The sequence below is a fragment of the Sphingomonas brevis genome, from assembly GCF_023516505.1.
Lineage (GTDB): Bacteria > Pseudomonadota > Alphaproteobacteria > Sphingomonadales > Sphingomonadaceae > Sphingomicrobium > Sphingomicrobium breve.
This window is the reverse complement of record NZ_JAMGBB010000001.1, coordinates 1058166-1113386: the sequence shown is the minus strand read 5'-3', so window position 1 is coordinate 1113386 and position 55221 is coordinate 1058166. Positions and strand designations below refer to the sequence as shown.

General features: G+C 62.6%; 57 protein-coding genes and 1 pseudogene (2 of these 58 running past the window's edge). 32 read left to right on the top strand and 26 right to left on the bottom strand.

Features of this window, described 5'->3' with window-relative positions; genetic code table 11:
• Both LZ518_RS05770 and LZ518_RS05765 read left to right on the top strand, forming a co-directional pair.
• A protein-coding gene (locus tag LZ518_RS05770) for a CaiB/BaiF CoA transferase family protein (protein ID WP_249915062.1) crosses the window boundary here: on the top strand, positions 1 to 800 show its 3' portion. The gene continues 409 nt to the left of window position 1, outside the view; 800 of the gene's 1209 nt are visible here — the last part of the coding sequence; its start codon lies off the left edge, out of view; it ends in the stop codon at positions 798 to 800.
• A 63-nt stretch (positions 801 to 863) separates the two neighbouring features.
• Positions 864 to 2612 (top strand): TIR domain-containing protein, encoded by a 1749-nt coding sequence (locus tag LZ518_RS05765; protein ID WP_249915061.1) that lies wholly within the window; start codon positions 864 to 866, stop codon positions 2610 to 2612.
• On the opposite strand, the gene LZ518_RS05760 is transcribed toward LZ518_RS05765, so the two are convergent.
• Together LZ518_RS05760 and LZ518_RS05755 are read right to left on the bottom strand one after the other, a co-directional pair.
• On the bottom strand, positions 2609 to 3334 hold the full coding sequence (locus tag LZ518_RS05760; RefSeq protein WP_249915060.1) for a hypothetical protein: 726 nt from the start codon (positions 3332 to 3334) through the stop codon (positions 2609 to 2611). The two genes, LZ518_RS05765 and LZ518_RS05760, sit on opposite strands and share 4 nt — an antisense overlap.
• Positions 3331 to 4536, bottom strand: a complete 1206-nt coding sequence (locus LZ518_RS05755) for a toxic anion resistance protein (protein WP_249915059.1) — start codon at positions 4534 to 4536, stop codon at positions 3331 to 3333. Before LZ518_RS05755 ends, LZ518_RS05760 begins: the two co-directional genes overlap by 4 nt.
• Positions 4537 to 4752: 216 nt before the next feature.
• Here LZ518_RS05755 and LZ518_RS05750 point away from each other — a divergent pair, with 216 nt between their 5' ends.
• The 3 genes from LZ518_RS05750 to LZ518_RS05740 are packed head-to-tail and all read left to right on the top strand — an operon-like array spanning position 4753 to position 6961.
• Entirely contained in the window at positions 4753 to 6078 is a 1326-nt protein-coding gene (locus LZ518_RS05750) for a pilus assembly protein TadG-related protein (RefSeq protein ID WP_249915058.1), read from the top strand.
• Positions 6075 to 6563 carry a TadE/TadG family type IV pilus assembly protein gene (locus tag LZ518_RS05745; RefSeq protein WP_249915057.1) on the top strand — a complete coding sequence of 163 codons (489 nt, stop codon included), beginning with the start codon at positions 6075 to 6077 and terminating at the stop codon, positions 6561 to 6563. The genes LZ518_RS05750 and LZ518_RS05745 overlap by 4 nt, the downstream gene beginning before the upstream one ends.
• The gene (locus LZ518_RS05740; protein WP_249915056.1) at positions 6560 to 6961 is read left to right on the top strand and encodes a TadE/TadG family type IV pilus assembly protein; all 402 of its coding nucleotides are present in this window, start codon (positions 6560 to 6562) and stop codon (positions 6959 to 6961) included. Before LZ518_RS05745 ends, LZ518_RS05740 begins: the two co-directional genes overlap by 4 nt.
• Here LZ518_RS05740 and LZ518_RS05735 read toward each other — a convergent pair whose 3' ends face one another.
• Positions 6962 to 7744 carry an enoyl-CoA hydratase-related protein gene (locus tag LZ518_RS05735; RefSeq protein WP_249915055.1) on the bottom strand — a complete coding sequence of 261 codons (783 nt, stop codon included), beginning with the start codon at positions 7742 to 7744 and terminating at the stop codon, positions 6962 to 6964.
• A gap of 90 nt (positions 7745 to 7834) precedes the next feature.
• On the opposite strand from LZ518_RS05735, the gene fsa reads away from it, so the two are divergent.
• The 3 genes from fsa to LZ518_RS05720 all read left to right on the top strand — a co-directional run bounded on the left by fsa (position 7835) and on the right by LZ518_RS05720 (position 10059).
• The gene (fsa, locus tag LZ518_RS05730) at positions 7835 to 8485 is read left to right on the top strand and encodes a fructose-6-phosphate aldolase (RefSeq protein WP_249915054.1); all 651 of its coding nucleotides are present in this window, start codon (positions 7835 to 7837) and stop codon (positions 8483 to 8485) included.
• 96 nt (positions 8486 to 8581) lie between these two features.
• The gene (locus LZ518_RS05725; protein ID WP_249915053.1) at positions 8582 to 9145 is read left to right on the top strand and encodes a DUF484 family protein; all 564 of its coding nucleotides are present in this window, start codon (positions 8582 to 8584) and stop codon (positions 9143 to 9145) included.
• Positions 9127 to 10059, top strand: coding sequence for a tyrosine recombinase XerC (locus tag LZ518_RS05720; protein WP_249915052.1), 933 nt, complete (start codon positions 9127 to 9129; stop codon positions 10057 to 10059). Before LZ518_RS05725 ends, LZ518_RS05720 begins: the two co-directional genes overlap by 19 nt.
• Before the next feature lie 12 nt (positions 10060 to 10071).
• Here LZ518_RS05720 and LZ518_RS05715 read toward each other — a convergent pair whose 3' ends face one another.
• The 4 genes from LZ518_RS05715 to rsmI are packed head-to-tail and all read right to left on the bottom strand — an operon-like array spanning position 10072 to position 12893.
• On the bottom strand, positions 10072 to 10710 hold the full coding sequence (locus LZ518_RS05715) for a DedA family protein (RefSeq protein WP_249915051.1): 639 nt from the start codon (positions 10708 to 10710) through the stop codon (positions 10072 to 10074).
• On the bottom strand, positions 10707 to 11657 hold the full coding sequence (gene gshB / locus LZ518_RS05710; protein WP_249915050.1) for a glutathione synthase: 951 nt from the start codon (positions 11655 to 11657) through the stop codon (positions 10707 to 10709). Before gshB ends, LZ518_RS05715 begins: the two co-directional genes overlap by 4 nt.
• Before the next feature lie 31 nt (positions 11658 to 11688).
• Positions 11689 to 12039 (bottom strand): YraN family protein, encoded by a 351-nt coding sequence (locus LZ518_RS05705; protein ID WP_249915049.1) that lies wholly within the window; start codon positions 12037 to 12039, stop codon positions 11689 to 11691.
• The gene (gene rsmI, locus LZ518_RS05700) at positions 12036 to 12893 is read right to left on the bottom strand and encodes a 16S rRNA (cytidine(1402)-2'-O)-methyltransferase (RefSeq protein WP_283938162.1); all 858 of its coding nucleotides are present in this window, start codon (positions 12891 to 12893) and stop codon (positions 12036 to 12038) included. The genes LZ518_RS05705 and rsmI overlap by 4 nt, the downstream gene beginning before the upstream one ends.
• On the opposite strand from rsmI, the gene LZ518_RS05695 reads away from it, so the two are divergent.
• On the top strand, positions 12887 to 14032 hold the full coding sequence (locus LZ518_RS05695) for a penicillin-binding protein activator (RefSeq protein ID WP_283938161.1): 1146 nt from the start codon (positions 12887 to 12889) through the stop codon (positions 14030 to 14032). The two genes, rsmI and LZ518_RS05695, sit on opposite strands and share 7 nt — an antisense overlap.
• On the opposite strand, the gene hemW is transcribed toward LZ518_RS05695, so the two are convergent.
• The gene (gene hemW / locus LZ518_RS05690; RefSeq protein WP_249915046.1) at positions 14029 to 15210 is read right to left on the bottom strand and encodes a radical SAM family heme chaperone HemW; all 1182 of its coding nucleotides are present in this window, start codon (positions 15208 to 15210) and stop codon (positions 14029 to 14031) included. The two genes, LZ518_RS05695 and hemW, sit on opposite strands and share 4 nt — an antisense overlap.
• An 84-nt stretch (positions 15211 to 15294) precedes the next feature.
• On the opposite strand from hemW, the gene LZ518_RS05685 reads away from it, so the two are divergent.
• Positions 15295 to 15900 carry a CAP domain-containing protein gene (locus LZ518_RS05685; RefSeq protein ID WP_249915045.1) on the top strand — a complete coding sequence of 202 codons (606 nt, stop codon included), beginning with the start codon at positions 15295 to 15297 and terminating at the stop codon, positions 15898 to 15900.
• Here LZ518_RS05685 and rdgB read toward each other — a convergent pair.
• Entirely contained in the window at positions 15880 to 16488 is a 609-nt protein-coding gene (gene rdgB / locus LZ518_RS05680) for an RdgB/HAM1 family non-canonical purine NTP pyrophosphatase (RefSeq protein WP_249915044.1), read from the bottom strand. The two genes, LZ518_RS05685 and rdgB, sit on opposite strands and share 21 nt — an antisense overlap.
• Complete coding sequence (gene rph / locus LZ518_RS05675) at positions 16485 to 17201, bottom strand: ribonuclease PH (RefSeq protein ID WP_249915043.1); 717 nt, start codon at positions 17199 to 17201, stop codon at positions 16485 to 16487. Before rph ends, rdgB begins: the two co-directional genes overlap by 4 nt.
• A gap of 81 nt (positions 17202 to 17282) precedes the next feature.
• Here rph and hrcA point away from each other — a divergent pair, with 81 nt between their 5' ends.
• Together hrcA and grpE are read left to right on the top strand one after the other, a co-directional pair.
• The gene (hrcA, locus tag LZ518_RS05670; RefSeq protein ID WP_249916511.1) at positions 17283 to 18314 is read left to right on the top strand and encodes a heat-inducible transcriptional repressor HrcA; all 1032 of its coding nucleotides are present in this window, start codon (positions 17283 to 17285) and stop codon (positions 18312 to 18314) included.
• Entirely contained in the window at positions 18311 to 18859 is a 549-nt protein-coding gene (grpE, locus tag LZ518_RS05665) for a nucleotide exchange factor GrpE (RefSeq protein ID WP_431358212.1), read from the top strand. Before hrcA ends, grpE begins: the two co-directional genes overlap by 4 nt.
• Positions 18860 to 18879: 20 nt before the next feature.
• On the opposite strand, the gene LZ518_RS05660 is transcribed toward grpE, so the two are convergent.
• A complete protein-coding gene (locus tag LZ518_RS05660) occupies positions 18880 to 19587 on the bottom strand; it encodes a TetR/AcrR family transcriptional regulator (RefSeq protein WP_249915042.1) in 708 nt (235 codons plus the stop codon).
• 220 nt (positions 19588 to 19807) lie between these two features.
• On the opposite strand from LZ518_RS05660, the gene LZ518_RS05655 reads away from it, so the two are divergent.
• The 3 genes from LZ518_RS05655 to LZ518_RS05645 are packed head-to-tail and all read left to right on the top strand — an operon-like array spanning position 19808 to position 22581.
• The gene (locus tag LZ518_RS05655) at positions 19808 to 21601 is read left to right on the top strand and encodes a sulfatase family protein (RefSeq protein WP_249915041.1); all 1794 of its coding nucleotides are present in this window, start codon (positions 19808 to 19810) and stop codon (positions 21599 to 21601) included.
• An 8-nt stretch (positions 21602 to 21609) separates the two neighbouring features.
• Entirely contained in the window at positions 21610 to 22368 is a 759-nt protein-coding gene (locus tag LZ518_RS05650; protein ID WP_249915040.1) for a porin family protein, read from the top strand.
• A 21-nt stretch (positions 22369 to 22389) separates the two neighbouring features.
• Positions 22390 to 22581: a hypothetical protein gene (locus LZ518_RS05645; RefSeq protein WP_249915039.1), complete on the top strand. Its 192-nt coding sequence runs from the start codon at positions 22390 to 22392 to the stop codon at positions 22579 to 22581.
• A gap of 80 nt (positions 22582 to 22661) precedes the next feature.
• Here LZ518_RS05645 and LZ518_RS05640 read toward each other — a convergent pair whose 3' ends face one another.
• Positions 22662 to 23291 carry a hypothetical protein gene (locus LZ518_RS05640; protein WP_249915038.1) on the bottom strand — a complete coding sequence of 210 codons (630 nt, stop codon included), beginning with the start codon at positions 23289 to 23291 and terminating at the stop codon, positions 22662 to 22664.
• 448 nt (positions 23292 to 23739) lie between these two features.
• On the opposite strand from LZ518_RS05640, the gene LZ518_RS05635 reads away from it, so the two are divergent.
• The 3 genes from LZ518_RS05635 (at position 23740) to LZ518_RS05625 (ending at position 25697) form a co-directional block, all read left to right on the top strand.
• The gene (locus LZ518_RS05635) at positions 23740 to 24630 is read left to right on the top strand and encodes a DUF2092 domain-containing protein (RefSeq protein ID WP_249915037.1); all 891 of its coding nucleotides are present in this window, start codon (positions 23740 to 23742) and stop codon (positions 24628 to 24630) included.
• Positions 24627 to 24839 (top strand): hypothetical protein, encoded by a 213-nt coding sequence (locus LZ518_RS05630; RefSeq protein ID WP_249915036.1) that lies wholly within the window; start codon positions 24627 to 24629, stop codon positions 24837 to 24839. Before LZ518_RS05635 ends, LZ518_RS05630 begins: the two co-directional genes overlap by 4 nt.
• Positions 24840 to 25130: 291 nt before the next feature.
• Positions 25131 to 25697 carry a hypothetical protein gene (locus tag LZ518_RS05625; RefSeq protein WP_249915035.1) on the top strand — a complete coding sequence of 189 codons (567 nt, stop codon included), beginning with the start codon at positions 25131 to 25133 and terminating at the stop codon, positions 25695 to 25697.
• Between the two features lie 143 nt (positions 25698 to 25840).
• Here LZ518_RS05625 and uvrA read toward each other — a convergent pair whose 3' ends face one another.
• A complete protein-coding gene (uvrA, locus tag LZ518_RS05620) occupies positions 25841 to 28855 on the bottom strand; it encodes an excinuclease ABC subunit UvrA (RefSeq protein ID WP_249915034.1) in 3015 nt (1004 codons plus the stop codon).
• Positions 28856 to 29093: 238 nt separating this feature from the next.
• Between uvrA and LZ518_RS05615 the strand changes: the two genes are divergently transcribed.
• The 3 genes from LZ518_RS05615 to LZ518_RS05605 all read left to right on the top strand — a co-directional run bounded on the left by LZ518_RS05615 (position 29094) and on the right by LZ518_RS05605 (position 33816).
• The gene (locus LZ518_RS05615) at positions 29094 to 30173 is read left to right on the top strand and encodes a hypothetical protein (RefSeq protein WP_249915033.1); all 1080 of its coding nucleotides are present in this window, start codon (positions 29094 to 29096) and stop codon (positions 30171 to 30173) included.
• 215 nt (positions 30174 to 30388) lie between these two features.
• Positions 30389 to 31603 (top strand): CAP domain-containing protein, encoded by a 1215-nt coding sequence (locus LZ518_RS13535; protein ID WP_249915032.1) that lies wholly within the window; start codon positions 30389 to 30391, stop codon positions 31601 to 31603.
• Positions 31604 to 31758: 155 nt separating this feature from the next.
• Positions 31759 to 33816 (top strand): M13 family metallopeptidase, encoded by a 2058-nt coding sequence (locus tag LZ518_RS05605; protein ID WP_249915031.1) that lies wholly within the window; start codon positions 31759 to 31761, stop codon positions 33814 to 33816.
• On the opposite strand, the gene thpR is transcribed toward LZ518_RS05605, so the two are convergent.
• The gene (thpR, locus tag LZ518_RS05600; protein WP_249915030.1) at positions 33817 to 34359 is read right to left on the bottom strand and encodes an RNA 2',3'-cyclic phosphodiesterase; all 543 of its coding nucleotides are present in this window, start codon (positions 34357 to 34359) and stop codon (positions 33817 to 33819) included.
• Between the two features lie 115 nt (positions 34360 to 34474).
• Here thpR and LZ518_RS05595 point away from each other — a divergent pair, with 115 nt between their 5' ends.
• Entirely contained in the window at positions 34475 to 35224 is a 750-nt protein-coding gene (locus LZ518_RS05595) for a Bax inhibitor-1/YccA family protein (RefSeq protein ID WP_249915029.1), read from the top strand.
• A 61-nt stretch (positions 35225 to 35285) separates the two neighbouring features.
• On the opposite strand, the gene LZ518_RS05590 is transcribed toward LZ518_RS05595, so the two are convergent.
• The 7 genes from LZ518_RS05590 to LZ518_RS05560 form a co-directional block, all read right to left on the bottom strand.
• Positions 35286 to 36128 (bottom strand): DUF3667 domain-containing protein, encoded by an 843-nt coding sequence (locus tag LZ518_RS05590; RefSeq protein WP_249915028.1) that lies wholly within the window; start codon positions 36126 to 36128, stop codon positions 35286 to 35288.
• A gap of 62 nt (positions 36129 to 36190) precedes the next feature.
• Complete coding sequence (locus tag LZ518_RS05585; RefSeq protein ID WP_249915027.1) at positions 36191 to 37051, bottom strand: dienelactone hydrolase family protein; 861 nt, start codon at positions 37049 to 37051, stop codon at positions 36191 to 36193.
• Between the two features lie 15 nt (positions 37052 to 37066).
• Positions 37067 to 37693: a glutathione S-transferase family protein gene (locus tag LZ518_RS05580; RefSeq protein WP_249915026.1), complete on the bottom strand. Its 627-nt coding sequence runs from the start codon at positions 37691 to 37693 to the stop codon at positions 37067 to 37069.
• A gap of 105 nt (positions 37694 to 37798) precedes the next feature.
• The gene (locus LZ518_RS05575; protein WP_249915025.1) at positions 37799 to 39499 is read right to left on the bottom strand and encodes a M28 family metallopeptidase; all 1701 of its coding nucleotides are present in this window, start codon (positions 39497 to 39499) and stop codon (positions 37799 to 37801) included.
• Positions 39500 to 39852: 353 nt separating this feature from the next.
• Positions 39853 to 40458: an Ivy family c-type lysozyme inhibitor gene (locus tag LZ518_RS05570; protein ID WP_249915024.1), complete on the bottom strand. Its 606-nt coding sequence runs from the start codon at positions 40456 to 40458 to the stop codon at positions 39853 to 39855.
• 111 nt (positions 40459 to 40569) lie between these two features.
• A complete protein-coding gene (clpA, locus tag LZ518_RS05565) occupies positions 40570 to 42921 on the bottom strand; it encodes an ATP-dependent Clp protease ATP-binding subunit ClpA (RefSeq protein ID WP_249915023.1) in 2352 nt (783 codons plus the stop codon).
• An 80-nt stretch (positions 42922 to 43001) separates the two neighbouring features.
• On the bottom strand, positions 43002 to 43199 hold the full coding sequence (locus LZ518_RS05560) for a DUF1192 domain-containing protein (protein ID WP_249915022.1): 198 nt from the start codon (positions 43197 to 43199) through the stop codon (positions 43002 to 43004).
• A gap of 97 nt (positions 43200 to 43296) precedes the next feature.
• Between LZ518_RS05560 and LZ518_RS05555 the strand changes: the two genes are divergently transcribed.
• Together LZ518_RS05555 and LZ518_RS05550 are read left to right on the top strand one after the other, a co-directional pair.
• The gene (locus LZ518_RS05555; RefSeq protein WP_249915021.1) at positions 43297 to 44277 is read left to right on the top strand and encodes an NAD(P)H-quinone oxidoreductase; all 981 of its coding nucleotides are present in this window, start codon (positions 43297 to 43299) and stop codon (positions 44275 to 44277) included.
• A complete protein-coding gene (locus LZ518_RS05550) occupies positions 44274 to 44891 on the top strand; it encodes a glutathione S-transferase family protein (protein ID WP_249915020.1) in 618 nt (205 codons plus the stop codon). Before LZ518_RS05555 ends, LZ518_RS05550 begins: the two co-directional genes overlap by 4 nt.
• Before the next feature lie 27 nt (positions 44892 to 44918).
• Here the strand turns inward: LZ518_RS05550 and LZ518_RS05545 are convergent, their stop codons facing one another.
• Complete coding sequence (locus tag LZ518_RS05545; RefSeq protein WP_249915019.1) at positions 44919 to 45365, bottom strand: hypothetical protein; 447 nt, start codon at positions 45363 to 45365, stop codon at positions 44919 to 44921.
• A 205-nt stretch (positions 45366 to 45570) separates the two neighbouring features.
• Between LZ518_RS05545 and LZ518_RS05540 the strand changes: the two genes are divergently transcribed.
• The 6 genes and pseudogenes from LZ518_RS05540 to queA all read left to right on the top strand — a co-directional run bounded on the left by LZ518_RS05540 (position 45571) and on the right by queA (position 49877).
• Complete coding sequence (locus LZ518_RS05540) at positions 45571 to 46266, top strand: DUF1013 domain-containing protein (protein ID WP_249915018.1); 696 nt, start codon at positions 45571 to 45573, stop codon at positions 46264 to 46266.
• A gap of 32 nt (positions 46267 to 46298) precedes the next feature.
• Positions 46299 to 46541, top strand: coding sequence for an exodeoxyribonuclease VII small subunit (locus LZ518_RS05535; protein ID WP_249915017.1), 243 nt, complete (start codon positions 46299 to 46301; stop codon positions 46539 to 46541).
• A complete protein-coding gene (locus tag LZ518_RS05530) occupies positions 46531 to 47442 on the top strand; it encodes a polyprenyl synthetase family protein (protein ID WP_249915016.1) in 912 nt (303 codons plus the stop codon). The genes LZ518_RS05535 and LZ518_RS05530 overlap by 11 nt, the downstream gene beginning before the upstream one ends.
• Positions 47442 to 47930, top strand: a complete 489-nt coding sequence (gene coaD / locus LZ518_RS05525; protein ID WP_249915015.1) for a pantetheine-phosphate adenylyltransferase — start codon at positions 47442 to 47444, stop codon at positions 47928 to 47930. The genes LZ518_RS05530 and coaD overlap by 1 nt, the downstream gene beginning before the upstream one ends.
• A gap of 61 nt (positions 47931 to 47991) precedes the next feature.
• Positions 47992 to 48642, top strand: a pseudogene (locus tag LZ518_RS13530) (peptidylprolyl isomerase); the annotation flags it as partial.
• Positions 48643 to 48842: 200 nt separating this feature from the next.
• Positions 48843 to 49877 (top strand): tRNA preQ1(34) S-adenosylmethionine ribosyltransferase-isomerase QueA, encoded by a 1035-nt coding sequence (queA, locus tag LZ518_RS05515; protein WP_249915014.1) that lies wholly within the window; start codon positions 48843 to 48845, stop codon positions 49875 to 49877.
• On the opposite strand, the gene LZ518_RS05510 is transcribed toward queA, so the two are convergent.
• Together LZ518_RS05510 and LZ518_RS05505 are read right to left on the bottom strand one after the other, a co-directional pair.
• Complete coding sequence (locus LZ518_RS05510; RefSeq protein ID WP_249915013.1) at positions 49874 to 50872, bottom strand: sulfotransferase family protein; 999 nt, start codon at positions 50870 to 50872, stop codon at positions 49874 to 49876. The genes queA and LZ518_RS05510 overlap by 4 nt on opposite strands.
• Before the next feature lie 33 nt (positions 50873 to 50905).
• Positions 50906 to 51661, bottom strand: coding sequence for a TSUP family transporter (locus tag LZ518_RS05505; protein WP_249915012.1), 756 nt, complete (start codon positions 51659 to 51661; stop codon positions 50906 to 50908).
• 48 nt (positions 51662 to 51709) lie between these two features.
• Between LZ518_RS05505 and tgt the strand changes: the two genes are divergently transcribed.
• Positions 51710 to 52846 (top strand): tRNA guanosine(34) transglycosylase Tgt, encoded by a 1137-nt coding sequence (gene tgt / locus LZ518_RS05500; protein WP_249915011.1) that lies wholly within the window; start codon positions 51710 to 51712, stop codon positions 52844 to 52846.
• Positions 52847 to 52884: 38 nt separating this feature from the next.
• Here tgt and LZ518_RS05495 read toward each other — a convergent pair whose 3' ends face one another.
• Positions 52885 to 54234: a DEAD/DEAH box helicase gene (locus tag LZ518_RS05495; RefSeq protein WP_249915010.1), complete on the bottom strand. Its 1350-nt coding sequence runs from the start codon at positions 54232 to 54234 to the stop codon at positions 52885 to 52887.
• A 447-nt stretch (positions 54235 to 54681) separates the two neighbouring features.
• On the opposite strand from LZ518_RS05495, the gene LZ518_RS05490 reads away from it, so the two are divergent.
• Entirely contained in the window at positions 54682 to 55134 is a 453-nt protein-coding gene (locus LZ518_RS05490; protein WP_249915009.1) for a group I truncated hemoglobin, read from the top strand.
• Positions 55135 to 55199: 65 nt separating this feature from the next.
• On the opposite strand, the gene LZ518_RS05485 is transcribed toward LZ518_RS05490, so the two are convergent.
• Positions 55200 to 55221 carry the end of a cold-shock protein gene (locus LZ518_RS05485; RefSeq protein WP_249915008.1) on the bottom strand. The gene runs 188 nt beyond the window's last position, so 22 of the gene's 210 nt are visible here — the last part of the coding sequence; its start codon lies beyond the right edge, outside the window; its stop codon occupies positions 55200 to 55202.

Sequence of the window (55221 nt, the reverse complement as noted above, 5' to 3'; positions counted from 1 at the left end):
ACGCGGCGCGGGCCGGCTACGACTATATCATCCAGGGCATGGGCGGGCTGATGAGCCTGACCGGACTGCCAGATGGCGAGCCAGGGGGCGGGCCGATGCGCGCCGGCGTCGCAGTCGCCGACCTGTTCACCGGCATGTACACCGCCAACGCCATCCTTGCGGCGCTGTACCGGCGCCAGCAGACCGGCGAAGGCGCGACGATCGACATGGCACTGCTGGACACGCAGCTGGCGATGCTCGCCAACCAGGCATCGAATTCCCTCGTCAGCGGCAAGGACCCTGGCCGGCAAGGCGCGGGCCACCCGAACATCGTGCCTTATCAGCCGTTCATGGCGGCGGACCAGCCGATTATCATCGCCGTTGGTAACGACAAGCAGTTCGCCAAGCTGGCGGCGATCGTAGGGCATCCCGAATGGGCGGAGAATCCGGCTTATGCCACCAATCCGGCGCGAGTTAGCGCGCGCGAGACGCTGGTACCGATGATCGCCGATATCATTGCGGGGAAGCCGGCGGCCGATTGGCTGGAACGGCTTGAGGGGGCGGGAATTCCCGCCGGGCCTATAAATACGATCAGCCAGGCGCTGGCCGACCCGCAAGCGGTGCATCGCGGCGTTCGGATCCAGGCCGATGGCGGGGCGCTCGGCCCGGTTCCGATGGTCGGCAACCCCATGCGGATCGATGGCGAACAGGCGAATGCGCCGCTGCCGCCGCCGGCGCTGGGCGAACATGGGAGCCTGCTCCGGCAATGGCTTGATGAAGACGACCTGAAACGGCTGAAAGCCGCTGGAATCGTAGGCTGAGTTAAATTCTTGTTAAATTGAAGCCGTTGTCACATACCCGCGCTCTCCCCCGGGGAGGACCGTGTGGCGAAAGTTTTTCTGAGTTACTCTCGCGATGATGTTGCGGCGGCCAAGCAATTGGCCGCCTGCATTGATGGCGCCGGTCACCAGGTCTGGTGGGACCGCCAGATCGAAGGCGGCTCGCGATTTACGGCCGAGATTGATCGCGAGTTGAAGGGTGCCGACGCGGTTGTGGTCATCTGGACCAAATCTTCGGTCGAATCCCCTTGGGTTCAGGACGAAGCCGCGGAAGGGCGCGACAATGGCCGGCTCGTCCCGATCTTGCTTGGTACCGACAAGCCACCGCTTGGCTTCCGCCAATTTCAGTCGATCGATTTTGGAAGTTGGAATGGGGAATCGGACCCGCCGTCCCTAGAAGCCCTGATCCGCGCCATCGCCCAAAAGGGTGGGGAACCTCGTGCAGCGCAACCCAGCGCGAACCAGCCCGTCAAGGGAAGGCAGCATTGTGCAGCGATTTGCGTGTTGCCGTTCGTCAATATGAGCGGCGATCCCGAGCAGGAATATTTCAGCGACGGCATATCGGAAGACATCATCACGGACTTGTCGAAGGTTTCCGCCCTCTCCGTCGTGGCGCGCAACACGGCCTTCCAGTTCAAGGGCGAGGCTGTCGACATCAAGGAGGTCGCAGCCGCTCTTGGCGTCGACCATGTTCTAGAGGGCAGCGTCCGAAAAGCCGGTAATCGGGTGCGGATCACAGCGCAGCTGATCGACGGCACCGCGGGGGATCATCTCTGGGCCGACCGATACGACCGCGACCTGACCGACATATTTGAAATCCAGGATGAGATTTCGAAAGCGATCGTCAGTGCCCTCAAACTCAAGTTGCTGCCCGAAGAGAAGAAGGCGATCGAAACACGCGGCACGCAGAGTGTCGAGGCCTACAATCTCTATCTAATGGCACGCCAGCAATGGACCGAAGGCAGCCTTGGCGACGTCCGTCGCCAGGAAGCGATCGTCCGGATGTGCAAGCACGCACTTACCTTTGATCCGGATTATGCCGAGGCTTGGGCGCTAATGGCCCTTGCCCAATCACAGCTGCGTTTTTGGCACGGAACGGACGTCGATCCTGCGCCGGCCGCCGAAAAGGCTTTATCGATCAATCCGAACCTAGCGGAAGCGCACTGCGTCAAGGCGCATCTGCTCGAGGAACAAGGACGCACCGACGACGCCGTTGGGGAAATCGACACGGCAGTCCGACTTGATCCGGAATCGTGGGAGGTGAACCGCGAGGCGGCACGGTTGCTTTTCCGTCAGGGTCGGATCCGCGACTCCATTCCTTATTTTGAGAAGGCCGTATCCCTGATGGATTGGGATTGGCACAACGCGTTCATGTTGATTACTTGCTATCGTGAAACCGGCGAGCCCGAAAAGCTTCAGCGGGCTGCACAGATATCTGTCGATCGGTCGGAAAAGGCGATGGCTAAGGACCCGTCCAATTCGACCGTGCTCGCCGGCGGCGCCAGCGCGCTCGCAGCTCTTGGCGAAGACGAAAGAGCCAGAGAGTGGATCAGTCGCGCACTCCTGCTCGACCCTGACAATAATATCATGCGTTACAATCTGGCATGCGCGCTTGCCACCGATCTCCGTGATGCCGATCAGGCCATAGAAGTCCTTGAGCCATATTTCTCCACGACATTGGGCGTAAGCCATATCCGGCATGCTGAGGTCGACCCCGACCTGGACGTTTTGCGGGAAGATTCGCGGTTCAAGAGCATGCTTGCAGCGGCGAAAACGCGGTTGGAAATCGCCTAGCCGTCGATCGGCTTTTCCGAATAACGCGACTGGATAAAGCGGCCTTGGGTTTCGAACGCTGCCATGTCGGCACGTGCCAGCTTTTCCGAGATTTCAGTGAGCGCCTGCCGCCCGGCGGCCAGCGCTTCGACCAGCCTTTCATCGACGCTAACGTTTTCGCCATCTCGCTGGCCGCGATAGGCCGCGGGGACATGGACATAACGGTCGATCAGGTTGGGCAAATGGACCGACATCAAACGCCGCGCATCCTGCGCGTTGGGGTCCAGGTCCGGGATCCGCTCCAGCGTTTGGCGCAGGGCCGGGAGCTGTGCCGACAATTGGTCGAGCTCGGCTTGCGCAGGCGCCGGCAGGGCCCGACGCGCGCGAAACAGATAGCTATCGAAGCGGCCGACCATCTGGCCGTTGGGCAGGTCGGGCGTGACATTGGGCGCCGCAATCTCCTTGCCGCCTGAGAACAGCAGCATCGCGCCGACCCCGATGGCCAGGCCAACTGCCGCGAGGAAGCCGAACATTCCAATCGGCGTAATCAGGCCGACGACAATCGTGGCGATGCTTATCAGCAGCACCGCGATGCCGATGCGGCCCAGCGTCTTGCCGACGCCGGCATTCAGTCGCTGACGTTCTCGCCTGGCGGCATCCCGCGCCGCTCCACCGCGTTCGTCGAGGGACCGCATAACGCGGTCGGCACGGGCAATCGCAATCTCGGTCTTGTCCGACGTCATTTCTGCTCAATAGGCGTGAACGGTGAGGTGGCGCTTTCCAGCTTGCCCTGAGCAACGCCTTCGGCCCGGGCGATATAGCCGCGCGATTTCTCGACTTCGTTGCCAAGCGTGTCGACCGTCTGCTTCATATTGGCCAGCGCGGCCAGCTTGAACTGGTCGATCTGATCCATCGTGTCGTAAATATTCTGGAAGGCGCGCTGCAGCGTTTCCAGCGGGATGGTCGACGATGCGGCCTGCTCGTGGATTGCGCCGCTCTGCGTCTTCAGCATCTCGCCCGTTGAATCGATCATTCCGGCGGTGGTGGTGTTGAGCGCCGTGATCTGCTGCAGAACTAGTTTCTGGTTGGTCATTGCCTGGGCGACAGTAACCGCAGTGCGAAGGGCCGAGACGGTGGTAGTCGATGCCCGGTCGACGCCCTTAACCAGCTCGACATTATTCTTCTTGACGAGGTCGAGCGCTAGGTAGCCCTGCACCGTCACTGCCATTTGGGTCAGCAGGTCAGTCGTGCGTTGGCGTGTGTAAAATAGCGCGCTCTCCCGGATAGCCTTGGCCTTGGCCGGCTCCGTGGCATCGAGCTCGTTGGCTTTGTCCTCGAGCTGTTTGTCGAGGCTCTTGCTGATGTGAACCATCTGCTCGAGCCGATGCATCGTCTTCCACAGGCCGGCGCGCTCGGTGTCGATGGCGGCGTTATCCATCAGCAATTCGTCCTTGCCGTTGGCCAGGCTGCCGAGGATCTTCGAAATGTGAGTCTGGGAACTCCGGTATTTGTCGAAATAGCGATCGACCCGGTTCCCGAATGGAATGATGCCCAAGAGCTTTCGGGTCTTGGTTGCTTCCTTAGGGTCGAGCGATTCTACCGTCCGGCGGAGTTCGGTCAGGTCGGCGCCAATTCCCGTATCCTTGTCGATCGCCTTGACCGGCCGATCGAGGAAACGGTTGGAAGCGCCGGCAGCTTCGGCGATTTCCTTGCGGCCCATTGCCGTCAGCTGGTCGACCTTCTTGCCGAATTCGGGACTGTTGCTGTCCAGCGCGGCCAATTCATCGACGAACTTGGCGACCTTCTGGTCAAGCTCGCTGGTTTCCTCGCTCTTCAGCGGAACGAGGCCGGAAGCTTCATTGACGGCGATCGGCTGGAGCGCATCGGGCGGGTCCAGCTTGATCTTGGTCGCGGTCTCGGTCGTGGTCGACGGGTCGCTGGCCATGGCTAATAGTCCTTCTCTTCCCTGTTGTCGCGGAGGGTGGAACGCCCGCCGTTCCCGCGCAAGGGTCTATCAACTGTATTATAGGTGTAAGACGCGCCGCTTCAAGCGTCCCGCGATTGGACGTGGTTAGTGAACCGTCAACCACGCGTCGGAACGCTTCGCTTACCGTGTCCGCGCTAGAGCACTCCAAACGCGTTCATCCGGCGAGGAAAGAAGATGCTCAAGGCATTCAACAAGCTGTGGAACAACGAGCGGGGCAATATGGTGGTCATCGCGGCCGCGGCACTGCCCATGCTGGTCGGTTCGGCCGGTCTCGCCACCGACACGATCCAGTGGGCGCTATGGAAGCGCCAGCTGCAGCGCGCGGCAGACTCCGCCGCCATCGCCGGCGTTTACGATCGGTTCGGGCATGACGGGGCCACCACCAACACGGCGACGGCGGTCGACCACGACCTGACGCTCAACCAGCATACCAATATGGGTCTGGAGTCGGGTTATCCGGTGGTTACTTTCCCGGCCAACGCGGGCAGCAACCGCAACCAGGTGAGAGTGGTGCTAGCCGTGCAGAAGGAGCTGTCGTTCAGCTCGATGTTCCTGCCGGCGGCCCCGGTCATCAAGGCGACTGCGCAGGCCGCAGGCGTTTCGACTTCGGGCGACTTCTGCGTGCTGAGCCTTCAGCACAACGGCAAGACCGGTATCCAGGCGACCGGTAACGCATCGATCGTGATGGATTGCGGAATGATGACCAATTCGACCGCGACCAACGCCGCAGCCGGCCAGGGCAGCTCCAGTGTTACCGCAACTACCATTGCGGCCTCGGGCGGCATCCAGCAGTCGAGCAACTGGACCGTCGACAGCTACCAGCCCTATTCGCCGCAGCTGGACGATCCTTATGAGAATCTCGACCCGTCCGACGCCGACCATGACTTCGACAGCTGCCCGGCGAATCCGCCTTCGCTCACCATCAACAATGGCAACACCGGCCAGACGATCCCGGCTGACAAATGTTACAGCTCGATCAGCGTCCAATCGAACCGGAGCGTGACCTTCAGCAACGTCAATGGCGGCGACAAGGTCATCGTCACCGGTGGTGGAGTGAACGTCCAGGGCACGCTGCACCTCAATGGCGTGGCGCTGATCATCACCAACCGCAGCACCTCGTCGTCGGCGACAATCGGCACGCTCGACATGAACTCCAGCGGCCAGATCGACTCCACAGCGCCGACCAGCGGCAAGTGGGCGGGCATGGCGATCTATCAGGACCGCCGCGCCGTCGATAACTCGCCGACCGGTACCATCAGCGCCAACAGCCCGAACAAGATCAATGGCAACTCGACCAACAAGATCCGGGGCGTGGTCTATTTCCCGAATCAGCAGATCACTTACAACGGTACCGGCACCGGTACGGCGACCTGCACCCAGTTCGTCGCCAAGCGAATCTACTGGTCGGGCAACTCGGGCGTGAACAACTTCACCAAGAACTGCCCCGGGTCGGGCATCCAGGCAATCAACGCGCCGCTCAAAGTGAGGCTGGTCGCGTGATCAGGCTGCTCAAATCCCTTCGCCGCGACAAGAGCGGCGCCGTGATCATCGAATTCGCGTTCGTCGCGCCGATCCTCGCGCTGATCACGATCGGCGTGGTCGACATGTCGAACGCATTCGGCCGCAAGCTGATGCTTGAGCAGGCTGCCCAGCGATCGATCGAGAAGATCATGCAAACGACCGGCGTGCTTACCGTCGAGGACACGATCGCGACCGAAGCGGTCTGCCAGTACAATGGCACCAACGAAAACGGCAGCTGCAAGACCAGCCCGATCACCACTGCCAACGTCACCGTCCAACACCGGATGGAATGCGATGGCGTCGAGACCGAAGACGAGGAATGCGCCCAGGGCGAGGTCGAATCGCGCTGGATCGAGGTGACTGTTCGCGACAATTATGAGCCGATGTTCCCGGTGCACTTCAGCGGCGTGAACGAAGACGGCACATATCACCTCCAGGCCGTTGCCGGCATGAGGACACAATGATGCGCCTGGTCAGCAAGCTACGCCGCGACGATCGCGGAGCGGCCATCATCGAGACGGCGTTCGCACTGCCGGCGCTGGTCCTCATGATGTGGATGATCGTCCAGGCAGGGCTGGTCTTCCGCGCCATGTCGGGCATCCAGCACGGCCTCGGCCAGGGCGCGCGGACAGCGACGCTATTCCCGAAACCGGCAGATTCGGTCATCGAAACAGCGATTTCCGATGCGGTCTACGGCATCGGTCCAGGCACGTTCGCCATTGATCCGCCCGTTTCCGGAACGGCCGATGGCGCAACCTATCTCGACCTTCGGGTGACCTACACGCAGGAAACCGACATGCTGCTGTTTCCTGGGCCTACCATCACCGTGGCGCGCTCCAAGCGGGTGTGGATCGCCAGCTGATCAGGCGGCGGGTGCCTTTGCCCGCGCCGCGAAGAAGGCGGTGATCGCCGCCTTGACCTCGTCTGATTGAAGCCGTTCGGCAAAGTGGCCGTTCTCCAGCTCCATCCGCCCCAGAATTTCGTCCGTATCTTCGCGGCGCAGCAACCTCTGGGTCTGTCGCAGCGCCTCCGGCGGCTTGGCGAGCAGCGCAGCGACCAAGCCTGCCAACGCCCCGTCTAGCCCACCTTTCGGAACTACATGGCTGGCCAGGCCCATGTCCCGGGCTTCGACCGCTCCAAACGGTTCGCCCAGCAACAGGTGCCGCGCGGCATTGCGGCGGCCGGCGAGGCGCGGGAATAGCAGCGAGCTCGCTGCCTCGGGGACCAGCCCAAGGTCGACGAACGGCATGACGAAGCGGCATCCCTCCTCGGCCAGGACGAAGTCGCAATGAAACAACATCGTCGTGCCAATGCCGACCGCATTGCCGTGAACCGCCGCGACGATCGGCACCTGGTTCTTGGCCAGGGCGCGCAGCAACCGCCAGACCGGCAAATCCTCACCCGAGTCCGGGTCGGGCATTTTCTGGAGAAAATCGCCGAGATCGTTGCCGGCCGTAAAATCCTCGCCCTGTCCCTCGAGCGTGATCAGGCGGATCGAGCCGTCGGCCGCGGCGCCTTCAATGGCGTCGGCCAGGGCGGCGTACATCGCAACGGTAATGGCGTTCCTTCGTTCTGGTCTTGCCAGGACGATCGACAGGACGCCGTCGGGCCGCTGTTCGACCAGCACATGCGAGTCATTCGACATTGGCGCTCCCCATGCTCGAATCGGATGACCAGTGTGAACTCAGCCGCTAGGGGTAGGCAAATTTCCGGGAAACCGTAGGGACCAAACAAGATGAAATTCTTCGCCGACACCGCCGAAATCGCCGAAATCAGGGAATTGCAGGACACTGGCCTGCTCGATGGGGTGACCACCAACCCGTCGCTCGTGAAAAAATCCGGTCGGGACTTTCTTGAGGTCGTCAAGGAAATCGCCGCAGTAGTGAAAGGCCCGGTCTCGGCCGAGGTGGTCGCGACCGACTATGACGGAATGATGCGCGAGGCGGACGTTTTGCGGAAACTCGCCGACAATATCGCGGTCAAGGTCCCGCTGACGATCGACGGGCTCAAGGCCTGCAAGTCGCTTTCCGGCGATGGGACGATGGTCAATGTCACATTATGTTTCTCGGCCAATCAGGCGCTGCTCGCGGCCAAGGCCGGGGCGTCGTTCATTTCGCCGTTCGTTGGCCGCCTGGACGACATCAGCCAGCCGGGCATCGAGCTGATTGCCGACATTCGCCTGATCTACGACAATTATGATTTTGCGACAGAAATCCTGGTCGCAAGCGTGCGCAACCCGATCCATGTGCTCGAAGCCGCAAAGATCGGCGCCGATGTGATGACCGCGCCGACGGCAGTGATTTGGCAGCTGTTCAAGCATCCGCTGACCGATAATGGCATGGCCGCCTTCCTCAAGGACTGGGAAGCCACGGGCCAAAAGATTTGAGCGCAGTGGTCCGGGGGACTACTGCAGGCGAAAATCTGGGATAAAATTCGGCTGATTTAGGCGGATTATTAACCCTGTCGCGGTAGGAATCGCGACATGTCGAGGGTGATTCCTTTCGAAGAGCGCGCGGTTGCGCATCTCCGCGACCGGTTGGGCGAGGCGACCAGCGCCAATAAGGATCTGATCGCCTATGCGCGCGGCCATTCGGGGGCGAGCGCGGCAATCCATGCTGCTGTTCTGGCGCTGATTGAGGCGGACAGCCTGGAAGCGCTGTTCGACGTCATTCGTCACGACTGGCCGCGGTTGTTGGGGCTGGATTATTCGGCGCTCGCCCTGGTTGCCGACGGCAAGGGCTTCCGTGTCGAATCCGGCTATGTCGGAACGGTCGAACCCAAGATCGTCGACCGCGCGATCGGCAGGCTTGAGCCGGTTACCATGCGGACAGTCGATTGCGGCCATCCGCTATTTGGCGCGGCGGCCAGGCATATCCGGTCTGAAGCGCTGGTCATTCTGCCCGCGGAAGCACCGTTGCCCTATGGATTGCTGCTCCTCGGGCAGAGGGATACCGCCTGCCTCGACAATCGGCACGGCTCCGAATTGCTGGGATTCCTTGGGGCCAGCCTAAGCGCTATGCTGCGCCGGTGGCTGATGAACGGCTAGATCAGGAAGGGCATCCGGCGCGCGCGCTTGCCGCACGCTGGGCCTCCTATCTCGCCAACGATCGTCGCCGCAGCCCGCACACGGTTCGCGCCTATGTCGCCACGGCCCATCGCCTGATCGAATTTCTCGGCCGCCATCGCGGCGAGGAAATTGGCCGGTTCAGCCTGCTCAATGTCCACGCAACCGACCTGCGCGCATTTCTGGCCGACCGGCGGGGCGCGGGGCTGGGCGCGTCATCGGCGGCACGCGAAATGTCGGCGGTGCGCGCATTCCTTACATTCGCTGCCGAAGCCCAGGGAAATGCGCCGCAGCTGCCACGGACCCGGGCGCCGAAGCGACCACGTACCTTGCCGAGGCCGGCAAGTCCGGATGATGCCATCGCGTTGGCCCAGGAAGCTGAAATCGCCGCACCCAACGATTGGCTCGGCGCGCGCGACCTGGCGATCCTGCTGCTGCTGTACGGGGCGGGCCTGCGCGTTGCCGAGGCAATGGGCCTGACCGCGCGCGTCCTGCCGCTAGGCCAGGCGATGCGGGTTACCGGCAAGCGCAACAAGACGCGGATCGTGCCGCTGATTCCGGCGGTAAAACAAGCGATCGAAGCCTATGTCGCACTATGCCCTTACCCGCTGACCGGTGATGCACCCTTGTTCGTTGGAGCCAAGGGCGGACCTCTCAACGCCGATCTCGTCCGGCGGGCAGTGCGCGGCGCGCGGACGCGGCTCGGATTGCCGGACTCGCTGACGCCACACGCCCTGCGCCACAGCTTCGCGACCCATTTGCTCGCCCGGGGTGCCGATTTGCGCTCGCTGCAGGAACTGCTTGGCCACGCCAGCCTGTCGTCGACCCAAATCTATACCGAGGTCGATGCGGCGCGACTGCTCGACGTCTATCGCCACGCCCACCCAAGGGCGTGAGGATTTCCCGAATCAGAGACTGGTCAGGTCAGTTTGGGAGATTTCTTCTTCGACCGGCATGTTGCGGTGGGTCCACAGCCGGTAGATATAGCCTGCGACCAACACGACGAGGATGGCGTTGGCGGCCGGACCGATGACCTTGTCGACATCGCGATAATTCTCGCCGAGCTTGAATCCGGCACCAGCCAGGATCGCGGTCCAGGCCGCCGTTCCAAGTGTCGACGCCAGCATGAATCGCCGGAAGCTCATCTTCAGCAAGCCGGCAGGGACCGAAACCAGGCTGCGCACCGTCGGCAGCAACCGGCCGAGGAACACGAAGAAGGTGCCATGCTCGTCGAACCAGCGTTGAGCGCGAGCGACCTCCGACCAGCTCATCGTGATCCAGCGGCCCCAGCGGCGAATGATCGGCTCCAGGCGCTGGATGCCGAGCGCCCGGGCGGCGAGGTACCACAGGATGTTGCCGAGCATTGCCCCGGCGGTGCCGGCCACGACCACGAACCCATAGTTGAGCTTGCCCTGGCCGGCCGCGACGCCGGCAACCGACATGATGACTTCCGACGGGATCGGCGGAAACACCGTCTCCAGGAACATCAGGAAGCCGACACCGAGATAGCCTGACTGCTCGATCAGGCGCACAATCCAATCGCTCATCGAGCTGCGACTTTTGCTTCGATCGCGTCCCAGATTAGGCCGGGCGTGTCGCTGCCGTTGAACTGGTCGATTGCGACGATCCCGGTCGGCGAGGTGACATTAATCTCGGTCATCATGCCGCCGATTACGTCAATCCCGACGAACAGCAGGCCGCGCCGCTTGAGCTCTGGCCCGATCGCCGCGCAAATCTCGCGCTCGCGATCGGTCAATTCGGTCCGCTCGGCGGTGCCGCCGGCGGCGAGGTTGGAACGAAACTCTCCGGACTTGGGGCGACGGTTGATTGCGCCCGCAACCTCTCCGTCGACCAGAACGATGCGCTTGTCGCCTTCGGTCACCGACGGGAGAAAGGCCTGGGCGATGAACGGCTCCTTCCAGATCGATCCGAACAGCTCCGTAAGCGCCGTGAGGTTGGTGCCGTCGCCGCCGATGCGGAACACGCCTTCGCCGGCCTTGCCGTGCAGCGGCTTGACCACAATCTCGCCATGCTTGGCATGAAACTCCCGGATTTCTGCCAGATTCCGGCTAATCATCGTCGGCGGCATATACTCTGCGAAGTCGAGCACGAACAGCTTTTCGGGCGCATCACGGACCGACCTCGGGTCGTTGGCGACCACTGTCTTGTCGGCGATCCGCTCGAGTAAATAAGTGGCAGTGATGTAGCCGATGTCGAACGGCGGATCCTGCCGCATCAGGATTACGTCGACGTCGCTGGCCAGGTCGAGAATGGCGGGTTCGCCAGCGCTGAAATGATTGCCTTCGATTCGTTGGACGGAGACCGGGCGGGCTCGGGCGCGAACCCGGCCGTCCTCGTAGCTCAAATCCTCGGCCAGGTAGTGAAACTGACGATGACCGCGCTCCTGCGCTTTCAGCATTAGCGCGAACGTGGAATCGCCGGCGATGCCGATCTTTTCCAGCGGGTCCATTTGCACGGCTACTGTGAGGCTCATGCGCGCCGACTATTCGAAGCCGCAGCCATTGTCACCCGTGCCAGACATTAGCGAGGTGGCGCGGCAACCGCCGCGGCACGATGAACAGCGCGTCGATGCGGATGTCGTCGCCCTCCCTGGCATAGCGCGGCGCCAGCCGTTCGGCGGCCATCGCAACGCGGCGCAAGCGATATTCGTCCAGCGCCCAAGCGGCCGCCTCCTCGCTACCGCGCTGCTTGACCTCGACGAACGCCACGGTTCGGCCGCGGCGGGCGATCAGGTCGACCTCGCCTCCCTGGATGCGAACGCGTCGACCGAGAATCCGCCAGCCTTTGAGACGCAACCACCAGGCCGCGATCGCTTCGGATCTGCGACCTCGCGCCTCGGCATGCTGGCGGCTCACTCCTTATCTGCCAAATCAAGTGCTCGGGCATAGGCACGCTTGCGAGGAATGCCGAGCCGCTCGGCCACTTCCGCAGCCGCGCGAGATGGGCTTAGCCTGGCAAGCGAAGCCCGCAGCGCGTCATCCAGGTCGTCGTCACTGGCGGCCTCCCGTTCCGGCGGAGGGCCAACGACGATTACGATTTCGCCCTTTGGCGGCGCTTGCGCGTAACGTTGGGCCAGGTCGCTAAGCAGACCGGTGACGGTTTCCTCGTGAAGCTTGCTGATCTCGCGGATGACCGCCGCGTCTCTCTGTCCAAGTTCCGCGCTCAGCGCCGCGAGGCATTCACCTAAGCGAGGGCCGCTTTCGTAGAGCACAAGGCTGGAGCGAACCGATGCGATTTCTTCGATTGCTTCGTTTCTTGCCTTGGCCTTGCTGGGCAAAAATCCAAGAAACAGGAAACGGTCGGTTGGCAGCCCCGCCAAAGTTAGAGCTGCGATCGCCGCGCACGGGCCAGGCAATGTGTAGATTGAATGGCCCACCTGGCGGGCGGCGCGGACCAGCTTGTAGCCCGGATCGGAAATCAAGGGCGTTCCGGCATCACTAACCAGCGCGACGACCTTGCTGCCAAGCTCGCCCAAGATTCGCTCTCGCAAATAATCGTCACTGTGATCATGGTAAGCGGTCATCGGCGCCTTCGCCCCGACATGTGCAAGCAGCTTTGCGGTGACCCGTTTGTCTTCGGCGAGGATGATATCGGCTCGCCGCAGCGTATCGGCCGCACGTGACGTCATGTCACCAAGATTGCCGATTGGCGTCGCAACGATATAGAGTCCAGGCGGAAGCGGTTGGTCCACGGGGGACGGGCATGGCATTATACTTCACTTCCCGGCAAGCGCGGCGAGCGTGGCTGCTCGGAATCTCTGCGACGATCCTAACGCTGACTGCGTGTCAGACCGGGCCGCGAGTGCCAGCCGAAGCTGGGGGTATCGAGCCTCCGCCCGTGCCCACTGGCCAGCAGACAAATGAGGTTGCGGTGATCGTGCCACTGACTGGGCCCGACGGCTCGGTTGGCACTTCGATCGCTAATGCCGCAAAGCTTGCGCTGCTTGACACACGCGAACAATCAATTCGCGTCCAGGTCTATGACAGCAACAGGACAGGCGGTGCCGCCGCTGCAACTCAGCAGGCGATTGCCGACGGAAACCGGCTGATCCTCGGGCCGCTGCTGGCCGAGGACGTGCGCGCAGCGGCGCCGGTCGCACGGAGCGCCGGCATACCTGTCATCGCCTTTTCAAACGACGAGGGCGTCGCCGGCGACGGAGTCTATATTATGGGCGTCACCCCCGATCAGTCGATCAGCCGGGTTGTCGCCTATGCGCGCAGCAAGGGGGCAAACAGCTTCGGCGGGCTGGTCCCGACCGGGCTGTATGGCCAACGCGCCGCTCAAAGCCTGATCGAATCAGTTCGGAGATCGGGCGGTCGGGTGAACTCGATCGAAAGTTACGACCGCACCCCGGCAGCAATCGGTGATGCCGCCCGGAGGCTTAACGCCAAGGGGCCCGTTGATGCAGTATTGATTGGCGATGCGACGCGAACGGCTGCGATCGCGGCTCCAACCCTGAAGGTCGGGGGACATAAGCTGGGCACGGAGCTTTGGGCGACCGACCGGACGATCGGCAAGACGGCAGCATTGCGTGGCGCATGGTTCTCGGCCACCCCCGACACGCAGTTCGACCGGCTCGTGACCCGTTATCGGGCGCGCTACGGGAAGACGCCCTATCGCCTTGCCAGCCTTGGCTATGACGCGATGCTGCTCGCCGTGCGGAGTGCACCGAACTGGCCGATCGGCCGAGCCTTTCCGGCGAAAACGCTGATCGACAAGGATGGCTTCGCCGGGGTTGACGGTAATTTCCGCTTTGGCCGCGACGGCGCCGCGGAACGCCTGCTCGAAGTGAGGCAGGTCACTGCCGCCGGATCGTCGGTGGTGTCGCCCGCGGCAACGGCGTTCTAGGCAGCGATCTCGGCCAGGATCGAGTCGAGCAACAGCCTGCCTGCCTGGGTAGTCCTGACTCTTCCGTTCCCATGCTCAAGCAGGCCCAGACTGGACAGGCGGGCGACCGCATCATCGTCAACGATCCGGTCGACGCCGATGCGTTCGGCCAATTGGGCCGGTGCAATTCCTTCGCCCAGCCTGAGGCCCATCACCAGCGCTTCATATGCAGCCTCGTGACGGGTGAGAACCTCTTCCTCGACCAACCCATTGCCGTTCCGGGCGACGGCCGAAAGGAAGTTCTCTGGCTTCTTGTGGCGGACAGTGCACATGCCCATCCGGCGGCCGTGGGCGCCTGGGCCGACGCCGGCATAATCCTGGTAGCGCCAATAGGCGACGTTGTGCCGGCTCTCGCAGCCGGGACGAGCATGGTTGGAGATCTCATAAGCCGGAAGGCCGGCGGCGGCGCTACGTTCCTGCGTGATCTCAAACAATGTAGCGGCGGCCTCAGCATTGAGTGGCTCAAACTCATGCTTGGCGACCATCGAGGCAAAGCGCGTGCCCGGTTCGATGGTTAGCTGATAGAGCGACAAATGTTCGGTGCCGAGGCCCAGCGCGCGGCCGAGCGTATCCGACCAGTCCGCCTCGGTGTCGCCAGGCAGGGCATAAATCAGGTCGAAGCTGACCCGATCGACCGCCGATTGCGCGGCGTCGAGCGCTCGCAATCCCTCGTCGGCCGAATGGGCGCGGCCAAGGAAGGCGAGCGACCGGTCGTCGAAGCTCTGCAAGCCGAGGCTGATGCGGTTGACGCCTGCCATGGCAAGTTCGGCGAAACGCGCTGCCTCGGCGCTGTTCGGGTTGGCTTCGAGCGTGATTTCGAGGTCGTCGGCTTGTGGCCAAAAATCGCGGGCAGAGGCGATGATCGCCTCGACCGTAGTCGGCTCCATCAGCGAGGGCGTTCCCCCGCCGAAGAAAATCGAACTCAGCCGATGATCGGGCAGCAGCGCCGCTTCGTGAGCGAGGTCGGCGAGCAGCGCATCGCGCCATTCTTCCTGGTCAATCGAGGCGCGGACATGGCTGTTGAAGTCGCAATAGGGGCATTTGCTGACACAGAACGGCCAATGGACATAGAGCGCCAGCGGAACAGCCGTGGGCAATTCCGGCAAGGCAGGTTCAGGCTGGATCGCTATGGTGGCCATGATGCGGGCCGCACCTAACGGCTTCGCGGAAATTTACCAAGCTAGGACAGAGGCTTGTTAACCAGGCGAGGTGACAATCGCGCCATGAAGCGCGTGCTCGCCCTTGCCTTGCTGTGCGTCGCGGCCCCGGCTGCGGCTGCAACGCTGCCCAGTCCCAACTGGCCGGCGCCGGCGGATCGCGGAGACGGGCTATTACGCAAAATCGTCCTCGATGCTCACAACCAGGCCCGGAGCGAGTTCGGCGTTCCGGCTGTGGCCTGGAACGATGAGCTTGCCGCGGGGGCAATGGCCCATGCCCAATATATGGCCGCAACCGGCATTTATGGCCACGACCAGACCCCCGGCCGGCGCAAGAAATCCGGCGAGAATCTGTGGCGCGGCCAGCGCGGCGTCTTTTCCTACGATGTGATGATCGGGGTGATGGTTGAGGAGGCGCGGCATTTTCGTGCGGGAGCCTTCCCCGACAACAGCATCAACGGCGATTGGCACGCAGTTGCCCACTACACGCAGATTGTCTGGCCGACGACGACTGAAGTTGGCTGCGCGCTCGCATCAAGTGCGACCACCGATTATTTCGTCTGCCGCTATGCGCCGACCGGCAATAAGGACGGCTTTTACCTCGCCGCCAATCGCGGCGATCCGTTGGCGCCGCTCGCCGCCAACTTTCCGTTACCCCAGGGCGGCAATTAGCTTCTTGAACGCATCGGCCCGGTGGCTGATGGCGTGCTTCTCAACCGGATCAAACTCGGCGAAGGTTCGCTCGTGGCCGGTGGGAACGAACATCGGATCATAGCCGAATCCGCGGTCGCCTCGCGGCGGCCAAACCAAGGTCCCATAGACCCTGCCTTCAAAGCTCTCGGCCTGGCCATTGTCGGGCCAAGCCACCGATAGGGCGCAGACGAAATGGGCGTCGTGCCCGGCTTCCTCGCCGGCCGCCTCGACCTCGCGCCACACGCGCTCCATCGCTCGGCCAAAGTCACGGTTGCCGTCCTCGTCCTCGGCCCATCGGGCTGAGAATATGCCTGGCAGGCCATGCAATGCGTCGACCGAGATCCCGCTGTCGTCGGCGAGCGCGGGCAGTCCGCTGAGGTCAGCGGCTTCGCGCGCCTTCAGTTCGGCATTGTCGATGAAATTATTGCCGATTTCCTCGGGCTCGGGGAGGCCGAGTTCAGCAGCTCCCACGCATTCGATTTCGAATGGCTGCAGCAGTTCCTGGATTTCCGCCAGCTTGCCAGCATTGTGAGTCGCGATGACCAGCTTGGGACCGATCGCCTTCATTTGCCCGCTGCCTTGAGCTGGGCCTTGAAAATCTCGTCGCACCCGACCCGCGCCAACCGCAGCAGGCGGAGCAGGCTTTCCTCGTCGAAGGTGGCGCCTTCAGCGGTCAACTGGGCTTCAACGATCGCTCCGTCCCCCGTCAAAACGAAATTTCCGTCCGAATGGGCGGAACTGTCTTCGACATAATCGAGGTCGAGCACCGGAGTTCCCTCATATATGCCGCAACTGACCGCGGCGACCTGGGTGCGGATCGGATCATCAGTCAAGGCACCGGAATCCAAGAGCTTGTCGATGGCGATCCGCAATGCAACCCAAGCCCCTGAAATAGAAGCGGTTCTTGTCCCACCGTCAGCCTGGATCACATCGCAGTCGATGATAATCTGGCGTTCGCCGAGCTTGGGCAGGTCGACCACCGCGCGCAGCGAGCGGCCGATCAGCCGCTGGATCTCCTGGGTCCGGCCTGACTGCTTGCCCTTGGCCGCCTCGCGGTTGCCGCGGGTGTGAGTGGCGCGGGGCAGCATGCCATATTCGGCGGTGACCCATCCCTGGCCCTTGCCGCGAAGGAACGGCGGAACTCGATCCTCGACCGAGGCAGTGACCAGCACCCGCGTGTCGCCGAAGCTGACCAGGCAACTCCCCTCAGCATGGCGCGTAAAGCCGGGCTCGAACGTCAAGCTACGCATCTGGTCGGGGGCGCGGCCGCTGGGACGCATGCAAATCTCCTGATACTGGTTTGCGACGGCCCTAGCCCCACCATCGTTGGCTTTCAAATGGCTTCGCCCTACATCGCCCCCATGAACGAGCCGATCGGCGACCTTACCAACCGCATGCGCGATATCTTCCGGCTGGTGGTCGAAGCCTATCTCGACCGCGGCCAGCCGATCGGCTCGAAGGCGCTTGCCGGCGCCGTCAGCCTGTCGCCGGCCTCGATCCGCGGCGTGATGCAGGAGCTGGAAGAGCGCGGCCTCCTGACCCACCCGCACACCTCGGCCGGGCGAATCCCGACCGAGACCGGGCTTCGGCTGTTCGTCGACGGCATCATGCACAGCGCTCTTCCGCCGGCACGGGAGCGCGCGGCGATCGAGGCGCAATTGAAGGACCGGTCGATCGAGGAGGCGCTTGAAGCGGCGACCGCGACCCTGTCCGGCCTGTCGGCTTGCGCCGGGGTGGTCCTGGCGCCGAAGACCGAGCTTCGGCTCAAGCAGCTGAGCTTCGTGCCGCTGGCGGCCGACCGGGCGCTGGCGGTGCTGGTCGGAAGCGACGGCAGCGTCGAGAACCGCGTAGTTCCGCTGGGCGGCGCGACCAGCGCCCTGGCGCTCAGCGAAGTCGCCAATTTCGTCAATGCGCGACTGAGCGGAATGACTCTCGCTGAGGCCGAGGGGCGGCTGCGCGCAGAAATTGCCGAGCGGCGGGAGGCGATCGATTCGGTGGCAGCCGAGCTGGTCGCGCGAGGACTCGCCGACTGGAGCGAAGATCACGCCCAGCGCCCGGTACTGATCGTCCGCGGGCAGGCCAACCTCATCGACGAAGGCGCCGCCGCCGACCTTGAACGAGTGCGCAGGCTGCTCGATGAGCTGGAGGACCGGCAGGAAATCGCCCGGCTGCTCGAAGGCGCCCGGGAAGGACAGGGATGCCGGATATTCATCGGCAGCGAGAACCGGATGTTCGCACTTTCGGGTTCCAGCGTCATTGCCGCCCCCTATCGCGGGAGCGACGGGCAAGTGGTTGGCGTTGTCGGGGTTATCGGACCGACCAGATTGAACTATGCGCGAGTCGTTCCCATGGTGGATTTCACGGCGCAAGCCCTCACGAGATATATGAGATGATGAACGACAAAGACCGTCACCAGGAAGCCGAGGACATTCGCGAGGAGACCGCCGCGGGCTCGCCCGAACTCGCCGAGCATGATCGCGTGGCCGAGCTCGAAAAGCTGCTCGAGGAAGCCAATGCCAAGGTATTATACGCCCATGCCGAGACGCAGAATGTCCGGCGGCGGCTGGAATCTGAAAAGCAGCAGGCTTCGGCCTATGCGGCGACAGGGTTCGCCCGTGACATGCTGGCGGTTCGCGACCACCTCGACCGGGCGCTGAGCCATGTGCCGGACGCGGCGCGGGAGGATGAAAAGTCCAAGAGCTTCGTCGAGGGCATCGAGGCGACGCTGCGCGAGCTGGATGCGGTATTCGCCCGGCAAGGCATTGTCCGCGTCGAGGCGGTCGGCCAGCCGCTCGATCCTCATAAGCACCAGGCGATGATCGAAATCGCCACCGACACGGCCCAACCGGGCACGATCGTCGAGGAAATGCAGTCGGGCTACATGCTCAAGGACCGGTTGCTTCGGCCGGCATTGGTGGCAGTGGCCAAATCTGGCTGATCAGCGACCATCGACCACTCTCAACCTGCCGAAAGCCCGGCGCCGATCGACCTGACGATTAGCGAATCCGGGGAGAGGGCAGGTGCGGCGATTCTGGCGCGGGATATGGCGCGGGCTTCGCTTCCCTCAACTCCAAGCGACATGAGAATGCGCTCGGCGAGCTTGCTGCCGTAGGTGCGCGGCACCTTGCCTGTGGCCATGGTGTTAATGGCGGCCAATACCGTCCCGGCAACGAGCACGAAGCCGAGCTCAAGTTCGTCGATCGTGAAGCGGCGGGATTTCATGCCGGCAACCAAATCGCGTGGCATGTCCGTTCGAACCTGTTCGTTGGACAATATGTACAGGCCGGCTCGGCGGAAAAAATAGGCTAGGCCGGGATGTCTTTCGACAAGGGAAATCCATGACCGGACGCCCGCGCCCATCCGCTCTGCCGGATCGTCCCGAGCCTCGACGATCGGCGCCACGGCCTGCATGAGCTCGGTTCCCACCGCATCCGCTACGGCCCTCAGCAGGCCATCGGCATTGTCGAAATAATTGTAGAAGGTGCCTCGCGAGACTTTGGCGCGGCTGATAACCTCGTCGACTACGCCTGGCTCATCCGCGGCCTGGCCGAACACCGAAAGCGCCGCCTCAAGCAGCCGCAAACGCATCCGCTCCCTGCGAAGAGCGGCCACCCGCGCTCGATGGTTCGACGAAGCCATGCCGGCGATATGCACGAGCTGTGGCATTTGATCCATCAATTTATACAATGTGTCATAATGACATGATGTATATTTTATCTAGACAGTCGCCGGGACGAAGGTTACCTCCTGGCGCGACTCCAGAAGGAAAGATCCTTGGAGTCCATCGTTTCGGGGCACCTCGCGTATCTGACTGTAACGCCTCCTGTGCGCAGCTTGATTGCAAGGCGGCCGCCAAGTGCGGCCGGGGTAATGGGGGCAAACGAGAATGAGCGACAAGCAGCCAGACGCGGGGCGCGGTCTGTCCCGCCGCAACTTGCTTTCCATGGTGCCTGCCGGCGCGGCGGCAATGAGCCTGGCAACGGGTCCATTGCGCGCCGGGACGCCAAGCGCTCAATCCGCTCCGATCGGCCGGGAGCCTTTTAATATCCTCTTCATCCTGACCGACCAGGAACGGCATTTCCGGCCCGGCGAGCTGCCGGTCGGCTTTAGCCTGCCAGCCCATGAGCGGCTTAAAAAAGCGGGGACGACGTTCCTCAACCACCGCATCGCATCCTGCGTCTGCACACCGTCGCGATCAGTGATCTACACCGGCCAGCATATCCAGCAGACGAAGATGTTCGATAACACGAACTTCCCCTGGATTCAGAGCATGTCGACCGAGGTGCCAACGGTTGGGGACATGCTGCGCGACGCCGGCTACTACACCGCCTACAAGGGCAAGTGGCACCTCACCAAGGAGTTCGAGGAGGTCAACAAGCTCGGTTCTCCGACCAAGATCTTCACCGCCGAAATGGAGGAATATGGCTTCTCCGATTATTTCGGGATCGGCGACATCATCGCCCACACCGAAGGCGGTTATCTGCACGACGGCATCATCGCGGCGATGGCCGGCAGCTGGATGAGGGGCAAGGGCCGTTCGCTGGCCGCCGAGGGCAAGCCATGGTTCCTGGCGGTCAACCTCGTCAATCCGCACGACGTCATGTTCTACGATACGGACGAGCCAGGCACTCCTGTCCGACAACCCCCCGGCCTTGCACCGATGAATCGCGATCCCATCGACCCGATCTACGCTGCGCAATGGCAATTCGACCTGCCAGGGACCCACCGGCAGCCGTTTGGCCAGCCAGGGCGGCCGGCGGCCCATCACGATTATTTGAAATCGCACGACGCGTTCATCGCGCCGGTCGCGCCCGAAGATGAAGCGCGTTGGCGGCGGCGGCACAATTATTACCTCAACTGCCTCCGAGACGTGGACCGCAATATCGCGACCGTGCTCGACGAGCTGGAGGCATCGGGCCAGGCCGACCGGACGATCATCGTCATGACCGCCGACCATGGCGATATCGACGGCGCTCATTTCATGCATTCGAAGGGCGCGACCAGCTACCGAGAGCAGAACAATGTGCCGCTGGTCATCGTCCACCCGGGAATCCCTGGCGGACGCCAAACGCAGGCGGTGACATCGCATGTCGACCTGGCGCCGACGCTAGTCGGCATGACGGCCGCGCCGGCCGACCGGAAGTCGGCCATCACCAAGCATGCAAAGGGCAAGGATTTCTCGCCGGTGCTTGCCGACCCGCAGGGGGCACGGCCGGATAGCGTGCGCGAGGGTGCGCTCTTCAATTACAACATGCTGGCCTATGTCGACGGCGACTTCGCGGAAAAGGCGATTTCGTTCATCCGGCAGGGCGGCAAGGGCACCCAGCTGAAAGATGCCGGAATCCTGCCGAACCTGAAGAAGCGCGGCGCGATCCGCTCCGTGTTTGACGGCCGCTACATGTTTGCGCGCTATTTTTCGCCGAAACAGCATAATCGACCGGTGAGCCTGGAGCAGATCCGGGCGTTCAACGACGTCGAGCTTTACGACACGCAGGCCGATCCGCTCGAAGCGAAGAACCTCGCCGCCGGAGCCAAGCCGAATAACGAGCTGGTCCTGGCCATGAACGCCAAGCTCAATCGCCTGATCGACAGTGAAGTGGGGGAGGACCGGGGTGCGATGATGCCCGGGGGAATCGATGCGGGCTGGGAGGTTTCGGCCGAAACCATCAAGGGATTTTAGGGGGATTTATGAAGATTTTGGGCAGGGCGGTCGTCGCCGGGCTGATGCTGCCGTGGGCAACGGGAGCGCAGGCAGCCGAGGCACCGCGGTCGGACTGGCAATTTTCGACCACCATGTACGTCTGGGTTTCGGACCTGGAGGGCAATTTACGGACCGCCGGTCCGGTTGAGCCGGTCGACGTCGACCTGTCGTACGGCAAGGTGCTCAAGCATTTGAAATTCGCCGGCATGGGTGCGCTGCAAGCGCGCAAGGACCGGCTGATCTTCCTGGCGGATCTGAGCTACGTGCATCTGGGCGCGGACAGCGGGATCGGAATCCGCGACGACGACCTGGTCGAAGCCGATCTCGACGCGACGACATTCACCGCATCCCTGCTTGGCGGCTACCGGGTGGCCGAGGGCAAGGTCGATGTCGACCTGATGGCTGGCGGTAGGCTGGTGGTCACCGACACGGACCTGGTGCTGTCCGGCCCCTTGCGAACCGTCGAGGGAGACGCGACCGAGAGCTGGGTCGATCCGATATTGGCGGCCCATGTCGGAATTCCGATAGGTGCGAAGACGACGTTGGCAATCTATGGCGATATCGGCGGGTTCGGCGTCGGATCCGACCTCACCTGGCAAGCGGTGATTGGCGTCCAACACAGGATCGGCAGCAATTGGCAGCTATCCGCCGGATGGCGGCACTATGCGGTCGACTACGACAAGGGACAGTTCCTCTACGACGTCAAGCAAAGCGGGCCTATCATCGGCGCGCGCTTCGACTTCTGATCACCATGACAGGGGACGCTGTTGTCGGAGCCATCGGCATGCAATACAAAAGCATTCGATGTGATTGAAATGCGGCGCAGCGCGGTGGAGCTGTTGGCGTCGATAGAGGACAAGCTGTCAACGCTTGTTCGAAACGATCCGCAGTCACGGCTGGTCGAAGAGCTTCGGCAAATTGTTGAAGAAATTCAATCCGCTCTACGAGAATTGGACTGAAGCTTCGAGCAATTGGATGCCGCCGGCGCGAACGCGGGCGCGCGACCGGTTAAGCCGCGCGCCCTTACACTCTTCAGAACTTAATAGCCGCGGTTGTACGCGCCGTTATAAGCGGACTGGTTGCGTCCGACCCGGACGCCGGTCACCGCGCCGTTATAGGCAACGTTGCAACGGAAGGTGAGGTCGCCCTGGCCGGCATAGCGCTGGCCCTGGTAACCCTGGCCCTGATAGCCATAGGCGTTGCCATAGGGCGGGTGGCCGTCGAACGAGCTGTCGAGCAGGCCGGAAACGCGCAGGCCATTATTGCGGCGGCGGACATCGGTGATGGCGGTGACGCGCATCGACGACGCCGGGTAATAGCCCTGGTTGCCGTAGCCGCCGCGGGGATCGCCATAGCCCTGTGCATAAGGGCTGCGGCGATACTGGGCGTTGGCCTGCGCCATGGCGGCGGTCGCGCAACGCTCGACCGCGACGCGATCGTTGGTCTGGTAACGGTTACCGAGCAGCTGCCCGATGATCTGTGTGATGCCGTCCTGGCCCTGGATCTGGCCCGGATAGCCATAACCCTGCTGCGGATAATATTGGCCCTGCGGGTAGGTCTGCTGCGGATAGGTCTGCTGCGGATAGGCGTAGGGCGATTGCGCGGCGGCCGGGACGGCGACGGCGAGGGTGGCCGCGCCGGCGGCGAGTAATATGGTCACGCGTTTCATGGAAATTTCCTTGCTCTCCACCAGAAAACGCCGGGGAGTTCAGGGTATCAACGCGTAGTATCCCAATAAGACGCATGAACAGGAGATAACGAGCGGGAGCTTCCTTATCGCGACCCCGGCGCAGGCCGGGGGGAAACGATCCTGCCCGCCACTAATCTGGATCGCCACGGCCTTCGCCCTCGCAATGACGAGTGCGGCGAGGGGCTCGGGCGCGCCGAGAGCTGTTCAAGGCGATGATGGGACATCCACGGATGGCATCCCGACGATGCGCTGGGGACTAATACCGATTTTGGCAGGGTACCTATAGGCCTAGCGAGCAGACCAGCATTGGAGCCAATCATGAAATTTGCACCTGGTGGCCTGTCGGCGATTGCCCGCGCGATCGCCGTCCCCGCGAGCGCACAAGATACTCCCGAAGCCCCCCGCATCTGGCAGTAGAGGATCTCAAATGAAACATAACATCCACACAGCCTTGCTCTCTGCTGCCGCGTTGGTGCTGATCGTCGGCCCGGGCCTGTCATCATGCCAGAAGGCGGGCCAGGAGAATGCGACCGAGCAGGCCACAAACGAGCCCGTCGCGACCGAACAGGCCACGGCCGGTACAGCCGGGGGCGCGCAGGATGCCTCTTCGCAAAATGCGCGAGCCCTCCTCAAGGCGATGTCGGATTATCTGGCGGCACAGAAGGTCATATCGCTCAGCTACGACTCAGTGTTCGAAGTCGTCAGCGAAGATCATCAGAAGCTGCAGCTTGCGACTTCAGGAACCGTCCTGCTCAGCCGTCCCGACAAGATCCATACCACCCGCAAGTCCGGTTTCTCCGATACGGAGATGATCTTCGACGGGAAGACCCTGACGATATTGGGCAAGGGACAGAACGCCTATGTCCAGGCCGAGGCGCCAGGCACGGTCGACACGCTGGTCGACCAGCTGAGGGACAAGTTCCACCGGCAGCTGCCGGGCGCGGACCTGCTGATGGCCAATGTCTACGACGCGTTGATGACCGACGTTACTGACGTGAAGGACCTCGGCAGCGGCGTGATCGGCGGCCAGGAATGCGACCACCTGGCGTTCCGTGCCAAGGACACCGACTGGCAAATCTGGATCGCCCAGGGCGCATCGCCCTATCCGTGCCGCTATGTGATCACCAGCAAGGGGGTCGACCAGGCCCCGCAGTTCACGATGACCATTCGCGACTGGAAGGCCGGTGCCACCGCAGGCCAGGCGGACTTCAGCTTCACTCCGCCCGCCGGCTCCACCAAGATGGACGTCAAGGACCTGGAGAAGCTGAAAGACACCAGCGACCTGCCGGAGAATTACAGGATCGGAGCAGCGAAATGACCTTATCCAGGAAACTGAAAACCAGGCTGATGGTGGCAATCCTCGGTGTCATGGGACTGGGGGCGGCGGACCTGTTCACGGGAGCCGGCCCGATCAGCCTGATCTCGCCCGCCGAAGCGAGGGTCGGGCGTCCGTTGACCCCGGTCAGCGTGGCTGGTGTCGCTCGCCGGACGGCAAGGCGCTGCGCGGCCGGCGTGTATAACTGCTGACATCGGCCAAGATCGACGAGCGCGGCGTTATCGCGACCCCGGCGCAGGCCGGGGGAAGCGATCCAGCAGCCGCAAACATGGATCGCCACGGCCTTCGCCCTCGCAATGACGAGTGCGGCGAGGTTAGGTGGCTTCGCCAATCACTCAGCTCGGGGGACACCGTCACCGCGCCATTCGTCATGCTGAATTTAATTCAGCACCCAGGAACACGGGCCCCGGGAATTTCGAGTATGGCAATGTTCATGGATTCCAGCCTTCGCTGGAATGACGATTGGGAGGGGGCTCCACGCGATGACGTCATTCGAACTGGTCTTCTCGCTGTTCGGCCTGCTGCTGGGCCTGGCGCTGGCAGAAGTGCTGGGCGGCTTTGGGACCGCGGTGCAGCTGCGCCGCAAGATCCATATCGGCTGGCTGACTCCGCTGCTCGGCGCGCTGGTCGCGCTCGACATCACCAGCTTCTGGATGATCGCGTGGGGGATGCGCGAGCTGGTTCCGGCCCATTATGTCACGCTGATGGGCGGGCTGCTCATCATCGGCCTTTACTACCTCATCGCCCGGATCACCTTTCCGCATGATTTCGACGATTGGCCCGACCTCGACGCCTATTATTTCGAACATCGCAAATGGGTGCTGGGCGGGGCCATGACCTGCAACTTAATCGCAATGGTCGCGCTGGTCGCGCTTGGCGCCGAGCCGCTCCAGGGTGCGCTGACCCGATGGTCGATGCTGGTCTTCATCCCCGCGGTGATCGCGGCGATGTTCGTCAAGAACAAGCGAGCCAATGTCGCGCTGCTGGCCGTGCTGGTGGTGCAATATCCGCTAGTGCCGACACTCAACCTGATAGGGGTGAGAGGTTAGGGCATGCCGTCACGCCGGACTTGATCCAATGATCGTCACCCGGGGTCTGCCTGCCTTAGCTTCGTTTCAAGAAAAGGCGGATCCCGGGTCAAGCCCGGGATGACGAATGAGGGGGCAGTTCAGCGCGCACCGGGCTATTCCTCTTACTTCACCGCCAGCAAATCGGGCTCATCCGCCGCCACCCGCTTCGCCCTCCGGCTCGGCTTCGGGACCTTTACCGGTTCTGAGCTGACAGGCGACTTCTTCAACGTCTCGCGCAGATACTGGCCGGTGAAGCTCCGCTCGTTGGCCGCCACCTGTTCCGGCGTGCCCTCCGCGACGATCTCACCGCCATTGACGCCGCCTTCCGGCCCCAGGTCCAGTATCCAGTCGGCCGTCTTGATGACGTCGAGATTATGTTCGATCACCACCACCGTATTGCCCTGCTCGACCAGCGCGTGGAGGACGTCGAGCAGCTTGCGGACGTCCTCGAAATGGAGGCCGGTAGTGGGCTCGTCGAGGATGTAGAGCGTCTGGCCGGTGGCGCGGCGGGATAGTTCTTTCGACAGCTTGACGCGCTGCGCCTCGCCGCCGCTGAGCGTGGTCGCCTGCTGCCCGACCTTGATGTAGCCGAGGCCGACTTCCTGCAGCATCGCCATCTTGTCGCGGATGCCGGGGACCGCCTTGAAGAACTCCACCGCGTCCTCGACCGTCATGTCGAGCACGTCGGCGATGCTGCGCCCCTTGAACTTCACCTCCAGCGTTTCGCGGTTGTATCGCTGGCCGTGGCAGACGTCGCAGGTGACATAGACGTCGGGGAGGAAGTGCATTTCGATCTTCAGCACGCCGTCGCCCTGGCACGCCTCGCACCGGCCGCCCTTGACGTTGAAGCTGAAGCGGCCGGGCTTGTAGCCGCGCGCCTGGCTTTCCGGCAGGCCGGCGAACCAGTCGCGGATCTGGGTGAAGGCACCGGTATAGGTCGCCGGGTTGGACCGCGGGGTGCGGCCGATCGGCGACTGATCGATGTCGATCACCTTGTCGAGATGTTCGAGGCCGGTGACCTTGTCATGCTTGCCCGCGACGATCCGAGCGCCGTTCAGTGACCGGGCGGCGGCGGCGTAGAGCGTGTCGATGGTGAAGCTGGACTTGCCGCTGCCCGAAACGCCGGTGACGCAGGTGAAGGTGCCGAGCGGGATGGACGCGGTAACGTCCTGCAAATTATTCTCCCGCGCGCCATGGACGGTGAGCTTCTTGCCCGTGCCCTTCCGCCGGTTCGCGCGCATCGGGATGTGGCGGCGGCCGGAGAGGTAATCGGCGGTGAGGCTGTCTTCGCAGGCGAGGAGGTGATCAAGCGTTCCGGCGCAGACCACTTCGCCACCATGGACGCCCGCGCCGGGGCCCATGTCGATGATATGGTCGGCGTGGCGGATTGCATCCTCGTCATGTTCGACCACCAGCACGGTGTTGCCGAGGCCCTTGAGGCGCTTCAACGTTTCCAAGAGGCGGTCATTGTCCTTCTGGTGAAGGCCGATCGATGGTTCGTCGAGGACGTAGAGCACGCCTGAAAGTCCGCTGCCGATCTGCGAGGCGAGGCGGATGCGCTGGCTCTCGCCGCCTGATAGCGTTCCCGACGTGCGGTCGAGGTTGAGATAGTCGAGGCCGACATTGTGGAGGAAGCCGAGCCGCTCGTTGATCTCCTTCAATATGGCCTTGGCGATCTCATTTTGCTGCGCGGTAAGATGTTGATCCAGCGACGAAAACCAGGCGAGCGCATCGGCGACCGAGCGGCGCGACGAGAGAGAGATATCCTCGCCGGCGATCTTGACCGCCAGCGGCTCGGGCCGGAGGCGGGCGCCGCCGCAGGTCTCGCACGGGTGCGCGGCCTGATAGTTCGACAGCTCCTCGCGCATCCAGGCGCTTTCGGTCGAGAGCATGCGGCGCTCGAGGTTGCCGAGCACGCCCTCGAACGGCTTTTTCACTTCATAGCTTTTCTTGCCGTCGACAAAGAGCAGGGTGACGGGCTTGCCGCCCGTGCCACGCAAGATGACCCGCTGAGCTTCCTCGCCAAGCTCGCCCCATGGAGTTTCCAGCGAGAAGCCATATTCGCGGGCAAGGCTGCCCAGCACCTGCATATAATAGGGCGAGGGCGGTTGGCTCTTGGCCCAGGGGACGACCGCGCCCTTCTTGAGCGACAGGGCGTGGTTGGGGACGACCAAATCCTCGTCAAATTCCTGTTTCTCGCCGAGCCCGTCGCAGGCCGGGCAGGCGCCCTGCGGCGCGTTGAACGAAAAGAGGCGCGGCTCGATCTCGGCAATGGTGAAGCCGGAGACGGGACAAGCGAATTTCTCGGAGAAGGTGATGCGGCCCGGCGGGGCGTAGTCGAGCTTGAAGCCGTCGCGTTCGGCGGCCTGCTCCAGCGCGGCGGCGACGCCGGTGCGCTCGGCACCCGCGGGGTGGGGGACGTCGGCCGGGTCGAGATAGGCCAGCCCCTCCGCCAGCTTCAGCGCGGTTTCGAAACTGTCGGCCAGCCGAGTTTCGATGCCTTCGCGGATGACGATCCGGTCGACCACCACTTCGATGTCATGCTTGTATTTCTTGTCGAGCGCGGGGGCGCTTTCGATGTCGTGGAATTGGCCGTCGACGCGGACCCGGGTGAAGCCGGCCTTCTGCCACTCCGCCAGTTCCTTCCGATACTCGCCCTTGCGGCCGCGGACGACCGGGGCGAGCAAATAATGGCGCGATCCTTCGGGCAGCTTCATGGTGCGGTCGACCATCTGGCTGACCTGCTGCGCCTCGATCGGTTCGCCGGTCGCGGGAGAATAGGGGATGCCGACCCGCGCCCACAGCAGGCGCATGTAATCGTAGATTTCGGTGACGGTGGCGACGGTCGATCTCGGGTTGCGCGACGTCGTCTTCTGCTCGATCGAGATGGCGGGCGACAGGCCGTCGATATGCTCGACGTCCGGCTTCTGCATCATCTCCAGGAATTGGCGGGCGTAGGCGGAGAGCGACTCCACATAGCGGCGCTGCCCCTCGGCATAGATGGTATCGAAGGCGAGGGAGGACTTGCCCGAGCCCGACAGGCCGGTGATGACCGTCAGGCTTTCGCGCGGGATCGCGACGTCGACGCCTTTGAGGTTGTGCTCGCGAGCTCCACGAACGGTAATATGAGTCAGCATCGAGTCTGTTTCGTTCCAGCTTTGTTCTTGTTGTACGCGAGGGGCTGCGGGCGGTCAACGCGGCCATCGCGACATGGGTGCGGCAAGTGCGAAAGGCAAGCCGCGGGGACGCAAGGGATCGCGTGAGCCGCCCGGCGATTCCCAATTTGATGTTCCTGTGGCGTAACGATTCAAACAGGCGTACAGGCGCTGTCCAGCCAGCGTCCATGTTCGTCCCTCATATTTTCGGGGAGCTGCCATGCGCGTCCAGTCCTTTGCAATTATCTGTGCCTTTGCTTCGGCGACCTTGGCGGAGCCGGCTGCCGCGGAACCCCAGCACGTTTGGACCAGCGTCAATGATGGGCGAGCGACCGTCTATGTCAGCCTCGGCGACTTTACCGTTTCACAGAAGGCTTCCCTGCGTTTGTGGAACCCGGAGATGAAGCTCGAATGGACCGCGAATGGGCAGCCGATGCCAGTTCCGCTGCCAAGTCCCGATGCGCAGTGCATCGAGATTTCAGCTCAAGCATATAGTTGCGAGGCACTGATCCACTGGTTCAAAGGCCGCTATGCGGGTGGCCGGCCGGGGCGAAACCTGTCCCGAATCGATTATCCGGAAGGCTTCCTGATCAAGAATCTGGATCTGGACACCGAATATTGCTTCCGATTCCTGATTGCCTGGATCAACGATCCCCGTCGGGAGTGGACACAGTGGACCTGCGCGACCGCGGCCTCTCCACCGCCGCTGCCAAGGCCATTCGCGCCTTCGCAACCTGTCCTGACCATCCTTCCGGCAGAGTCAGGCTTTGGCCAAGTCGGTGACGGCCAACCCCTGCGCATCCTCGTCGAGTGGAAACCCAACCGCGCGAACAATGGAATTGCCATCGAAACAGTCCAGATGTTCGGCAACGGCGAGTGGCACCCGACCGCCGGGGAATCGCGGCCTGGCGAGAAAGTCATCCCGCTCGATGAGTTCAGCGATCCAGGTGAAGTCTATACGCTCCGGGTTTGTGCAAGGAATGAGTCCGGCGAGGCCTGCTCGCCGCTTGCCCGCACGCCCGGCCGACCGTGGCTTGAAAAGGTCCCCGCCGGCGGCAAGGCTTCGCGCTACCCAACGCCGGAGCCGCAAGGGTCCGACACTTATGATCCGGACACGCCGACGGCCGTTCCGGCAAACCCGACGATCGACGCGGTTGGCCGGGTGACTGTCCCAGATGCACCGGCGAAGCCAAAGCTCAGCATCTGCGAGATGGCGAAGGTCGCGCGCGATCGCAGTTCGCCGGCGGCGCCAGGGCTGGCGGAGAAATGTCTCGCCAGCGGCGGCACGGTCCCGCAATAGTGCCAAGCCGACCAGTGCGGCTCCTCCTGCAATGTATGCCCGCCTGGGCGGCGCTGTCGCTCCTTGCCATGCCCGCGCTAGGGCAAGAGGTCGTCGATGCAATCGATCCGAGTGCTGCCCCGCCAGTCGTATACCGGACTCACGATGGAACGAGGCGGGAAGTAGAGTCGGGCGACGCTCACGCCACGACCGTATCGACGCAAGCAGCAGGGGCCGTGAGCGCATCTATCCCGTTACCCGGCAATAGCGTCACTGACGCACTGAAAGCGGGCCCTGAGCCGCTCAAACCCAAGGGCCGGGTGAAACTGCCCGGGTCGTCCGAACCGTCCGCCATTTCCCGCCTATCGATTTGTGAAAAGGCGCAAGTTGCGCGGGCACGAAGTTCACCCGCTGCACCCGGTCTCGAAGCTCAATGCGCCGCCCAGCAGGCCGACTTGAACGCCCTTGCCGCCCGGGGCGAAGTCATCGCGGGGCAGGATCCGCTGGCGACGGAGCTGCTTAAAGGGCAGTCCGACGACCATGCCCGGTTCGGGTTTCTGGTTGGACTGGGGACCTGGGACCGGCAAACGGCGTCAGGTCCGGGAAAGGACCAAAAACGAAGCCAATTGGCGATCGACGAGCAAGGCGGATTTGACACTGCCGCGGCGTTCTCACTGGCCCGCAATGGCAATTCGGAGCTGCTTGGAATTGGGGAGGCGATCGCGGCAACCGATTCAAGAGTTGCTCGTATGCGGACCTATCAACCAACCGTGCTCTATCGGATGGGTTTTGATATCGCCACCGGGCTCTTCGGCGATCCTGCCAAGGGAGCGAAGGGCAATACCGCAACCGGTCCCGGCTCGACGAAGATCCGCGATGGCTTCAACCAGACAGGACAAGCCGGGTTCGATAAGTCGGTGAAGCTTCACCTAAGTCGCAATTATCTTGCGCCGAGACCCAGTGAAGAGGAGCTCGTTGAGGCAGCCGCGAATGCCAACGCGGCCATATTGGCCGAGGTTGAAATCATGATCTCCGACTATCGCGGGCAGCATGGGCAGGGACCCGTCACCCTCGATGCGGCGCTGATGAAAATCGCAACGGCCCACGCAACGCGCATGGCCGACGAGGACCAAGTGGCACACGACCTTCCCGGCGAAGGCAGCTTCACGCAACGTTTAGCGGCAGGCAACTTCCAGGGAGCCCGGGCCTACGAAGCCCTTTTCGCCGGACCAATGACAGCGACCCTATCGGACGTTCTCAACTCCTGGGAAAAGTCGCCAGTGCACGACCGTAATCTGCTTGCCCCGGGGGTATCCAGGATCGGCATTTTTGCCGCACATGGCGAGCAAGGCAGCAAGTATGGGACCTATTGGACGCTGGTTCTTGGCGAGTTGTCCGCATTCCCGCCGCCCAACGATGGCGTGGGCGGCGGCGCCGTCGGAAATCGATGAGCGTCAGTTCTCAAACCCCGCGGCGAGACCGTAAATCGTAGCATCGGCGCGGTTCGTCGACGGACTCCCGACGCTTGTCGATGGCAGTTAGCTTCACTTGGCAACCGGTTCGATGGCCGGGTTTCACGAATCTAATCAACAAGATGGGGGCCCTTATGAGTGTTGTAAGCCTGCGCGATTTCCGCGCCATCCGGACATCGATGCTGCTGGCGGCGGCGCCGCTGGCCTTGATGGCGGCACCAGCCGGAGCCGCCATCAAGGCCGCCGCGGCAGCCTCCACCAGCGGCAACGTTCATTACGGGACCTGGGGCGTCGACCTCAAATCGCGCGACCTCAAGACCAACCCGGGCGACGATTTCGAGCGCTACGCCAGCGGCACCTGGATGGACGTCACTGACATTCCCGCCGACAAAAGCTCGAACAGCGTCGGATCGGACGTAAACGACCGCAATCAGGACCGGCTGCAGTCGATCGTCACCAGCTCCGCCAAGGACAGCCAGCTGGGCGCGCTTTACGCCAGCTATATGGACGAGCCGTTGCTCGAAAAGCTCGATGCGGCGCCGCTCAAGACTGACCTGGCGCGGGTCGATGCCATCAAGAGCAAAGCCGAATTCAGCCAGTTTATGGCGACGACTTTCTCCGATTTCGGTGCGACGCTATTTGGGGCCGGCATTTTGCCCGATCCGGCTAATCCGACGATCAATCTCGTTTTCATGGGGACGTCGGGAATGGGCCTACCCGATCGCGATTATTACCTGCTCCCCAAATATAAGCCGCAGCTAGACGCCTACCGGGCCTATATCCAGCGCACCCTGGAACTGACCGACACACCAAATGCATCGGCCAGCGCGGACACGATACTGGCGTTCGAGACCGAGATCGCCAAACTGAGCTGGCCGGTCGCCGACCAGCGCGACATCGACAAGATCAACAATCCGATGACGCCGGAACAGCTCGCCGGCTACGCGCCCGGCTTCGATTGGAACCGCTACCTGGCCGATACTAGGCTGGTGGCGCCGAAGCTGATCGTTGCAGACAATAGCGCAGTGAAGGCGCTGGCCGCGCTCTACGATCAAACTCCCTTGGAAACGCTGAAGCTGTGGGAACGGTTCAAGGTCGCCGACCAGGCGTCGGATTATCTTTCGAAACGCTTTGTCGACAGCAAGTTTGAATTCACCAAGCAGCTAAGCGGCGCGAAGGAGCTTCGGCCGCGCTGGCGCCGGGGAATCGGGCAGGTCGACGCGCGGCTCGGCGAAGTGCTCGGCAAAACATATGTCGAACGCTATTTCCCGGCTTCCGACAAGGCGCAGATGGAGCAGCTGGTCGCGAACCTGAAGGCGGCCGCCGCCAAGCGCATCCAAGGCAACAGCTGGATGGAGCCGGCGACTAAGCAAGCGGCCCTGGCCAAGCTTGCCAGAATGGACGTGATGGTCGGCTACCCCGACAAGTTCCGCGACTATTCGAAGCTGGTGATGAAGCCGGACGATCTTTACGGTAACGTCAAGCGCAGTTCGGCGTTCGAGTGGGACTATCAGCTAAGCGACCTTGGCAAGCCGGTCGATCGCAAGAAATGGGCGATGAGCCCGGCAACGGTGAACGCCTACAACGGGGGCTTGGAAAACAAGATCGTTTTCCCGGCCGGCATATTGCAGCCACCGCTGTTCGACCCGACGGCCGACGCGGCGGTCAACTATGGCGCGATCGGCGCGGTCATCGGCCACGAGATCATGCACGGCTTTGACGATCAGGGCCGCAAGATCGACGCGACCGGCGCGGTTCGCGACTGGTGGACCCCGACCGACGCCGAGCGGTTCAAGAAACTGACCGATGAGCTCGGCAAGCAATATGCATCCTATGAGGCCGCGCCGGGCGTGTTCATCAACGGCAGCCTGACGATGGGCGAGAATATCGGCGACATGTCGGGGCTTGAGGTGGCGTATGAAGCCTACAAAATCTCGTTGGGCGGAAAGCCTGCTCCGGTGATCGACGGCTTGACCGGCGACCAGCGCTTCTTCCTGGCGTTCGCCCAGGCTTGGCGCGGTGAACAGCGTCCTGAAGCGATCAAGACGCAGGTCGCGTCCGATCCGCACAGCCCGCGGCGCTTCCGCGTGATCGGACCCTTGAGGAACCTCGATGCCTGGTACCAGGCGTTCAACATCCAGCCGGGTTCGAAATTCTACATCGCGCCGGATAAGCGCGTCCGGATCTGGTAGCTAGCGCAGGCCTGCCAACGGATAGGCCGCGATGGGCTCGTAATGAGGTCCGTCGCGGCCGAGGTGGCTTTCGTAAAGGATGAATTCGCCGACCGGCTCGGCGGGGGCGGAGAGGGCGGAGTGCGCCTTCAGCCAGCCGGCCGGGTCCGCTCCGGTCTTGCGGCGGCGGGCAAGGGTGATGTGGGGCAGGAAAGCCCGGCGCTCCGGCGGCAGGCCGACACCGGTCAGCGCTCGATCGACCTTCTTGTGCAGCGCCTCGAGCAGATCGCGCGGGATGGTTCGGGCGAACAACACGCCCTGACGCCCCTGGTCGAAGAAGCCGACGCCGTGGAGGCCAATCTTTGCTGCAGGCGCGCGTACGGAGTTAAGCGCGCTGGCGATATCCTCCGCCACCGGCCGTTCGACCTCGCCAATGAAGCGGAGCGTGACGTGGAGCTGCGCATCGTCCTGCCAGGCCCAGCCGGGCGGCCCGCCGGCCATGGCAGCCAGGCAATGGCGTCGAATTTCCAGAGGTGGCCGGAGTGCGACAAACAGGCGGTGCATGCATTGCCGTTAGTCGAATGACTTATTCCCGGCACCCCATTTCGCTTGAACAGGAAGCGAACAACTACGATATATTGGCCTTGTGAGGGCCTTTTGCCTTCACGAAGGAGTGAAAATGCAGAACCAATTTGACCCGCGCACGACGACAGGCGGCTATGACCCCGCTGTGTCGGTCGGCGTCCCGCGCGCCGCACGCGATGCGGGCCTTCGGTCCTACATGCTCAAGGTTTACAACTACATGGCGTCGGGCGTGGCGCTGACGGGCATCATTGCCCTGCTGTTCGCGCCCTATGCTCGCGACGTGCTGATCAATGCCAGCGGTACCGGGATGAGCGGTCTCGGCTGGATCATCACACTGAGCCCGCTGGCGTTCGTGTTTGCGATGAGTTTTGGCGTCAACCGGATGCAGACTTCGACATTGCAGCTGCTGTTCTGGTCGTTTGCGGCAGTGATGGGCCTTTCCATGTCGACGATTTTCATCGTCTACACCGGCGTGTCGATCGCTCAGACCTTCTTCGCGGTCACCGCGGCGTTCCTCGGCCTCAGCCTGTACGGCTACACAACCAAGAAGGATTTGTCGGGATTCGGCACCTTCCTGATCATGGGCCTGGTCGGCCTGCTGGTGGCGATGCTGCTCAACATCTTCCTGCGATCGAGCACCATGGCGCTGGCAATCAATGCGATCGGCGTGCTGCTGTTCGCGGGCCTCACCGCCTATGACACGCAGCGGATCAAGTCGATGTACGCTTACGTCGCCGGCACGGACATGATGGGCAAGACGGCGATCATGGGGGCGCTGAGCCTCTACCTCGACTTCATCAACATGTTCCAGTTCCTGCTGAGCTTTATGGGCGACCGCCGCTAAAGCGAAGCGAGAATAGGCAAACGGGAAGCCCGGTGGAGCGATCCGCCGGGCTTTTTCATGCCTAGCTTCCCCACAGGGTGATCAGGAAGATCAGGAACCGGTAGCCGATGACGATCGCCGCTACGACGCAGGCCAAGGCCGCCGCTTTGACAATCCTCGATACTCCACGTGCGCCATATGCGGTGCCGATCGCCATATAGAGATAGGTGGCGCATGCGCCGAGGTTGAACAGCGAAAGGACCAGATCCACCCGCGAAGATGCCAAGCCCTTTCCCCCGAGGATGAGATCGAGTTCGGTTAGCCCGAGTGACACGCAAAACAGCAGCAGCACGAAGGCATAGAGGTGGAGCGAAAAGACGATGTGCACGCCGATTGGGCGGCGCTCACTGAGGAATGCTACTGCAAGGAACGGCGCGAAGCACAGCGTCATCAGAATGATCAGGGTCTTGGCGTAAAAGACAACAGCCGTGTCGAACACCGGCGCATATTCGGCGAGCGTCAGCTGTTCGGCTTCAAGGTGCCTGGCGACCATCGGCCTGGCGACCGATTTCCAATCCTGCTGGTTCAGATGAGATTCCAGCGACGACGAGAGGATGTTTGTGTGGGTCGCCGACTGTGCGGCGAAGAATAATGCGTTAGCGATGAAAAACACCTTGAGTGGACTTAGGTAGACGCGGCGCTGGCCGCGGACATATGCAACCGCCAGCGTGCCCGGTGCGGCAAGTAGCGCCTTGAAGCTTCTGACCGTTTTTCCGTCGATGCTGCTAATGGACTGGCCGAGCTTGGTGACCAAGTCGCGAAGCGTCAAAATGGCCGGAACGAAGCGGCTCCTCGCCGCAGTCGGCGCAAAAATTGGCTTGGCGGGCCTTGCCGCAGTCAGGGCAATTCCAAGCTGGGTTCTCATCGGACATGCGGCAGCCAGTGCAAGTTGCTGGCTCCTAGATACATCAATCGAGTGCGAAAGTGTCAGCCGAGATATTTGTGAAAGAAGCGGATTGTCCGCCCCCAGGCGAGGTCGGCCGCTTCCTTGTTATAGCGTTCCGCCGACGTGTCGTTGTTGAACGCGTGATTTGCGCCGTCATAGACCTGGAAGGTGACACTCTTCTTCGCTTCGCGGAGCGCGGTGACGAACGGGAACAGGGTCTGCGCGACGCGGCTATCGAGCCCGGCATGGTGAAGCAATAACGGCGCCTGGACTTTGGCCGCTTCGGACGGATTGGGGGCCGGGCCATAGTAAGACACGCCGGCGGCGAGCTTGTCGCCGGCCGCGACCGCCAACCGGTCGACGAAGGCGCCGCCCCAGCAGAAACCGACCACGCCGACCTTGCCGCCGCGGCTGGATTTGGCCAGCTGCTCGACCATCGCCACCGCGTCGGATGTCGATTTGGAAAGGTCGAGCTTGCCGACTGCATCGCGAGCGGCGTCTTCATTGGCCGGAGTGCCGCCTGAGAGCGAGAGAAAGTCGGGCGCAACCGTGCGGAAGCCTTCGAGCGCGATGCGGCGGGTGACATCGCGGATATGGTCGGTGAGCCCGCGATTCTCGTGGATCACCAGGACCGTGGGCTTCAGCGACCGGCTGCGCGGCTCGGCGACATAGGCCTTGTATCCACCGGCCAGGTCCTGAGTGCGGGTGGTCAGGCGCTTGTCGTCGGCCGGGACGATGGCAGCTGCGGCAGGCGAGGCGGCGATCGCGGCGATCAGGCTGGTGGCGGCAGCGGCGCTGCCCGCGATCAGGGACATCCGCCCGAAGAAATCACGGCGATCCATGCCGTCATGGGTGAAGCGGTCGTATAGGTCGATTGCTTGTTGAAGCCGTTCCGCGTCCATCGATCTTATCCCCTCTTATCCCGCGGCCTGCATCTCCGCGATCAACTGCATGTCCTCACCCTTGCCGCGCCTATACGCCTCACGCTCGGCCAGCCGCTCGCCATAGGCGATGAAAGGATCGAGCTTGGGCAAGGTTCCGAACTGGGTGCCCCACAGCACTGCGCTGCCGACATAGACGTCGGCGGCATTGAATCGCGCGCCGCAGACGAAGTCGCGGCCGGCCAGGTGGTTGGCGAGCGTGTTCACGGCCAGGTCGTAATTGCCATAGCCGAACATCCGCTGTTGCTCGTCCTTGGCGGTAAAACCCGCGAAATTATTGGTCACTGCCTGTTCCAGCGGGCCTGCGGCAAAGAACAGCCAGCGATAATAGTCGGCCTTCTCTTCCTCGCGCGGGCCGAGCCCGGCTTCAGGGAAAACGTCCGCCAGATAGGCGCAAATCGCGGCGCATTCGGTCACGACGCGGCCATTATGGACGATCGCAGGGACCTTCTGCATCGGATTGATCGCGCGATAATCTTCGCCCTTCATGGTCGAGGCATAGTCGAGAATCTCAGTGTCGTAGGGAGCGCCTACCTCCTCCAGCATCCAGCGGATGATCTGTCCGCGGCTCATCGGATTATGGTAGAAAATAATGTCGGCCATTTGGGTTCTCCCTTCCGACTCAGCCCCTAGCATAACTGGAACATAATGAGAACAAACGTGCCCATCCGTGAGGATGAGCACGCCTGTCTTACAGTTTGGCGGCGATCACCCCCGCTCGCCGGGCTTGGCCGGCTGAGCTGAAGTGCAGGTGCCCTGGCGGTCGGCAGCGCTGCGGTCGCGAGCAGCGCGGAATTCGCTGTCCTGGCTCCAGTTCGGCCATTCGCAGCTATTGGCGAGGCGAAGGCCGACAGCGTGCAGCAGCTCGGCGTCGGCCGCCATGCCGGTGAAGTCCCAGTCGGGCGAATATTCATCGTCCGGCTGGTGGTACATTTTGGCCGTATAATTTTTCGACCAGGCCTCGGCCCGCGGGACGCCACCGGTGACCAGGTCCTGGCCGGGGCCGAAGCTCATTGCCGGAATCCCGACCTTGGCCAGCGTGAAATGGTCGGAACGGAAGAAGCCGCCGGTCTCGGGCCGGGGATCGGGCATGTAGCGGCGGCCGCGCTTGGCGCCTTCGTCGACCAATATGTCGAGCAGGCCGAACTTCTGGTTGCCGCGGATGGTGAAGTCTTTGGCCGGGCCGAGCACGCCCAGCACGTCGGTGTTGATGACGCCAGCCGTCTTGCCCGCGGGATAGAGCGGATTTGCAGCATAATATTCGCTGCCCAGCAGGCCCTTTTCCTCGGCGGTGACGGCCATGAATACGACCGACCGCTGGGTCCTGGGGCCGGTAGCGAAACTGCGCGCCTGCTCGATCAGCTGGGCAAGGCCGGTGCCATTGTCGATCGCGCCATTGTAGATCCGATCACCGTTGGCGTCGGGCTGGCCGATACCGAGATGGTCCCAATGGGCGGTGTAGATCACCGTTTCGTCTGGCCGGGCGGCACCGGGAAGAATGCCGACGACGTTGTGCGAGGTGATGACCTCCGTCTTGGCATCGCCATGGACGGTGAGGTCCGCCTTTAGCGGCACCGGCTTGAAATCCTTGCGCTTGGCGGCAGCCTTCATCGCATCGAAGCTGGTCCCTGACGCGGCGAACAGCTCGGCCGCGAGGTCGCGCTGGATCCAACCTTCCAGCGGCGGGTGTTCGGCCGCCGGATTATGCCGGACGATGTCGAACATGGCGTTGGTGTTCGAATTCTTGACCGTCGCCCAGCCGTAGCTGGCCGGCTCGGTCTCGTGGATCACCAGCACGCCCTTGGCGCCCTGGCGCGCGCCCTCCTCAAATTTGTAGGTCCAGCGGCCGTAATAGGTCATCGCCTTGCCACCGAAATCGCCTTCACCGCCCTCGAAATCGGGGTCGTTGACCAGCATGACGAGGATCTTGCCCCGCATGTCCTGGCCCTTGAAATCGTCCCAGCCGCGCTCGGGCGCTTTCACGCCATAGCCGACGAACACCAGGTCGGCCTTGTCGATCATCATCGCCTTGTCGCCATTGGTCGGCGCCCGGACGGCGATTTGCTCGCCCTGGGTCAACGGCGTCGCCTTGCCGGCAATGTCGACGTTCACCTGAGGGGCAGCGGTGAATTCCGAATGCAGCAACGGCACCGCCTGGGTCCAGGTGCGCTGGCCGCCTACGACATCGCCGCCCGGCTGGAGGCCGGCCTTGGCGAATTGATCCGACAGATAGGCGACGGTCTTGGTTTCACCTTCGGTTGCGGGAGCGCGGCCCTCGAACGCGTCGGAACCGAGCGTCTGGACATGCTGCGACAGGCGGGCGGGATCGAAGGTTGCGGTCTGGGCAATGGCGGCGCTGCCGGCCAGGATCAGGGCAATGGCGGACAGGGGAGCGAGGCGATAACGCAAGGCGGGTAACTCCTGACGGGGGGTTTGACGGCGGTTGTTTGGAACCGCCTCACGCCGACGTCAAGGAACAGGGAGCCGGACGCGTTTCTCAGGGATTTTGTTTCGAAACTCCGGCCCCGAAGCTGTAGACCAAACGCCCGCCAAGCCATCCGCCAAGCGACAGCAGCAATCCGCTGGTTTTCCGAACACAAGGAAACTTGGGCGCTAATCCTGAAGGGCGATTATGAGGGTGCCGCTCGCGCGGCGGCGAATAGCCGTTGGTTCGATCAGACTCCCGACCGTGTCGAGGCCTTTCAAAAGGCTCTGCGAGCATTGCCCAGAAAGCCGCCAAAGAAATGACTGTCTTCAGCTGGCTATCTCCAGGACCGTTTGGCGAGCAAGTGCATGCTTCGCGTTTTCGGCTGCACTAGCCAAATGCGAACATTGCTGCCCTCTATCGGCGAATGCTCGTCGGCCAGTACGGAGCGCCAATTTGCCTCTGACTGGGCAATCCATTCGTCCATTGGCCTTTCTCGCAATATTCTCGCAGGAGAGGTGCTGACGAAGATGTCGAGCGCAAGCCGGGATGGCAAGTCTGGATTCCATGGATCGGCGCCCTCACTTGTAAACATAGCTGCCGCGACGATTTCTCCTCTTGGTGACAGGATGACTGCTCCCTTGTTCGGGCAGTAATGAGCCTGGCAGGCGGTGAAGAGATAGCTTCCGTCGGAAAAGCGGATTGGCGGATCCGGCGGCCCATGCAGGACTTCGATGATCTCTTCCCACAATGGAGTCTTGACGCCGCGGACGAATTTGGTGGGCACGCTGCCGGCAAAGGATTTTACGGCACTCTGAAAGCCGGCGTTCATCACCAGATAGCTGGTGGTCTTGCATTCGGTCAGCTGTTTCAGCCTGCATTCACGATAGCTGGCTGGAAGCTCAAAGGCTGAGACCATCAATGCGAATGCGGCGGCGATCATCGGTACAATGCACAGCGCCCTGTCGGGAATATCCAGACAAAATTCGTCGAACAGGGATTGCACAAGTTAAACGGAGAGCGGCCGTGGAGACGCAACTCCTTGGCGCCTTTGCTACTCCGCCGCTGTCGCCTTCCCGCCGGCCTGGCGCTTCCCCTTTGCCTTTGCCTTGGGCGGCGCGGGAGGCTTGCCCTTGGCCGGCTTGGGCGGGGCGGGGACGATTTCGAACGCCAGCGCGCCGTCCTTGATGCGCACTTTCACCTCGCCTCCGTCGACCAGCTTGCCGAACAGCAATTCTTCGGCCAGCGGTTGCTTGATCTTCTCCTGCACCAGCCGCTGCATGGGCCGCGCGCCGTAGAGCTTGTCGTAACCGCGCGTGGTCAGCCATTCGCGCGCTTCGTCATCCAGCTCGATGTGGACGTTGCGATCGGCCAGCTGCAGCTCCAGCTGGAGGATGAACTTGTCGACGACCCGGGCGACTACCGCCGGCGGCAGGTAGGCGAAGGGCACAACTGCATCCAACCGGTTGCGGAATTCCGGGGTGAACATCTTCTTGACCGCGTCCTCCTGGGCATCCTCCCGGCTCATCGCGCCGAAACCGATGCTCTCTCGCGCCATGTCGGCGGCGCCGGCATTGGTCGTCATGATGAGGATGGTGTTACGGAAGTCGACCGTCTTGCCGTGGTGATCGGTCAGCTTGCCGTTGTCCATCACCTGAAGAAGGATGTTGAACAGGTCAGGGTGGGCCTTTTCGATTTCGTCGAGCAGCAGCACTGAATGCGGATGCTGGTCGACGGCGTCGGTCAACAGGCCGCCCTGGTCATAACCGACATAGCCCGGCGGCGCACCGATCAGGCGGCTGACCGAATGGCGTTCCATATATTCCGACATGTCGAACCGCTGCAGCGGGATGCCCATGATCGAGGCAAGCTGGCGCGCGACCTCGGTCTTCCCGACGCCGGTCGGTCCGCTGAACAGATAATTGCCGATCGGCTTGTCGGGATCGCGAAGGCCGGCGCGGCTTAGCTTGATCGCCGATGCAAGCTTTTCAATCGCGATATCCTGCCCGAACACGACGCGCTTCAAATCGGCTTCGAGTGTTTCGAGCACCCGCTTGTCATCGGTCGAGACCGACTTCGGCGGAATCCGCGCCATCGTCGCCACCACCTGCTCGATTTCCTTCACGGTGATGGTCTTCTTGCGGCGGCTGGGCGGGACCAGCATCTGCATCGCGCCGACCTCGTCGATCACGTCGATCGCCTTGTCAGGCAGCTTTCGATCGTGGATGTAACGTGCCGAAAGCTCGACCGCCGACTTGATTGCGTCGGGTGTGTAGCGGACGCCATGGTGCTGCTCGAACGAGGAGCGCAGGCCGGCAATGATCTTGATCGTGTCCTCGACCGTCGGCTCGTTGACGTCGATCTTCTGGAACCGGCGCAGGAGAGCGCGATCCTTCTCAAAATGGTTGCGGAATTCCTTGTAGGTGGTCGATCCGATGCAGCGGATCGTGCCCGATGACAAAGCGGGCTTCAGCAGGTTCGACGCATCCATCGCCCCGCCCGATGTAGCGCCGGCGCCGATCACCGTGTGGATCTCGTCGATGAACAGAACCGCATGTTCCATCTTTTCGAGTTCCGAGACGACGGATTTCAGCCGTTCCTCGAAATCGCCGCGGTAACGGGTGCCGGCCAGCAGCGCGCCCATGTCGAGCGCATAGATCACTGCTTCCTTCAGCACATCGGGAACCTCGCCTTCGACGATCTTGCGGGCGAGGCCCTCGGCAATGGCGGTTTTGCCGACACCGGGGTCGCCGACATAAAGCGGGTTGTTCTTCGACCGGCGGCAGAGGATCTGCACCGTGCGGTCGACCTCCGGCATCCGGCCTATCAGCGGGTCGACCTTGCCCGCCCTGGCCTTGTCGTTGAGGTTGACGGTGAACTGCTGGAGCGCGCTTTCCTTCTTGTCGCCGCTCTTGCCTTCGGTCTTTTCCTCGGTTCCCTGGGGCGGAGCCGGTTCGACCGACGTGTCGCCCTTGCCGACGCCGTGGCTGATATAGGTCACCGCATCGAGGCGGCTCATGTCCTGCTGCTGCAGGAAGTAAACGGCATAGCTCTCGCGCTCGCTGAACAGGGCTACCAGCACGTTGGCGCCGGTGACTTCGTCCCGCCCTGACGACTGAACGTGAAGAATTGCCCGTTGGACAACCCTTTGGAAGCCGCTGGTCGGAGTCGGGTCAGTGGCGCTGTCGGCGACCAGCGCGCCAAGCTCATTATCGAGATAGCCCTTCACCGTGGCCTTGAGTTCGTCGCGGTTGACGCCGCAGGCGGTCATCACCTGGCTGGCATGACTGTCGTCGACCAGCGCGATCAGCAAATGCTCCAGCGTCGCATATTCGTGACGGCGCTTGGATGCCTCGCCGAGGGCGTTGTGCAGGGTAGTTTCAAGTTCGCGAGCGAAACTGGGCATTCGGGGAGTCTCCTTACCCGCTCAATGTCGTGAAGTCTGATGCGCCGATCAAGGGCGCGAAGGCGTAATGATGCGCGGAACTACTTTTTGAACAGCTCATCGGCGGCGTTCCGATGGCGCTCGGTATCGGACAGATGCTGCTCTATCCGGGCGATCTCGCCCTTGAGCGTCTCGATCCGTTCCTGCAGCTCGTCGACCGATAGCGGTCCGAGGTCCTGCTTGACGAGCAGGGTCAACGGATCCTGCGGGCGGCTGGAAAAGAAGTCATCCTCGTCCATTCCTCAAGCGTTGACCCGCCGTTGGCCCAAGTCAATAAGCTTGCGCCCGATGGTTCGCGTTTTGGGGGCGTAAGTGACGGACATCATTCCGGATGTAATGCGCGTTGTTGAAATCGCCTCGCCCGGCGGTCCGGAGCAGCTGCGGCCAGCCTCCCGGCCGACGCCGCGCCCCGGCAAGGACGAGGTGCTGATCAAGGTTGCCGCGGCGGGCGTCAACCGGCCCGATGTGCTGCAGCGGATGGGCGTCTATCCGCCCCCGGCTGGAGCAAGCGGCATTCCGGGACTGGAAATTTCGGGAACGGTCGTCGCGGCGGGGCAGGGCGCAAGCCATCTGATCGGCAGCAGGCAATGCGCGCTGGTGTCTGGTGGCGGCTATGCCGAATATTGCGTTGCGCCAGCCGGGACCTGCCTGCCGGTGTCGGAAGTGCTGCGAATGACCGAGGCGGCTGCGATGCCGGAAACGCTGTTCACCGTCTGGGTCAATCTGTTCGAGCGGGGATTCGCAGCCGATGGCGATCCGGTGCTGGTTCATGGCGGGACCAGTGGCATCGGCACGATGGCGATCAAGCTTGGAACTTTGTTCGGACTGGAAGTTATCGTCACTTGCGGGAGCGACGAGAAATGCGCCGCGGCGATCGAACTCGGCGCGGCCCATGCGATCAATTACAAGACAACCGACTTCGTCGACGCCGTGCAGCGCTGGACCGAGGAGAAGGGCGTGGCGGTGGTGCTTGATATGGTCGGCGGCGATTATGTGCCGCGGAATCTAGCCTGCCTGAGCGATGACGGCCGCCACGTGTCGATCGCGTTCCAGCGGGGGCCCAAGGCCGAGGTGTCGATCGTCGACATCATGCGGCGGCGGCTGACGTTGACGGGATCGACGCTTCGCCCGCGCGACCTGGCGTTCAAGGCAATGGTTCGGGACGAGATTGCCGAAACGGTTTGGCCCTATGTCGAAGGCAACCGGCTGAAGCCGGTGATGGACAAGAGTTTTCCTCTAGATCAGGTGGCTGCCGCACATGCACGGATGGAGTCGGGTGACCACGTCGGCAAGATCGTGCTAACGGTGGCGCCATGAGCGGGCTGATCCTCCACGAGTATGGCCGGTCGGGAAATTGCTATAAAATCCGGCTGACCGCTGCGCACGTCGGGATTGAGCTGGAGCGGCGCGAATACGACATCATGAAGGGCGAAACGCGGACTCCCGAATATCTGCGAGACGTCAACCCCAACGGCCGAATTCCGGTGCTCGAGGACGGCGACCGCTTCCTGCCAGAGAGCAATGCGATCTGCTTCTACCTTGCCAACGGCACCAAGCTGATCCCCGACGGCCATTTCGACCAGGCCGACATGCTGCGCTGGATGTTCTGGGAACAGTATAACCACGAGCCAAACATTGCGACGATGCGGTTCTGGCTGAGAAATGTCGGGCTCGACGCGCTGACCGATGCGCAGCGAATGCAGATCAAGGGCAAACGCGATGCGGGGCTGGCGGCGCTCGACCTGATGGACAACCATTTGGATTCAAGGAAGTGGTTTGTCGCCGACCAGTTCAGCCTCGCCGACATTTGCCTGTTCGCCTACACCCATGTCGCCGACGAGGCCGAATTCGACCTTGAAGCATATCCTTCGATCGTCCGCTGGATGGAGCGGATCATGACGATGGAAGAGCATGTCAGCCTGGATGACTAGTTAGTCGAGCCCCCGTCACGACTGCCTTCAGGGGCATTCGTCCTCATGGTCGGCGCAATCGGTCACCGTGAAATAGAATGCGGCCGCTCCGCCCAGGACTGCCGCACCGACACCGATTGCGACCCATGCGCCGGTCGAGACCCCGAGCCGCCGTTCGGAATCCAGCCCGGCCGAGCTTTTCATTCCAAGTGCGGTGTCGGCGCGAATCCCACCCAGCGTTAAGGTCGGTTTGTGTCGAGCTGTGAAATTGAGAGCGAGACCTTCGCCGATCCTTGTGCTCGTCAAACCGTCACGGGATATCCGGCTGTGAGTTGGCGCGATGGTGAGCGCCGCGACGGGCTCTCCGCCATTTTTGCCGCCGATGGTCAGTCTTGCACCGACAAATGTGCCGGGCCGCACGCTGGCCCAATCCTCGCCTTGGGCAGGTGAAGCAATCAGAGCAGTTGCAGCCAGGGCCAGCGCAGCGACTCTCATATAATCCCCCTTCTTGTGACGGATGACTTGGTCCGTTCGGATTGCGGCGCGATTGTGTCGGCCAAACGCCAAATCAGACCGAAATTGTGGCAGTGGATCATCGGACGAGACTCCGCTTGCCCTAAGCCCAGTGGGGGATTAGATGCCCGTCCAATAGCTGGCCGCTCCGGGAAGGGGCGGCCGTTCTTGTTTTTGGAGAAATCGCATGGCCCAGCCGCTCATGCCCCACGCCACCGCCGCCTGGCTGGTCGACAACAGCTCGCTCAGCTTTTCGCAGATTGCCGAATTTTGCGGGCTGCACATCCTCGAGGTTCAGGCGATCGCCGACGATACGGCCGCGACCAAGCTGACCGGGCGCGACCCGATCCGGTCGGGCGAGCTGACGCATGAGGAAATCGAGAAGGGGCAGGCCGACCTCGATTATGTGCTGCAGATGCACAAGGCGCCCGACCCTGTCACCCGCACCAAGGGCCCGCGTTACACGCCGGTGAGCAAGCGGCAGGACAAGCCTGACGGCATCGCCTGGATCATTCGCAATCATCCGGAAGTGTCGGACGGCCAGATCTCCAAGTTGATCGGCACCACTCGCACCACGATCGCCGCGATCCGCGACCGGACCCATTGGAATATGGCCAATATCCAGCCAAAGGATCCGGTGACATTGGGTTTGACCAGCCAGCGCGAACTGGATGCGGCGGTAGCCAAGGCGCAAAAGGCCGCCGGCACGCAGGCTCCGGCCGATACCAGGTTCGACAGCGATCGCGACGCGCTGATCGAGCAGCTTCGCGCCGAGCGCGAGCAGCACCATCGCGACGTCGAGGCGGCGATCGCCGCAGAGTCGGGTGTGGAAGTGGTCAGCGACGAGATCGTCCCGGGCATCAAGGACCCGTTCAAGCGTTGATTTAGGCTGACCCAAGGCCCAGAAGCTGAGCGATGGATCAGGCCGATATCGAGAATCTGACCTTCGAGGCGGCACTGTCCGAGCTCGAGCAGATCGTGCGCAACCTCGAGCAGGGTCAGGCGCCGCTCGATGAATCGATCGAGCTCTACCAGCGCGGCGACAAGCTCAAGCGGCATTGCGAGGCGAGGCTGAAGGCGGCGCAAGCGCGGATCGAGCAGATCGCACTTGGCCCGGACGGCCAGCCACAAGGCACGAAGCCGTTCGATGCTGATTGAGGCCGGCGTGTCCGAGGCCGAACTTGCAAAAGAGGCCAACCGCATCGGCGCCAAGGTTGAGGCGGTTTTCTCCCGGTACCTGCAAAGTAGCGGCGACGGTCGAGACCGGTTGTTCGATGCGATGCGCCACGCCGGTCTTGGCGGCGGCAAGCGAATCCGTCCGCTGCTGACGGTGGCTACCGGCCGGCTGTTCCGGATCGACGAGGAACGCTGCGTCCGCGCCGGTGCGGCGATTGAAGCGATCCATGTCTATTCGCTGATCCACGACGATTTGCCGTGCATGGACGACGACGACCTGCGCCGTGGCAAGCTGACGGTCCATCGCGCCTATGATGAATCGACCGCGGTGTTGGCCGGAGACTGCTTTCACGATCTGGCGTTCGAAATCATTGCCGATGCGGCAACTCACGAGGACCCGTTCGTACGGTCGGAACTCGTGATCGAGTTGGCCCGAGCGTCAGGCCCGCAGGGAATGGCCGGTGGGCAGATGCTCGACCTGGCGGCCGAGGGTCAGATTCTCGACATGGGCTCAATTACCCGATTGCAGCAGCTGAAGACGGGCGCATTGATCGAGTTCGCGGTCGAGGCCGCGTGCATTATGGGCCGGCTGCCTCCCGAGGCACGTACGCCCTATCGCGGCTACGCCCGCGACATCGGGCTGGCCTTCCAAATTGCCGACGATCTGCTCGACCATGCCGGCGACGAAGTTGCGGCGGGGAAGAGGCTGCGCAAGGACGAAAGCGCCGGGAAGGCAACATTCGTTTCGTTGCTCGGTGAAGAACGGGCGCGGGCGCAATGCGCAATGCTGGTCGAACAGGCGATCGAGCATCTTCAAGGTCATGGGGCGGAGGCTGATCTGCTTCGCGCGGTCGCCCGCTACATCGAGGAAAGGGACCGCTAATGGGGGTGAGGGAACGCATCGGCGTATATCCGGGCACGTTCGACCCGCTCACGCTTGGTCATCTCGACATCATTCGGCGTGGCGCACACCTGGTCGACAGGCTTGTGATCGGCGTAACCACCAACCCGTCAAAGGAACCGATGTTCACGGTTGCGGAGAGGATCGCGATGGTCGAGCGCGAAATCGCTGGCCTGGCGGGCGTGACCGTGGTCGAATTTGATTCGCTGCTGATGGACTTTGCCGAGGCGCAGGGCGCGGGTTTGATTCTGCGCGGCCTCCGGGCGGTCGCCGATTTTGAATATGAATATCAAATGGCAGGCATGAACCAGCAACTGAACGACCGGATCGAAACGGTCTTCCTGATGGCCGACGTCTCGCTTCAGCCGATCGCGTCAAGGCTGGTGAAAGAAATCGCCCGCTATGGCGGTGCTATCGACCGGTTTGTGCCGCCGTCGGTCGCCAAGGATGTTGCCGACAAGCTGAAATAAGGCTGGCGTGACAGGCAAGGCTGAGATAGGCGGGCGGCGCTTGGGGGTTTGGGGAGTTGGTATGATCAAGAGTTTGATTGGCTTGCCTTTTTTGGCGTTGATGTTGGTTGCCGCGAAGGATGCGCCACCGCCGCCAGCGCCCGTGGCCCAGCAGCCCATCGTGATCACTCCCGCCGAAGTCGCCGCCGATCCCGCCAATCGCTGGACGCTCGAACTGTCGAACGGCGGCAAGGTGGTGATCCAGCTGCGACCCGACGTGGCACCACAACATGTCTACCGGATACAGCTGCTGACCAGCCACGGTTTCTATAACGGGCTCAGCTTTCACCGGGTGATCTCCGGATTCATGGCCCAGGGCGGTGATCCCAAGGGTACCGGCGAAGGCGGCTCGACGCTGCCTGACGTCCCGGCCGAATTCAACGACTTGCCGCATCTGCGCGGGGTGGCATCGATGGCGCGGTCAGAAGCGCCCGATAGCGCCAACAGCCAGTTCTTCATCATACTTTCCCCGACGATGAAGCTCGACCACAAATATAGCGCCTTCGGCCGCGTGATCGAGGGAATGGCGGCCGTCGACAATATTGCCGTTGGCGAACCGCCAGCCCAGCCGACGAAGATCGTCCGCGCGACGATCGGTGGTCCGCTGCCCCCGCCGCCGGTCGTCACTGCCGCCGCGCCGGTGCCGGCGGAAACCCAAGACGCACAGTCCAAGGCCGCCGAAGCAGTGGTGCAATCTGACCAGAGGGCGATCGTAAACGCGGGGTCTCCGGCTGAAACTCCTCAGCCGACTTCGCAAGAGGCTCCCGCGCCTCAGCCAACTCCGCAAGAGACGCCCGCGCCTCAGCCAACTCCGCAAGAGACGCCCGCGCCTCAGCCAACTCCGCAAGAGGCTCCTGCGCCTCAGCCGCACTAATGCGCGTCGACCTTTTCGACTTCGACCTACCGACCGACCGCATCGCACTTCGTCCTGCTCGCCCGCGCGACGCGGCGCGAATGCTGCTGGTCGACGGCGCAAGCATTGGCGACCGCGGAGTGCTGGATTTGCCCGACATCCTGCGTCCGGGCGACGTGCTTGTCTTCAACGATACAAGGGTCATTCCCGCGCAGCTTGAGGGCCGGCGCGGGGAAGCGCGGGTCGGCGCAACGCTGCACAAGCGCGAGGGCCTGCGGGAATGGTGGGCGTTCGTCCGCAACGCCAAAAGGGTGCGTGACGGCGACGTGATCGACTTTGCCGACGGCGTGAAGGCTAGCGCTGTCAGCCGCGATAGCGATGGCGCGATCCTGTTGCACTTTCACGGGGAGGAGCCGGTCGAATTGCTGCTCGAACGGGCAGGTGAGATGCCGCTGCCTCCCTATATTGCCGGCAAGCGCGCCACGGATGACGCCGACCGCGACGACTATCAGACCATGTTTGCCCGCGAGTCAGGTGCGGTGGCCGCACCCACGGCGGCGCTCCATTTCACCGACCGGCTGATGGCGGCGCTCAATGATCGGGGCGTGCAACGGGAAATGCTGACGCTTCATGTCGGGGCGGGGACGTTCCTTCCGGTCAAGGCGGACGATACCGGTTCGCATCGCATGCACTCGGAGTGGGGCCGCATCGACCAGGCAACCGCCGATCGCCTGAACGCCGCCAGAGCCTCAGGTGGAAGGCTGATCGCGGTCGGCACGACCTCACTGAGGCTGATCGAAAGCGCAGCGGATGAAGGTGGCAACGTCCAGCCGTTCGAAGGCGACACAGCGATATTCATCACGCCCGGTTATCGCTTCAAGGCGGTCGACGGGCTGATGACCAACTTCCATCTGCCCCGATCAACGCTGTTTATGCTTGTATCAGCGCTGATGGGGCTGGAAACGATGAAGAGCGCTTATGCCCATGCAATTGCACAGGGCTACCGATTCTACAGCTATGGGGACAGTTCGCTGCTACTGCCAGCCGAAGGCTAGGCCGCTTCAGGCTTCGCTTCGGGAATTCCGCCGAGCCAATGACTGAGGTCCCGGCCGATCACCCGCGATAGCAAGATGATGTCGTCCCGGTGCCCTTCGACGATCGCTTGCCGGACCGTCGCATCGAGTGGCTCGCGCTTTGCCGGCACCTTGTTCCACTCGAGCAGGTGCTTGCGGACCCGGAAGATAGCGGCCAGCGCGGGGCTATCGGTGGTGCCGACCTTCTTTTCGCGCTTGTGGAATTGTTCGCCGGCCAGGGCGGTGCGGATCGCCTTGGGTGGACGCTTGAGCAAACGCTGCAGCCAGCCGATGCGGATGGTCTTGTTGATGCGCTGCGGTTCGAAGTCGGTGCCGGCCCAAGGTTCGATGTCGAGAAAGCGGCACAGTTCGCGGTAGGTGCCCGGCGGATCGGCGGTCAGATCGTCGAACAGGACGACATGACAGCGCTCCCGGCCGACGGCGGCGAAGAAGCGCTCGACATTGTATCCAAGCTTGCCCGCATCGTCATAACGCAGCCAACGCGGATCGATAGCGCGCTTGGGGACCGAGCGCCCCTCGCGCCGTTCGGGTATCTTGGCCCAGGCTTTCTTGAAGTCGCGGATCGTCTCGTCGCCGGTAACCAGCAGGCGGGCGTGAAGCGACGGCAGCATCGACAGCGGATCGCGCAGCGCGATGATGAACTTCGCATCCGGCCACAGTTCCAGGATCGGGGCCATTTTTCCCGGCACGTAGAGGTAGGTCACGGATCCTTCGGCGCGGAGCTCGGCATCGGGGCACTGACCGAAGAAGCGCTCGAGATACTCGGTCTCGACCAGCTTGCGCATTTCATCTTTGCTGCGGCCGGCAAACTCATGTTGCGAGAAGAAGTGCGGCTCCTTGACGACCGAGAAGCACACATCGGGGTGTTGCTGCAGGAAACCGGCGAGCGTGGTCGTGCCGCAGCGCGGCGCGCCAACGATGAAAGCGAAACGCGATTGGCTGTCGAGCATGGTCATGGCGAACCGCCTAGGGTGAGAATACGGCGGGAGTCAGGCGGTAAAATAGCCCAAGAGCAGGCGAGTAGTGAGACCCAGCGATAGGAGCACGAGAAGCGGGCGGATGATCCGGGCGCCGAATTTCATCGCTGTATGGCTGCCGATCCATCCGCCCGCCATTGCACCTCCGGCCATGCACAGTCCGAGAAGCCACAACGTCTTGCCGCCGATGGCAAAGAAGATCACCGATGCAATATTGCTTGTGAGGTTGAACAGCTTGGTCAGTGCCGTCGCCCGGGTCAGCCCTAGCCCGCGCAGACCGACCAGAGTCGCAGTGAAGAAGCTTCCCGTGCCAGGCCCGAAAAAACCGTCATAGGCCCCGATCGCGGCTCCGACCGGTGCATAGCCCTTGGCGCTGATCCGCTGGTGCGCGTCCTCGTCGCTCATCCTGGGGCTGACCAGGACGTAGATCGCTACCGCCAACAGCAGCAGCGGAATGATCAGGGACAATGCTTTCGTGTCGATCGCCTGGACGATGATGACGCCCGCCGTGGCACCGGTGAACACCAGGATGACCGTCAACAGATTGGCCCGCCAGTCGATCAGCCCTTTTCGCGCATAGTTGGAGCAGGCGACGGCGGTGCCGAACATCGACTGCAGTTTGTTGGTGGCGAGCGCATTGATCGGCGGCACGCCGGCCGACAGCAATGCCGGCATCATGATCAGCCCGCCACCACCGGCGATGGCGTCGATGAAGCCGGTGAGGACGGCAGTGGCGGTGAGGGCGGCATAGACCCATGGCTCGATCATGGACGGGCTGTAGCCGCGACGTTCGCGAGCGGCTAGGGAGCGCGGCCAATGACCCGTTTCCAGTTCGATATTCACGCAACCGACGGCGCCGCGCGCGCAGGAACGATCGCCATGCAGCGCGGCGAAATCCGCACGCCGGCCTTCATGCCGGTCGGCACGGCTGCGACGGTCAAGGCGATGAAGCCAGAGAGCGTCCGCGCGACCGGCGCCGACATCATCCTCGGCAACACCTATCATTTGATGCTCCGCCCGGGCGCTGAACGGGTAGCGAGACTTGGCGGACTTCATCGGCTCATGAACTGGGAGCGGCCGATCCTGACCGATAGCGGCGGCTATCAGGTGATGAGTCTCAGCGAGCTGACCAAGGTCAGCGAAGAAGGCGTGGCCTTTGCCAGCCATCTCGACGGAAGCCGGCACATGCTTTCGCCGGAGCGATCGATGGAAGTGCAGCGGCTGTTGGGCAGCGACATCGTCATGGCGTTCGACCAGCTGGTGCCGGCAACGGCCACGCGCGACCAGGCCGCCGAAGCGATGGAGCGGTCCATGCGCTGGGCGAAACGGTCCCGCGATGGGTTCGACGGCGGCGACGACCATGCCGCCAAGGCCGCGTTGTTTGGAATCCAGCAGGGCGGGCTGGACGAGCCGTTACGCAAGGCCTCGGCCGAGGCGCTCATCGACATCGGCTTTGACGGCTATGCGATCGGCGGGCTGGCGGTAGGTGAAGGGCATGACGCGATGTGCGCGGTGCTCGATTATGCGCCTGGCCAACTGCCGGTGGACAAGCCGCGCTATCTGATGGGAGTGGGCAAGCCTGATGACATCGTCGAGGCGGTTCGACGCGGGGTCGATATGTTCGATTGCGTACTGCCGACGCGCTCCGGGCGGACCGGCCAGGCTTTCACCGCTGATGGGCCGATCAACATCCGCAATGCCCGCTTTGCCGAGGACCAGGAACCGCTCGATCCAGACTGCAACTGTCCGACCTGCACCGGCTACAGCAGGGCCTATGTCCACCACTTGGTGCGGTCAGGCGAAATCCTGGGCGCGATGCTCATGACCGAACATAATTTGAGCTTTTATCAGCGGCTAATGCAGGGATTGCGCGACGCGATCGGCGAAGGGCGGTTCATCGCCCATGCCGCGTCGTTTCTCGATCGCTACCGTAAGGGAAAAGCCGCGGCCTAGGCCGAGCCGAACCGCAGAAGGTTGCCGAAAGTCGGGCGCTATAATGCGCCAAATGAGAGGAAACCCGGGACCGGTCCGTTCCAGTCGCCATCGCCATCGGGAAGCGGCGATGCAGCCTTCCTGGACTTGGCGGCGACCGGCCTTTCCTCCTGGACGATCGGCTCGCGCGGCTTGGACTCGGGCTTGGTCGGCGAACGGCCACGGCCCTTGGCCGGAGGCTCAGTACGGCGTGGCTCCTGGCGACGGGGTTCCTCGGCCGGAGTAGCCTCCGATTTTTCGCCATCGACCCGCGGCAGCTTGATGCCGGTCAGCTTCTCGATCGCCGCTACGGCCTCGCCGTCCTCGCGCGTTGCCAGGGTGATAGCGATGCCTTTGGCCCCGGCGCGGCCGGTTCGGCCGATGCGGTGGATATAATCGTCGGGCTGCCACGGAACGTCGAAGTTGATGACGTGGCTGACGCCTTTGACGTCGAGGCCGCGCGCGGCGACGTCGGACGCGACGAGGATAGTGATCTCGTCCTTCTTGAACCGGTCGAATTCTGCGATGCGGTCACTCTGGTCCATGTCGCCCTGGATCTGGCCGACCGCAAAGCCCGAGCGCTTGAGGCTGGTGTAGAGCTCACGCACAGTGGTCTTCTTGTTGCAGAAGACAATTGCGTTCTTGAATTCCTCTCCGCGGAGGATCGTGCGCAGCAGGTCGCGCTTCTTGTCGCCGCGTGTAATGACGAGCCGCTGCTCGATATTGATGTTGGCGGTCGCCGGGCGGGCGACCTCGATCGTCTTCGGATCGCTCAGGAATTTGTCGGCCAGCTTCTTGATCGGCGGCGGCATGGTCGCCGAGAACAGCAGGGTTTGCCGTGCCTTTGGCAGCTTGGTCCAGATTTCCTCGATGTCCGGGATGAAACCCATGTCGAGCATCCGGTCGGCTTCGTCGATCACCAGCAGGTTGCAGTCGGTCAGCAGAATCTTGCCGCGGCTGAACAGGTCCATCAGGCGGCCCGGCGTCGCGATCAGGACGTCGACTCCCTTTTCGAGCGCTTTAACCTGGTCGCCCATCTGCACGCCGCCGATCAGCAGGGCCATGGAGAGTTTGTGATATTTGCCATATTTTTCGAAATTCTCGGCGACCTGGGCGGCGAGTTCGCGGGTCGGTTCGAGGATTAGCGAGCGCGGCATGCGCGCTCGGCTGCGACCCTCCGCCAATATGTCGATCATCGGCAACACGAAGCTGGCCGTCTTGCCAGTGCCGGTCTGGGCGATGCCAATCAGATCCTTGCCCATCAACACGGGAGGGATGGCCCCCTTCTGGATCGGAGTTGGCACATCATAGCCGCTGTCAGTGACAGCACGCAGCAATTGGTCGGAAAGGCCGAGATCGGCAAAAGGCATTGAATAGTCCGGAAAAAAAGTGAAGGCGCGCCGCACAAGCGGTACCGCGCCGGGGGCGCGCTACAGGGATCAGGGGCAAAATGTCAAGGCAAGCGTGAGACTTGGTGGTGACGCAAATTTGAATCGGGGGTTACGGAAACTGACATCGAGCGAATTCTTACTAACATTCCGCTCTTCCTCGCCAAGCGAAGCTGGTGTGCGAGGGCGTACAGTCAGTTTGTAGCTAACCGATCGTTCCTGTTTTGTCCAGTCTCATCCTAATGGCGGGTTTCGACCCAAAGCTGCCATTAGCCTAACGTCTGATTTCCACCCAAACGGACATTCATTCAACCGTAGCCGGGGGGCTGCATCCCGGAGCCAAAAAGCAATACTGGGCGTTAACAATGGGCCGAGGCGCGACAGCCGCATTTCCCTTGCCGCCAGGAACGCCTCACGAGGTGCCCAAAAATGACAGAAAAAAGCCTGTACGAGCGCCTCGGAGGCGCATTTGCCATCGCCGCGGTTGTCGATCACTTCAGCAATCAACTGGTGGTTAACCCGATCGTCGGCCAGGAGTCAGAGAATCCTGCCTTGCGCGAATGGCACAGTAACAACTTGGCCAGGCTCCCAGGCCTTAAATTCATGCGCACTCTGTGGGTATGCAATGTTGCGGGCGGACCATTTCAATACACGGCTACAAAACCCGGAAGCACTCCCCTTGGCTTGGAAGCTGCCCACCGCGATCTCAAGATTTCTCCCGCGCAATTCGATGAAGTTGCCGCTGAGCTTGGACGCACGCTCGATCTTTTCAAGGTTGCCAAACAGGAAACAGAGGAGGTCCTAGCTGCGTTCGCCGCTCACAAGGGAGAGGTGACCGCTGGATTTTCGGCAGAACGTGCCCGGGAACCCGTCCACTCCTGAGGTTGGCTGTTTGTGGATATTCCGCAGAAAGAGAAGGCGGGAGGTCTTACTCCCGCCTCATTAGCTTAGATCGTTTCGAGATTCAGC

Bases quoted from the DNA above. Each gene is read 5' to 3' on its own strand.
- LZ518_RS05760 (WP_249915060.1), bottom strand. From the start codon at position 3,334: ATGACGTCGGACAAGACCGAGATTGCGATTGCCCGTGCCGACCGCGTT.
- LZ518_RS05755 (WP_249915059.1), bottom strand. From the start codon at position 4,536: ATGGCCAGCGACCCGTCGACCACGACCGAGACCGCGACCAAGATCAAG.
- LZ518_RS05750 (WP_249915058.1), top strand. From the start codon at position 4,753: ATGCTCAAGGCATTCAACAAGCTGTGGAACAACGAGCGGGGCAATATG.
- LZ518_RS05740 (WP_249915056.1), top strand. From the start codon at position 6,560: ATGATGCGCCTGGTCAGCAAGCTACGCCGCGACGATCGCGGAGCGGCC.
- LZ518_RS05735 (WP_249915055.1), bottom strand. From the start codon at position 7,744: ATGTCGAATGACTCGCATGTGCTGGTCGAACAGCGGCCCGACGGCGTC.
- fsa (WP_249915054.1), top strand. From the start codon at position 7,835: ATGAAATTCTTCGCCGACACCGCCGAAATCGCCGAAATCAGGGAATTG.
- LZ518_RS05725 (WP_249915053.1), top strand. From the start codon at position 8,582: ATGTCGAGGGTGATTCCTTTCGAAGAGCGCGCGGTTGCGCATCTCCGC.
- LZ518_RS05715 (WP_249915051.1), bottom strand. From the start codon at position 10,710: ATGAGCGATTGGATTGTGCGCCTGATCGAGCAGTCAGGCTATCTCGGT.
- gshB (WP_249915050.1), bottom strand. From the start codon at position 11,657: ATGAGCCTCACAGTAGCCGTGCAAATGGACCCGCTGGAAAAGATCGGC.
- LZ518_RS05695 (WP_283938161.1), top strand. From the start codon at position 12,887: ATGGCATTATACTTCACTTCCCGGCAAGCGCGGCGAGCGTGGCTGCTC.
- rsmI (WP_283938162.1), bottom strand. From the start codon at position 12,893: ATGCCATGCCCGTCCCCCGTGGACCAACCGCTTCCGCCTGGACTCTAT.
- hemW (WP_249915046.1), bottom strand. From the start codon at position 15,210: ATGGCCACCATAGCGATCCAGCCTGAACCTGCCTTGCCGGAATTGCCC.
- LZ518_RS05685 (WP_249915045.1), top strand. From the start codon at position 15,295: ATGAAGCGCGTGCTCGCCCTTGCCTTGCTGTGCGTCGCGGCCCCGGCT.
- rdgB (WP_249915044.1), bottom strand. From the start codon at position 16,488: ATGAAGGCGATCGGTCCCAAGCTGGTCATCGCGACTCACAATGCTGGC.
- rph (WP_249915043.1), bottom strand. From the start codon at position 17,201: ATGCGTCCCAGCGGCCGCGCCCCCGACCAGATGCGTAGCTTGACGTTC.
- hrcA (WP_249916511.1), top strand. From the start codon at position 17,283: ATGAACGAGCCGATCGGCGACCTTACCAACCGCATGCGCGATATCTTC.
- grpE (WP_431358212.1), top strand. From the start codon at position 18,311: ATGATGAACGACAAAGACCGTCACCAGGAAGCCGAGGACATTCGCGAG.
- LZ518_RS05660 (WP_249915042.1), bottom strand. From the start codon at position 19,587: ATGCCACAGCTCGTGCATATCGCCGGCATGGCTTCGTCGAACCATCGA.
- LZ518_RS05655 (WP_249915041.1), top strand. From the start codon at position 19,808: ATGAGCGACAAGCAGCCAGACGCGGGGCGCGGTCTGTCCCGCCGCAAC.
- LZ518_RS05650 (WP_249915040.1), top strand. From the start codon at position 21,610: ATGAAGATTTTGGGCAGGGCGGTCGTCGCCGGGCTGATGCTGCCGTGG.
- LZ518_RS05640 (WP_249915038.1), bottom strand. From the start codon at position 23,291: ATGAAACGCGTGACCATATTACTCGCCGCCGGCGCGGCCACCCTCGCC.
- LZ518_RS05635 (WP_249915037.1), top strand. From the start codon at position 23,740: ATGAAACATAACATCCACACAGCCTTGCTCTCTGCTGCCGCGTTGGTG.
- LZ518_RS05630 (WP_249915036.1), top strand. From the start codon at position 24,627: ATGACCTTATCCAGGAAACTGAAAACCAGGCTGATGGTGGCAATCCTC.
- LZ518_RS05625 (WP_249915035.1), top strand. From the start codon at position 25,131: ATGACGTCATTCGAACTGGTCTTCTCGCTGTTCGGCCTGCTGCTGGGC.
- uvrA (WP_249915034.1), bottom strand. From the start codon at position 28,855: ATGCTGACTCATATTACCGTTCGTGGAGCTCGCGAGCACAACCTCAAA.
- LZ518_RS05615 (WP_249915033.1), top strand. From the start codon at position 29,094: ATGCGCGTCCAGTCCTTTGCAATTATCTGTGCCTTTGCTTCGGCGACC.
- LZ518_RS05605 (WP_249915031.1), top strand. From the start codon at position 31,759: ATGAGTGTTGTAAGCCTGCGCGATTTCCGCGCCATCCGGACATCGATG.
- thpR (WP_249915030.1), bottom strand. From the start codon at position 34,359: ATGCACCGCCTGTTTGTCGCACTCCGGCCACCTCTGGAAATTCGACGC.
- LZ518_RS05595 (WP_249915029.1), top strand. From the start codon at position 34,475: ATGCAGAACCAATTTGACCCGCGCACGACGACAGGCGGCTATGACCCC.
- LZ518_RS05590 (WP_249915028.1), bottom strand. From the start codon at position 36,128: ATGAGAACCCAGCTTGGAATTGCCCTGACTGCGGCAAGGCCCGCCAAG.
- LZ518_RS05585 (WP_249915027.1), bottom strand. From the start codon at position 37,051: ATGGACGCGGAACGGCTTCAACAAGCAATCGACCTATACGACCGCTTC.
- LZ518_RS05580 (WP_249915026.1), bottom strand. From the start codon at position 37,693: ATGGCCGACATTATTTTCTACCATAATCCGATGAGCCGCGGACAGATC.
- LZ518_RS05570 (WP_249915024.1), bottom strand. From the start codon at position 40,458: ATGATCGCCGCCGCATTCGCATTGATGGTCTCAGCCTTTGAGCTTCCA.
- clpA (WP_249915023.1), bottom strand. From the start codon at position 42,921: ATGCCCAGTTTCGCTCGCGAACTTGAAACTACCCTGCACAACGCCCTC.
- LZ518_RS05560 (WP_249915022.1), bottom strand. From the start codon at position 43,199: ATGGACGAGGATGACTTCTTTTCCAGCCGCCCGCAGGATCCGTTGACC.
- LZ518_RS05555 (WP_249915021.1), top strand. From the start codon at position 43,297: ATGCGCGTTGTTGAAATCGCCTCGCCCGGCGGTCCGGAGCAGCTGCGG.
- LZ518_RS05550 (WP_249915020.1), top strand. From the start codon at position 44,274: ATGAGCGGGCTGATCCTCCACGAGTATGGCCGGTCGGGAAATTGCTAT.
- LZ518_RS05545 (WP_249915019.1), bottom strand. From the start codon at position 45,365: ATGAGAGTCGCTGCGCTGGCCCTGGCTGCAACTGCTCTGATTGCTTCA.
- LZ518_RS05540 (WP_249915018.1), top strand. From the start codon at position 45,571: ATGGCCCAGCCGCTCATGCCCCACGCCACCGCCGCCTGGCTGGTCGAC.
- LZ518_RS05535 (WP_249915017.1), top strand. From the start codon at position 46,299: ATGGATCAGGCCGATATCGAGAATCTGACCTTCGAGGCGGCACTGTCC.
- LZ518_RS05530 (WP_249915016.1), top strand. From the start codon at position 46,531: ATGCTGATTGAGGCCGGCGTGTCCGAGGCCGAACTTGCAAAAGAGGCC.
- coaD (WP_249915015.1), top strand. From the start codon at position 47,442: ATGGGGGTGAGGGAACGCATCGGCGTATATCCGGGCACGTTCGACCCG.
- queA (WP_249915014.1), top strand. From the start codon at position 48,843: ATGCGCGTCGACCTTTTCGACTTCGACCTACCGACCGACCGCATCGCA.
- LZ518_RS05510 (WP_249915013.1), bottom strand. From the start codon at position 50,872: ATGACCATGCTCGACAGCCAATCGCGTTTCGCTTTCATCGTTGGCGCG.
- LZ518_RS05505 (WP_249915012.1), bottom strand. From the start codon at position 51,661: ATGATCGAGCCATGGGTCTATGCCGCCCTCACCGCCACTGCCGTCCTC.
- tgt (WP_249915011.1), top strand. From the start codon at position 51,710: ATGACCCGTTTCCAGTTCGATATTCACGCAACCGACGGCGCCGCGCGC.
- LZ518_RS05495 (WP_249915010.1), bottom strand. From the start codon at position 54,234: ATGCCTTTTGCCGATCTCGGCCTTTCCGACCAATTGCTGCGTGCTGTC.
- LZ518_RS05490 (WP_249915009.1), top strand. From the start codon at position 54,682: ATGACAGAAAAAAGCCTGTACGAGCGCCTCGGAGGCGCATTTGCCATC.